This window comes from Kribbella hippodromi, from assembly GCF_039531045.1.
Lineage (GTDB): Bacteria > Actinomycetota > Actinomycetes > Propionibacteriales > Kribbellaceae > Kribbella > Kribbella hippodromi.
In genome coordinates this window covers 1-56547 of the sequence record NZ_BAAAPH010000013.1, presented here as the reverse complement: position 1 = coordinate 56547, position 56547 = coordinate 1, and the positions used below count along the sequence as shown (strand labels likewise).

The window sequence follows — 56547 nt, the reverse complement described above, 5'->3', positions numbered from 1 at the left end:
ACGCACAACCCTGTAACTACTGGCCGACCGGCTTGCAGCTACTGGCCCGATCGGCTTGCAGCTACTGGCCGACCGGCACGGTTTCGGCTTTGTCCTCGGCGCCGGCGGTCTCCGGCTCGACCCGGTCGACCTCGGCCTTCGGGTGCCGGCGCCGGTGCCGCAGCGCCGCCCAGCGACCGCGCGGTCCGCGCTCCCGGCCGGCCACCTCGGTGGCGGCGACCTCGGTGCCGGCCCGGCGGGTGGCCTGGACCGCGGCGTCCGCGATCGGCAGGATCGCCTCGCCGCGGAACGGCTCCGGATGCACGAACGATTCCGGCCCGACGCCCATCGCGGCCGCGACCGACGGCAACAGCGCCGCCGACGCCGCGGCGTACCCGGTCGCCGACGGGTGGAAGTTGTCCCGGCCCCACATCGACGGATCGGTCCGGAACACCTCGCCGAGCAACGAGCCGAGCGACACCGAGCGGCCGCCGGCCTCGACCACCGCGATCGTCTGCGCGGCGGCCAGCCGGTGGCTCCAGGACCGGGCCACCCAGCGCAGCGGCGGTACGATCGGCGGCACCACGCCGAGGTCCGGGCAGGTGCCCACCACGACCTCGCAGTTCGCGGCGCGCAGCCGGCGGACCGCGGTGGCGAGCAGCCGGACCGAGGTCGACGGCGGCATCTTCGCCTTCACGTCGTTCGCACCGATCAGGATCACCGCGACATGCGGCCCGGCCTGAAGTGCGGTGTCGACCTGTACGGCGAGATCGGTCGATTTCGCGCCGGTCTTCGACACGTCGACGAGCCGCACCGGACGTTCGGCCAGCTCGGCGAGGCCGGAGGCGAGCATCACCCCGGGCGTCTCGTCCGGCGACTCGGTGCCGTATCCCGCGGCACTGGAATCGCCGAGCATGGCGAACGTGATCGGATGTCCTGGGAACCGGCCGTACAGACCGTTGCCCGGAGTTGGGTAGTAGCGCATCGGCCCGATCACACGCTTCACGTACTCGGCCTCTGCGGTCAGTACGCCGTAAACGGTGGCACCGATGAGTCCGAGTCCCCCGCCCCCGAAGGCTGCGGCCTGGGCCAGCTTCTTTGCTGCCCGGGCTTTACTCATGTAACTAGGATTACACGCAGTTATCACGATGCAAGTGAAAATAGGGCAACGGCGCTGGTATCACTACAGTAAAGATGTGCGCTACGCAGAATCACTCCTGGACCTGGTCGGCAACACCCCGCTGGTGCGGCTGACGAAGACGACCGACGGTGCGCGGCCGCTGGTGCTCGCCAAGGTCGAGTACTTCAACCCCGGCGGCTCGGTGAAGGACCGGATCGCGGTCCGGATGATCGAGGCCGCGGAGGCGTCCGGCGAGCTGAAGCCCGGCGGCACGATCGTCGAGCCGACCTCCGGCAACACCGGTGTCGGGCTGGCGATGGTCGCGCAGCAGAAGGGCTACAAGTGCGTCTTCGTCTGCCCGGACAAGGTCAGTGAGGACAAGCGCAACGTCCTCAAGGCGTACGGCGCCGAGGTCGTGGTCTGCCCGACCGCGGTCGCGCCGGAACACCCGGATTCGTACTACAACGTGTCCGATCGGCTCGTCCGCGAGATCCCCGGTGCGTGGAAGCCGAACCAGTACGCCAACCAGAACAACCCGCGCTCGCACTACGAGACCACCGGTCCCGAGTTGTGGGAGCAGACCGAGGGCAAGATCACGCACTTCGTCGCGGGCGTCGGGACCGGCGGGACGATCAGCGGCACCGGTAAGTACCTGAAGGAGGTGTCCGGCGGTCGCGTACAGATCGTCGGCGCCGACCCGGAAGGCTCGGTGTACTCGGGCGGTACCGGCCGTCCGTACCTGGTCGAGGGTGTCGGCGAGGACTTCTGGCCGGAGACGTACGACCGCGACATCTGCGACCGCGTGATCGAGGTCTCCGACGCGGACTCGTTCGCGCTGACCCGGCGGCTGGCCCGCGAAGAGGCCATGCTGGTCGGCGGCTCGGCCGGGATGGCAGCCGCGGCGGCGATCCGGCTGGCGCACGAGCTCGACGACCCCGACGCGGTCATCGTCGTACTACTTCCGGATGGCGGCCGCGGTTACCTGACGAAGGTGTTCAACGACGACTGGCTGGCGCAGTACGGCTTCCTCGCGCACGCCCGCCAGGGCGCGACGCTCGGCGACATCCTGTCCCGCAAGGACGGCAGCCTGCCCGGCATGGTGCACACCCACCCACACGAGACCATCGCCGAAGCCGTCGCGATCCTGCGCGAGTACGGCGTATCGCAAATGCCCGTGGTCCGGGCCGAGCCGCCGGTGATGGCGGCCGAGGTAGCCGGCGCGGTGTCGGAGCGGACGCTGATGGACGCGCTGTACTCCGGCAAGGCACGGTTGGCCGACATGGTCGAGCAGCACATGGACCCGGCGCTGCCGTCCCTGGGCGCCGGCGAACCGGTGACCAAGGCGGTCGAATTGCTCGAAGGACGCGACGCCCTGATGGTCCTCGACGACGGCAAGCCGGTGGGCGTACTGACCCGGCAGGACCTCCTGGTCCATCTCTCCGCCGACTGACTCCCCGTTAACGCGATCTCACCGACCTCGGCGGTCTGCGTGGCCGACTTGGCGACGCGGTGGCGAGGTCTGTGAGGTCGCGGTTTCCCGGGGAGACTTAGCGATCCACAACTGACGGAATGATCGCGATCAGCGCGGTGATCACAATGCCGACCACAACCACTGCCGCTCCGAGAATCTGAAGAATTTCCATACCTCAAGAGTCCTGCACAACAGCTCCCCGGACATCGGCCTCCGGATCGGTCTTCCCCTCATCCCAAGGTCGTACGCCCCAACCCCCACCCTCCTACCAGAGGAGTCCGGGCAATCACCTACTAACCCCCAACAGGACCCCGCTCCGCGGCGACTGCCTGGTCGCCCGCCTCCGGCGGCGTGCTGCCGCCGTGAGTGAACGCCTACGCCGTGGGCAACTGTTCTTCTGAGGAAGTGGACACCGCTCCGCGGCCTCTACCTTTGCCCGCCTCCGGCGGCGTGCTGCCGCCGTGCGGTGCTTGTCTGCGCTGTGGGGAACTGCATTTGAGTGTGTGGGAGAGGACCCCGCTCCACGGCGACTGCTGTTACCCGCCTCCGGCCGGTGTCGGCCACCTACAGGCGGACATCAGCACTCCCGGAGACATCGCTACTCGATCGCCCCGAGGTGACATCGAGCTTCAGAAGCGAACGACACCCCCGAATTCACCGTCAAAGCCAGGGCCAGGTGCCGGTCGGGAAGTACATATCCACAACAGTGGATATGTACTTGGGTTGGAAGGCCGGGCCTGGTCGGCTGCCGAGGTGCGGTCCACTGCACGGGGTCAGTTCCCACCTGAGGTAACCGGTCCCGGGAACTGAACCACGCAGTGGGCGCTCAAATATGCAGTTCGACAGTACGTATACGTCTGCTGCGGGCGAGCTCAGGCGGGGCGGCCGGCTGGATGCCGGGTAGTGGGGCTATACGTACTGTCGAGCTGCAGGAGAAAGGCGGGCCGTCGGCGGGAGCCATGCCTTTGCGGGAACAGTCCCCCCACGACGCCTTCACAGGAACAGCTCCCCACGACACAGCGTCCAGTCCACGGCGGTAGCAGGCCGCCGGAGGCGGTTAGCAGGTCAGTCGCCGCGGAGCGGTGTCGTTTGGCTAGTGGACTAGGGCGTAGTCGGTGGGGTCTAGTTTTCGGGTTCGGCGCCAGTAGGTCATGGTCCAGTCGGGCCAGATGGTTGAGTTTCGGCCGGAGGCGTCCAGGTACCAGCTGGTGCAGCCGGATTGCCAGACCGTGTTGGTCAGGTCGCCTTGGACCGAGTCGACGAAACGTTCTTGGGCTTCTTCGCGGACCTCGACGTACGACGCGCCCCGGCGGCGGAGCAAGTGCAGTGCCTGCATGACGTAGCGGACCTGCGCTTCGATCATGAAGATCATCGACGAGTGACCGAGCAGGGTGTTCGGGCCGACCAGGAGGAACAGGTTCGGGTACCCGGCGACCGTGATGCCGAGGTGTGCCCCGATGCCGTTGCGCTTCCAGTGGTCGGCGAGGTCGACGCCGTCCTTGCCGAGGACGGGCATCCGGGTCAGGTTCGCGGAGACGGTGAAGCCGGTGCCGAGGACGAGGGTGTCGCAGGCGCGGTCGGTGCCGTCGGTGGTGACGACGCCGGTGGGGGTGATGCGCGCGATCGGGGTGGTGACGACGCTGACGTTCGGGCGGGCGAGCGCGGGGTAGTAGTCGTTCGAGATCAGGATGCGCTTGCAGCCGATCTGGTAGTCGGGCGTGAGCTTGGCCCGCAGTTCGGGGTCGGTGACCTGTTTGTGCAGGTGCCGTTTCGCCTGGAGTTCAAGGCCTTTCATCAGCTTCGGGTTTCCGGCGAAGCCGGCGCCACGGCCCTCGAGACCCCAGTAGATGACGTCGCGGATCGCCCGCTGCCCGGCCGGGAATCGCTCGTGCAGCTTGCGTTCCCAGCCGCCGATGGCCCGGTCCGGCTTGGGCGTCACCCACGGCGCGGTCCGCTGGTACACATCGAGCTGCGCGACCTGCGGCGCGATTTCGGGTACGAACTGAATGGCCGACGCACCGGTCCCGATCACCGCCACGTTTCGCCCACTCAGGTCCTGCGAGTGATCCCATTGGGCCGAGTGGAACGTCGCACCGGCGAAGGAATCCAGGCCGGGGAGATCCGGGTACTTCGGTTGATGCAGGCTGCCGACGCCGGTGATCAGCGCCTGCGTCTCGATCGTCTCGTCGCCATTGACCGTGACGGTCCAGCGGCCGTTCGCCTCGTCGAACACCGCTTCGGTGACTTCGGCGCCGTACCGGATCTTGTCCGCGATGCCGTACTTGTCCGCGCAGTGCCGCAGGTAGACGAGGATCTCGTTCCAGGGCGCGAACATGCGGGTCCAGCGCGGGTTCTGCTCGAACGAGAACGAGTACAGGTACGAGGGGATGTCGCAGGCGCAGCCCGGGTACGTGTTGTCGCGCCAGGTACCGCCAAGGTCGTCGGCCTTCTCGAGGATGACGAAGTCCTCGCAGCCGGCCTGCCGGAGCTTGATCCCCATGCACAGTCCGGCGAACCCGGACCCGATGATGACGACGTCGGTCATACCGTCCGAGGTTACCGGTGAGTCAGGCTCACCGTCACGCGTTCAACCGCCGCGCCTTGAACCGGGCGCCGCGCCGCGCGGTCAGCCCGGGTTCAGGCGGTCAGGCCTTCAGCCGGTACAGCGTCTCGCCGGCGTTCGGGACGACGAAGGTGCCGGGGTCGGCCTCGTACGCGGCGAGGTCGACGGTCGCGGGATCGAGATACCCGAGGTTCGCGCCGCGAACGACGTCCTCCGCAATCCCGGTCGCGAGCGTGACCTGGACGCGGAGGTGTTCACCGGTGGCCGGATCCCAGGTGCCCGCGCCGCGCAGGTGCGTGGAGTGCGCCAGCACGCCCCAATGCAGATCGCGGAACTTCTCCCACTGCCCGAGGAAGTAGTCGCGGCAGTGGTACCCGATCTGCGCGATCTCCGGATGCATCGCGGCCAGTTCGGTGACGTGCGGCGCGTACAGGATGACTTCGCCGCCGTCCGCGACGATCGGCTCGACCTTGTAGAACCCCTTCGCCGCGGTCCAGATGTCGGCGTACTTCGGTGGCATCACCGACACCACCCGCCGCACCGAACGCTCCACGTACCGGACGTGGGTCTGCGCGGAGATCTCGGCCGCCGCGCGCCACGACTCGGTGGTGTCGCCGAACGCGATCGCGTGCAGTGCGTCCGTACCGGACTGGGCGACCACGGACAGCGCGAGCTTCTCGGCCGGGATCATCGCGGCGGCTTCGTCGATCAAGGCGCGTACGGGCGTGATGCCCGGCGTACCGATGATGTTCGCGCTGGTGATCAGTGCGCCGAGCCAGTGCGACAGGTCGATGACCTCCTGGCCGGCGACCCCGGGGAAGAAGTACTTGTTGCCGCCGGAGAAACCGACCACCTCGTGCGGGAAGACCGGGCCGACGACCAGCGCCACATCGTGTTCGACGACTGCCCGGTTCAGCCGGACCGGGACCTCGTCGCGGAGCATCTCACCGGAGATCTCGCCGACCCGCGCGGAGCTGATCGTGCCGAGGTCGGCAAACGTTTCCGGCTTCCACCACTCGTGGTTGAGGACATTCGGGTAGTCGCCGCCGAGGTGCTCGCGGAGCTGCTCTGCGGTCATCTCCGCATGGGTGCCGAGGGCAACCAATATCGTGACTTGGCTGCCTTTGAGGGCCTGGGTGACCGCCTTCAGCAGCAGCGGGAGCGGGCAACTACGGGTAGCGTCCGGGACGATCACGCAGACGCTGCGCCCCTCGAGGCCCGCGCCGGCCAGAGCGTCACCGATGAACGCCGTCACCTCGTCCTCGGTCAGGACCTGTCCCGCACCACCGATCACCGCTGCCGTAGTCACAACTCGACCCTACCTACCTCCTGCCGCGCCTGCGCGGGCCCGGGCTTCGAGGCGCGGGACCATTGGACGGCGACGACCAGCGCGTACGCCACCGCTGCGGCCGGCACCGCCCAGTACCGGAAGAACGGGAGCTGCCCCGAGATCGCGGTCGCGGCGAACACCAGGCCGTACGTCATCAGTCCGGCGACCGTGCCGCGGCGGCGCGATTCGAGTGCGGTACTGGGAAGCGGGCCCATGTGCTTGTCGAGCGCGACGCCGAACGCACTGAGTCCGACCAGGGTGAGAATCACGAACAGGATGCCGCCGGGCAGATCACCGAACACGATCGCGACCACGTTCAGCAGCGTCACGAGCGCGAAGGCGAGCGCCATGTCGACGGCGCCGAAGATCAAGTGGTTCCGGCGCCGCCGGCGGAGATCGATGCCGTCGTCGGCGGTGCGTACCAGGCCGGGGTCGCCGGTCAGTCGCCGGAGGACGAGGATGAGGCCGACCACGATCACGGCCAGGAGCAGTACGCCGATGATCGACAGGACAACGGACCGGGTCGTCGACATGTACTGGCGGACGGTGTCGCCGTACACACAACTCGCCGACGGCGGAAACCAGCCGCTACGGACCGTCGTCAGGCTGTCCCCGGTCAAGAACTTCTGACCACACGAGCGATCCGGGTCGTACCAGCTCGGCATCGACAACGTCACCACCGTCGCCCAAACCAGCCCACCCACCAGCCCCAACCCCAACAACCAACCCGCCCACCGCCGCACCCAGTCCACACCTCCACCTTCTCATCCGCCGCCCGAGGTGATCCTCCGACTGCACGCGGCTCTGCCGACAGATCGGTTCCCGCCTCCTCGTCCAATGAGACGGGTTTGTTCCAGGCGCGTTGACCTCCCTAGGCACGGCCGGTAATGTGCCCCACCCCTAGCGACGAGTTTCCGCAGGCGGGTGGGGTTCCCATCCGGTTCTGTGGAGGTTGTCGTGACGAGGGATTTTCGGTGGTTGCTGGTCGGTCAGACGACCAGCCAGTTCGGGGCGCAGATCAGCGGTGTGGCGATTCCGCTGCTGGCGGTGCTCTCGCTGGGCGCCACGCCGTTCGAGCTCGGTCTGGTGTCGGCGTCGAGCACGATCGGGTTCGTCCTGATCGGGTTGCCGGCCGGCGCATGGATCGATCGCTGGCGCCGGCGTCCGGTGCTGGTGGCGAGTGATCTGGTCCGCGCGGGGTTGCTGGCGTCGGTCCCGGTGGCTGCGCTGGCCGGCGTACTGACGCTCACGCAGCTGATTGTGGTGTCGCTGCTGACTGGGATCGCGCGGGTCTTCTTCGACGTGGGGTATCAGAGCTATCTGCCGGCGGTGATCGGCACGGACCGGTTGCTGGCCGGAAACGCGACGCTGGAGACGGTCCGGGCGTCGGGGCAGATCGCCGGGCCGGGCGTTGGCGGGTGGCTGGTGTCGGCGATGGGTGCGGCGAACGTCGTCCTGGTCCAGGTGGTCGCGTTCGTCGTGTCCGCTGTGTCGCTGCGGTGCATCCGGGCCGAGGAGGACGTCGTACGGCGGGAGTCTCGTGGGTTGTGGATCGAGATTTGCGAAGGGCTCGTGTACGTCGTACGCCACCGCGTGCTGCGGGCAATCGCTCTGACCAGTGCGCTGAACAACTTCGCATTCGCGGTTGCGTCCGCGGTGAACCTGGTATTTCTCGTGCACACGCTCCGGTTGAGCGCGACGTGGGTCGGGATCGTCCTGGCGATCGGCTCCGCGTCGGCGATGCTGGGCGCGGCTTTGACGCCGCGTCTGGCGCGGGCGCTTGGTTCGGAGCGGATCAGCTGGTTGTCGCTCGGCTTCGCCGGAGCATTCGGCTTCCTGGTTCCGCTGGCGCGACCGGGCTGGTCGACGATGCTTGTGGTCATCGGTGTTGCCGCGGGGGAGACGGGGCAAATCGTCTACGCCATCTCGAGTGTGACGCTGCGCCAGCGGATCGTTCCGGCCGGTCTGCTGGGGCGCGTCAACGCGACGATGCGCTTCGTCCTGATGGGTCTGTTCCCGGTGGGTGCGGTCCTGGGTGGCGTCGTCGGTTCGTCCCTCGGCGCCCGGCCGACCCTGTGGCTTTCCGGCGCGCTGATCGCCATTTCCTGGCTCCCGCTCTACCAGGTTCTCCGCGACAGGGTCAGGGGCGCAGCTGCTTGGTGAACATGAGGTTGGCGCCGTCGTCGTTGCGGACTAGTTCGCCGGGTGGGACGGGGTGGTTGTCGTACATGAGGCCCTTGCCGTCGGGGATGTAGCCGCGGCGGGCGTACATGCGTTGGGCGGTGCCGTAGTCGGCGTAGAGGCCGACGCCGATTCCGACGACGGGGGATCGGGTGGCGACACGGGCCTCGGCGGCGTCCATCAGGGCGGTGCCGATGCCGCGGCGGCGGTACTGCGGGAGGACGTTGAAGTCCTGGATCTCGGGGATCACCTGGAAGTACGGCGAGACCCAGCGCACGGTGACGTACCCGGCGAAAACGTCGTCTACTGTTGCGATCAGTACGTCCCGGTCGCCGGCTTCCTGTTCGGCGAGGTACCGGCGGTACTGGCTCTCGGGCTTGTTCCAGCCGATCGCATCGAAGGCCGCGGCGAGTACTGGCGGATCGTCGGCGCGTAGCGGGCGGATCGCATGATCGGGCATGTCCGACAGACTGCTGCGCGGATGCGGACCGCGCAAATGACTTTTAGTAGCGGTCAAGAACTGTCCGCTATGTCTTCTAGAGTGCAGGTATGAACAATCTGGTGAGTGGTGAGCGGGCAGACATTCTCGAGTTTCTGGGCAAGCATCGGCACTTCCTGCGGCACACCGCGCAGGGCCTGACCGACGAGCAGGCGAGTACGCGGTCGACGGTGAGCGAGCTGACGGTCGGCGGCCTGATCAAGCACGTGACGGCGACCGAGCTGCACTGGGCCGACTTCGCGCAGGGCAAGGGCGGGAACGCGCCGACGGAGTACACCCCTGAGGTGATCGCGGCGTGGCAGGACCAGTTCCGCCTGGTGGAGGGCGAGACGCTGGCCGATGTACTCGCCGAGTACGAGAAGGTGGCCGCCGCGACCGACGAGCTGGTCCGTACGCTCGACCTCGACGCCAGCTTCGAGCTGCCGTCCGCCCCGTGGCAACCGCCGGGCGTCTTCTGGACCGTACGCCGCATCTTCTTCCACATCGCCGCCGAAACCGCCCAGCACTCCGGCCACGCCGACATCATCCGCGAAGCCATCGACGGCCAGAAAACCATGGGCTGAGCCGCCCAGGAACTCGACCGCCGGCTGGCGGGTTGTTTCACCGCTGACCGGTTACAACGCGCCAGCGGCGAACAACCCGCCAGTGGCCGGCTCGGAGCGGATCCGCTGGGCCTGAGCTGGTTCTTTGGTGGTACGGGCGTGTTAATATCGCCAGGCTTGTATTGACACGGTCGTGTTGCAACCTGGTCGGAGAGTCCTGTGGCTGGTGTTCAGGACCCGGAAGTGCGAGCCGTACGCCGCGGACCCGGCGCGCTATTGCGCCGGCGCAGCGTTCAGCTCGCCATTCTGGGGTGGATCGTCTGCAATGGAGTGGTGCTCGCGGTCGCGAAAGGCACTCTGCCGTTCGACTGGCCCGAGGCGGCGTCGCGTACCCCGGTCGGGCAACTGGTCAACGCGGACCTCGGTCTGCTCGAGGTGCTGCTTCTCGCCGCCCTGGTCTACTGGTTGACCCGTCGGCGACCCACGCTCAACCTGGCCGATCGGGCGCCGGAGCGTACGCTCGCACTCCGCGAAACCGTCATACTCCTGGTGTACGGCGCGGGCGGGCTGATCGTCGGGTTCGTACTGGCGCGGACCTTCGGCTGGCATCCGTTCGGTTTGCATCTGGCCGGGTCGCTGTACGGTACGCACGCCCACGTCAGTGCGACCGAGGCGATCGTTTGGGCGGCCTACAACCTGGTTGTGTACGCGGTGCTTCCACTGCTGTACTTCCGCCGGCGTTACTCATCCGAAGCGCTGAATCTGAAATCATCCAATCGTCGCGCCGACGCCGTACTGATCCTTGTGGTGCTGACGATCGAGGCACTGGTCCAGATCGCCGCGCTCGACCCCGCGATCTTCGAACTCAGCGGCCGCCAACTCGCGCTCGGCATGCCGCTGACGTTTGTGCTGTACCTCGCCGGCGCCGTACTCCCCGCGATGATCTTCATCTACGCGATCCTCGTACCGCGCTTCCTCCGGCTCACCGGGTCGACCGCGACCACGGTGATCCTCGGCGGACTGACGTACACGGCGCTGCACATCTGGGACGCCTGGACCCTCTTCAACACCCCCGGAAACGCCGCGTTGTCGCTGGCGTTCCTGGTCTTGACCTACTTCGCCCCCGGCATGTTCAAGACCGTCCTCACCGTCCGAACCGGCAACGCCTGGGTCCACGTCTGGGCGTACCACGCCCTCGTCCCCCACACCCTCGTGGACACCCCCAACACAGTCCACATCTTCCGCATCACCTAGCCCACTCGGCCAACTTCAGGTGGAAGAGAACAACTGCTGCCAGGTGGTGGCGGTGAGGATGCGGGTGAGGATTGCTGAACGGTCGCCGGGCCAGGCGTGGTCACCGAGGCAGGTGTAGTTGTGGTGGTTGCTGCCGGCAAGTAAGAGGCGGATGAGGTTGAAGTCGGGTTCCGCGCCGTAGCCGTCGTACAGGGGCTTCCACCAGTTGTACCTGCTGCCGTGGAGCCGGCCAGTCAGTTCGATTGCGAGTTTGGTGAGGTCGAAGAGGGGGCAGCCGGCGGAGGTGACCTCTAGGTCCAGTACGCCGGTTACCGCGCCGTCTTCGAGGAAGAAGCCGTTGGCGTGACAGTCGCCGTGTACGAAGCGGGGCGGCTCGTACGCGTCGCGGAGATCATCGATCGAGTCGGCCAGCAAGCGGGTCAGCTGATCCGTCACAGCTGGCCGAACCTTGGTGCTGTCGTCCGCCCACGTACAGATCGCGTCCTTCAGGAACCGTTCGTATCGCCAGCTCGGATGCTGGTACGCGTCCACCGCCGGCTCGCGCGTCGGCGCCCCGTCGAGAAGATAACCGGGGTATTCGAAGGTCAGCGTGTGCATCGCGGCCAGGTGCCGCCCGACCTGACGCAACGCCGCGTCGGCCTCGCCCCGGCTCGACGTCGGCAGCAGCTCCACGAGTGATGAGCCAGGGAGCGCGGTCGTCAGCAGGTACGGCCAGCCGAGCGGGTTGTCGCGAGTGGTCGAGAACGCGTCGACAGTCGGCGTCGGCAGGCCGGCTTCGGCGAGGATGCGGTGCCCGGTCATCTCGTGCTGAACAGTACGGCCGGCGTCGCGGGCGTCATTGCCGTACCAGGATTTGGTATGTGCTTTCAAATACCAGACATGCCCGGGCGTGACGATGCGCCAGGTGTGGTTCTCCGGGCGTACGAAGGACACGCGCAACTCCGCCGACGAGCCCCAACAATCGCCCGCGCCGCGGCAACACTCAACCCCTCCACCATCACCCAGCCTTTTCGCAAATGATGAGGGCACCGCCGCGGCGAGGCCCTCATCGTCAGCCGTCAGTGACTACTTCCCATCGATGATGACCTGTTCACTGACGGTTCCGTCGGGGTTGGTGACGACTCTGCGGATGGATTCGGGCGGCAGCGCGCCGGCGGTCCCGTCCGGCGGCGTCACAGCCACCATCACCGGATTGCCGTCTTCATCCAGTACGACATGACCGTTCTCGTCGGCAATCGGTGCCTGGCCCCCTGGAGATCCCATGCCACTTACTGTGCCTATTGCCTGACGAATTGTCATCACTCCCCGGGTATGAAGGCGCCCCGATGTTCGTCCAGCGGATTGGTTCGTTGTATGGGTCAGGAAAGGTCTGGGCGTTTGCGTGGTACCTGGAAGCGGTGGATTTGCTGGGGCCAGCCGCAGGCGATTGCGATCTTGCCGGCCCAGAGGCGTGCGGCCGCTTCGTCCGCGACGTCCACGACCGCGAAGCCGCCGAGGTGTTCCTTTGTCTCGATGTACGGTCCGTCGCTGAACAGTGGCGTGCCGCTCGACGGGTCGACGCTGACCACCGGCGCCTCGGGGTCCAGGCCGCCGGTGAAGATCAGCACCCCCGCCGCCTCCATCTCCGCGCGCAACACGGTGACCCGCCGCCCCGCCTCCGCCAGCTCGGCGTCCGTCAGGTCCGGAACCCAGCTCTCATCGAACGCGATGAGGTACTCAGCCATCTCGTCTCCTCAATCCGGGGCGGCCCCAAAGGCAACCCTCCACCATCACCACGAACTCCAACCCCACAATCCGACAACCCACCCCAGTTTTTCCCGTACGGTGCGCAGACACCCCGAACGGAGACCAAATGCACGCAAAACTCGTCCGCGACCGAATCCCCGCCCTGATCCGCGCCACCGGCGCCGATCCGATCACCCACCAGGCCACCCCACCCGAATACACCCGTGAACTCCGCGCCAAACTCCAGGAGGAGGTCGACGAGTTCCTGACCGCCGACCCGGCCGGCGCGGTCGAGGAGCTGGCGGACATCCTCGAGGTCGTCTACGCACTGGCGGCCGATCTGGGCACCACCAGCGAGTCCCTCGACGCAACCCGCATCGCTAAAGCCACCGAGCGCGGCGCCTTCACCACCCGCACGATCTGGAGCGGCACCCGCTGACGGACTGGTGGGAAATGGGGGAGCGCGGGGGCGGGGGAGGTGTCAGGATGCTGGGATGGTCGTGCGGGCGTTGAGCTTTGGGGCAGTGGCGGAGGCGTACGAGCGGTACCGGCCCGGGTATCCGGCTGAACTTCTCGAGCTGGTGATGGCGTACGGCGGTCCGATGCGTACTGCACTGGAGATCGGCGCGGGCACGGGCAAGGCGACGCGGCTGTTCGTACATGGTGGGATGTCGGTCACGGCGACTGAGCCGGACGCGGCGATGCTTGCGGAGTTGCGCAAACACCTGCCGGCAAACGTCATCACGGTGCAGGCCGCGTTCGAGGATCTGCCGTTGGATTCGGCGTACGACCTGGTGTACTCGGCGGCCGCACTGCACTGGACAAATCCGGACGGCCGCTGGGAACGAATGGCCGCGCTGGTCCGGCCAGGTGGGGTCTTCGCGTCGTTCGGTGTCCCGATCCAGCTGGCTGATCCGGAGCTCAGCGAGGCGGTACGCGCGGCCCGGGCGCCGTACCTCGAAGACGACGGCGTCCCATCGCCCGACGGCACGCCCGCGGATCAGCCGATGCAGTGGCCGGGCACGGAGCTCGAGCAGTCCGAATGGTTCACCGACGTTCGCCAAACCGTGATCGAACGCCGCGTGACGATGCCGGCCGAGGACTACATCGGCCAACTCGCGACAGTCTCGGCGTACGTACTGCTCGACCCCACCGACCGCGACCAGGTCTTCCGCCGAATCCGCCAGGCCCTCCCGGAAACCGTAGAACTCAACGCCGACATCCACACCCACCTCGCCCGCCGCAAGTAGCCGACGCACCTGGCTCCGGATCCTTCTGCCGCCAGGCGCCCGCCGGATGCACCCGCCGCCGCGTGCTTCCCGGTGCGGTTACTCGCCGCTCAGCCAGCCGCTGGTGCGGGAGGCATGGACCGCCCCGGGAAAGGTGCCCGGGATCTTCCCGTACGGCGTGATCCTGGTCGCCGTCCCCTTCGCCTGGCTGAACAAGTACTGATAACCGGAGTCGGTGTTGTGGTCGATGCCGACGACGACCGATCCGTTGTAGTTGCCGCAGTGTTCGATCAGCAGTGACTCGAACGACGACCAGCCGGACTTGCGGATCAGCTTCACGACCGGCTTCGCCTTCGCGGTGGTCGGGATGTGGATCGTGTACAGCGCCCCGGCCGTGGTCGTCATCAGCAGCGTGTCGTACGTCGCCTGCTGGCTGATCATCGCCATCGCCTTGAAGCTCCTGAATCCACCGAACGATCCGTACGCCCGATAACCGGCGCCGCTCGCCGCGTACCGGTAGAGGTTCCCGTTGGTGTTCAGGCCGTAAAGGAACGAGTGCGGCGTTTGGTGGTCGTAGTTCGAGGTTGCGATCGACTTGAAGCTCGTCCACCCGCCGCCGAGCTTGGTCGCGGTCACCCGGGCCCGGCCACCCGGCGGGGTGAGCGTCGAGTGGCGGTACAGGTAGGCGCCCTGGAGCAGCAGCCCGTACGAGTACTGCTCACCGCGGCGCCCGTTGGCCATGTACCAGGTGGACATCGCCCGCACCGGCACGAACTGCGCGAGCTGATACGTACCCCAGTTCCGCGGCGGCTTCGCGGCGAGCACGTCCGTCTCGTGCACGGCGTTCGCACTGTCGGGCCACACAACTTGATTGATGCACGGCACCGACTCGGCAACCGCAGCCTGCGCAGGCCCCGGCATCCCAGTCGCCACCAGCACTCCGACCCCAGCGAGCACCATCCCCAGCCGCCGTACGCCCATCCGCCCCATCCCTCCACGATCTTCAACCCCGGACCGCAGACAATAACGCCCCCCACGGACAATTCCCGCGCCCATTGCCACTTCCTGCAAAAACGCGCGGCCGCACCAACGAACCCTCTAAAATCGCCGGATGGAACGAGCAACCCGCGACGGCCTCAAACGGATGCGCCGGCCGCGCCGGTTGCCCGCCGTGCCAAGCAGAATCTGGACGGACGACGAGTGGCACCGGCTGCAGCTCGGGTATCGCGCTCAGGACATGGATGAGAAATGGCACGTGTTCGCGGAGGAGAACGTCGTCTTCCTGCACCGGAGTTGGACGGGCGCGGGAATGTTCGAAGTCACCTTCACGCCGGCCGATGACGGTGGCCGGCGGATCTCTCAGGTGACAGTCAGGCGCGAATGGTTCGATCCGATCAGACGGCTGCTCTCGAGGAGTTCTCGCAGTGAGGACGAGTCCCATTGCAGCTGGGCCGAGGCGGTTCTCGGCAATGTCGCCTCGGCGGACCGGTCCGAGGACTCCGACTAACTTCTCGGACCCACCACCCCAGTCCACTCTCTGGACCACGCGTCACGATGTCCGCGAGGGGCGCTCAGTGCAACCCTCGCGTCAGCGCAGCCCTCTTCAGCTGTCAGCGGGGAATGGGGCATCGGTGTTGCTGTGGCAGCGGTAGCCGTTCGGCTTTTTGTGTAGGTACTGCTGGTGCTAGCGATACCTCGTAGGCGGTAGGAGCCGATTCAGTGAATTGCGGGCGAGTCGCCAGTCGCTGGGGGTCACCGGACCGACGCGGATGATCACCCGTCGGGTGACGCCGGCGTATATGGTTGAGTCCTCGGCATGGCGAGGAGGCGCCGGTGAACAGCGCTCGTGAGGACCCGGCTGACGCGGCGGCGACGCTGGTCCCAGCCGAGCCGTTGGATCATGTCGATCCATACCGGACTATTGAGGAGTGGTGGGGTGATCCCCTTAGTGCCACTCTGATCCAGCGGATGGAGCGGGCGCCACTGCAACATTTGCGTGAATTCGCAGAGTTCGTCAATGACCTGAGGATTCCGCCGGCAGCGCGAAGGCCGTTGCCGACCATTGCCCCAGGTCAACTGCGGCCCCTGCTGCTTCGGGACACCATTCGTCCTGAAGATATTCCCTACAACTTCGGCAATCTGGTGCCGACGCTCCTGCTCTACGCACACTTCGCGGCTGTCGAAAACCCACTCCCGTCTTCCGTCTCTGAACGCGAGACATTGTTTCGGGCCGTGAACCAGTTGCATGTCCTGCAGCCACTCGCCGAGGCGTCTCTTATCCACTTCATCGATCCGGACGCACGGGATCGCCATCCGTCGCGGAACAGTGTGCTGAGAGCTCAGGATCTACGGGCCTTGGCTCAAGATCCGGCGACATCCGACGCTTGCCTCGAACTCATCGAACTTGCAGTTCACGATGGTGGCGACCTGTCTGAACAGATGTTCCTCATGAATCTTTACGGTGGGCGCCGATTGAGGATCGTTTCCAGTCAGCCCGTCGGCCAACTACATTCCACCTCGCTCAGTCGTGAGGAAGCCCTCTTCATGGACCTCACACTGCATCGGGTTGCCAGCCGTACCGATCGCCGGCTCCTCAATCTGGAGAAGTTGGCGCAACTGTCTGTCCCGAAGCTCGAGGGGAAGACCGAGTCGCTCGTCGCCATTCGGACGTCCGACGAGGTCTTTGCGGATTGGAGGGAACACCTGGCTTCGGCGCTGGCGCAAGTAGAGAACATCCAAGCAACTGACAACTGGGCGTCAGAGGCAGCCGGCATTCTTGATGCCGAGCTGGCCCCAATCCGCGAGAGGATACGCGTATCTGCGACGAAATCGCCCGTTCTCAGCTCGATGAAGGTCGGCCTTACGAGTCTCGCGATCTCAGGTTTCGGGTCGGTTGCCGGCCTGGCCGTGGGCGGAGATCTGGCATCCGCGGCAGTCGGCGCAGCAGCAGGCCCGGTCGCTGAGACCGTGAAGTCCTACGTGGAGTCAAGGGCCCACCGGCGGCAGGCGAAAGCGCTGCTGGACGTCTCGCTGGCGTTTCACGATCAGCGCTAGCAGATCCCCCAACCCTTGCGCTCTCCCACGGGGCGCCGGTGTTGCTGTGGCAGCGGTAGCCGTTTGGGTTTTTGTGACGGTACTGCTGGTGGTAGCAATACCGTCAGGGCGAGGGATCGTCGTCGACCAGGTCGCCTGTCTCATTGGCTGAGTCCACAACTGCGTCGAAGTACGGCCATCCGTCGACCTCGGTCACCTGCTCGCGTACGAAGAGGTCCAGGGTCGGCAAAGCCGCATCCAGGAGCCGGCGAACTGTTCCAGGCTCGAAGAGATTGAGATAGCTGCGATCCGGCAGACGCACCAGGGCCGCGGCGTCGAAGTACGTGTTCGAGACGACCCGGTCCGGGCCGGGACGGAAGACGAAGACCAACCTGTGCCGCGTGCCCTCAGGGAACAAAGAGAGCGTCAGCCGGCCGTCCTCATAGCTGGGTTTCACCTGCTGACGGACCGTCCAGCGCCAAGCGACGTCACCCACCACGAGACGGCGCAGGCGGCGGTCGTCGTTCTTCACCCGGACACCGTATGACACGAGTGCCCGGTCGCTTGGCGGTCGGGCACTCGTGTGCGTTACAGCTTGTCAGCAGGGAACGGGGCGCCGGTGTTGCTGTGGCAGCGGTAGCCGTTGGGGTTTTTGAACAAGTACTGCTGGTGGTAGGCCTCGGCGTAGTAGAACGTGCTGGCGGGGGCGATTTCGGTGGTGATGTCGTCGTAGCCGAGGGGCTTGATGACGGGGGCGTACAGGTCGCGGGTGCGTTCGGCTTCGGCTCGCTGGGCGTCTGTCGTGTAGTAGATCGCGGAGCGGTACTGGGAGCCGAGGTCGTTGCCCTGGCGCATGCCCTGGGTCGGGTCGTGGGTTTCCCAGAAGACCTTCAGCAGGTCGGTGAAGGTGGTTTTGCTCGGGTCGTACACGATCCGGACGGCCTCGGCGTGGCCGGTTCGGCCGGTGCAGACTTCTTCGTACGTCGGGTTCGGGGTGTAACCGCCCGCGTACCCGACGGCGGTGGTGTACACGCCGGGCAGTTGCCAGAAGATCTCCTCGGTACCCCAGAAACATCCCGTACCGAACCAGACCTCGTCGAAGCCCTCGGGCGCGGCGGCGGTCTGCGGGGTGTGCAGGACGATGTTCTCGCCGGGGACGGCGAAGCCGGGCGTGTCCCGCCCGGGCAGGGCGGCCGACGGCTCGACCATGGCGGTGTTGCGGGTGAAGAACGACATTCTCACGCCTCTCGCAGTCTGACTCTCATAGTCCCTCAACGCCCACGCCCAGGCGAACCTTCCCCAGCCCCCTTACGGCGCGATGACGTAGCGCATCAGGCGATCATCACGGGTGAGCGGCGGCCCGGTGCGGCCATGGTCAGGGCGGCGTACGACTCCGCGACGCGCGCGACACCTTCGCGGAGTGCATCCACTTCGAGCGTGAACGGGAGCCGAACGAATGATTCGAGCCCGCCATCAGGGGAGAACCGCGACCCGGCAACCAGCAACGCACCATAGCGCTGAGCGACCCCGACCAGACTGGACCCAACCGGCTCCGGCAGCTCGCACCACAGCGACAACCCGCCCCCGGGCAACCGGAAATTCCACGACGGAAGCTCACGAGCGACCGCGTCAGCCAGCGCATCCCGCCGCTCCGCCAACGCGGCCCGGCGCTCGGGCAGCAGTGTCGCGCGCTGGCGGAGCAGGTCCGCGACCACCAACTGCTCCAGCACCGGCGCCCCGAGATCCAGCGACGCCCGCGCATCCAGCACTCGCGCGACCAGCGACGACGGCACCCGCATCCACCCGATCCGCAGCCCGCCCCAGAACGACTTGCTCACCGACCCGACCGTGATCACGCCGTCCGGGTCGTACGAGGCGAACGGCGGCGGCATCTCCTGCCCGTCCAGCGACAATTCGAACAGCGTCTCGTCCACGATCGCCGTCGTCCGGCTGCGCGCGAACGCGGCCGCGAGCCGCTGCCGATCCGCGGCCGGCATCAGGAAACCGGTCGGGTTCTGGAAGTCCACCACCAGCCACGCCGCCCGCGGCGCCGTCTGCCGAATCGTTGCTTCGAGCAACGGAAGGTCCCAGCCACCAGGCGACATCGGGACGGCAACCACCCGGCAGCCACTGCGCCGGATCGCGTCCACCGAGTTCGGGTGGGTCGGGCTCTCGGTCAGTACCCGGTCGCCGATCTGCGTGACCGCCCGCACCGCGATCGACGTCGCCGCCAGCGCCCCGGCGGTGACGATGATCTGATCCGGCGAGGTCGGCAGGCCGCGTTCGCCGTACGCCGCCGCGATCTCCGCCCGCAGCACGGGCAGCCCCTGCGGGTGGTACCCGGGCGTCGTCAGGTGCACCGGCATTTCCGCGGCAGCCGCCGCGACCGCGGCACTGATCCCCGGGATCGCGGACGGTGCCGCGCAGGTGAAGTCGTACAGCCCGTCGGTGTCGATCCCGGGCGCGTGGTGCCGCCCGAGCTCCGGCGCGACCTTCGACGGCAGCGCCGTGACGCTCCCCGAACCACGCCGGCTGATCAAGTACCCGCTGTCCCGCAGCTCCCGGTACGCCGACGCGACCGTGGTCCGGCTGACGCCCAACGCCTCGGTCAGCTCCCGCTCGCTCGGCAGCCGCGAACCGGGCATGATCCGCCCATCCGCGATCAGCAACCGGAGCCGTTCGGACAGCACCCGGTACGCCGGGCCCGTCCCGTCGGCCCAGTCGCCGAGCAGGCCGGACAAAGTACTCGCGGGGAGGTAGCGCATGCAGTCCACTATTACGCAATTGGCTATCGAACACCAGGCCACTTGGCCCGGACACTGGAGGACGTGACCGCCACCTCCGATGCCCCGTCGCGTCAGCTCGCGCCCATCAACCCGATCCAGCAGCTGAAAGCAGGCCACCTGCCGCGCCGTTTGGTCCAGCTGTACGTGGGCCTGACGCTGTACGGCGCCTCGATGGGCCTGATGATCCAGGGCAACCTCGGCCTGGACCCGTGGGACGTGTTCCACTCCGGCATCACCAAGCACCTCCCACTCAGCTTCGGGACGGTCGTGATCGCGGTCAGTTTCGTCGTACTGCTCGCCTGGATCCCGCTCCGGCAGTGGCCCGGGCTGGGTACGCTCAGCAACGCGATCGTGATCGGTCTGGTCACCGACCTGACGCTGGCGACCGTCGGCCGGCCGAGCGAGCTCTGGTTGCGGATCGTGTTCATGCTGGCCGGTGTGGTGGTCAACGCACTGGCCGGTGCGCTGTACATCGGCGCCCAGTTCGGCCCTGGTCCGCGCGATGGATTGATGACCGGCCTGGTACGTCGCACCGGGCTGAGCGTTCGCCTGGTGCGTACGTCGATCGAGCTCACCGTCCTTGCGACCGGCTTCCTGCTCGGCGGATCGATCGGTGTCGGCACGGTTGTGTACGCCCTGTCGATCGGCCCGCTGGTGCACTACCTGCTGCCACTGTTCACGGTCCGGTTGAAGGACCACTCCTGACATATGCGGCGGGCCCCGGACCGAGTGGGTCCGGGGCCCGCCGCTCTCGCAGGACCCCTCAGCCTGCGGGTCTTTGTCAGCCGACCGGTTCCAGCTCACGCTCGTCGGGGGCCCGCGAGCCGTTCTTCAGGCGCCGCGGCCACCACGCGCGGGTGCCGAACAACGCGATCACGCTCGGTACCAGGAAGATCGACATCACGAACGCGGAGATGATGATCCCGGCCGCGACCGAGAAGCCCATCTCGGTCAGCAACGCCATCCCGGCCAGCATCAGCGACGAGAACGTCCCGGCCAGGATCAGCCCGGCCGCCGCCACCGACGGACCGCCGTGCTCGATCGCCAGGTCGGCCGCGGTCCGTGGATCGGTACCGCGCTCCGCCTCTTCGCGCAATCGGGCGATCATCAGGATGTTGTAGTCGGTGCCGATGGCAACGACGAACAGGTACAGCATGATCGGCAGCGAGAACGTCACCCCGGCGTGCCCGGCCGCGCCCTGGAACACGAACACGGTCGCGCCGATCGAGCTGAAGAAGCTCAGCACCACCGCGAGCATCAGGATCAGCGGTGCGATCAGCGACCGCAGCAGCAGCGCCAGGATGATCGCGATCAGCCCGCCGGCGACCGGGAAGATCACCGACAGGTCCCGGGTGTTGGCGGAACGGATGTCGGTGTAGCTCGCGGTCACGCCGCCGATCAGCGCGGTCGTGCCCTGCGGTGCGTCGGCGTGCGCGGCGTCGCGGAGCTTCCCGTCGACCAGGTCGAGCGCGGCATTCGCGTACGGGGGATCGTCCAGTACGACGTTGATCTGGGCAACGGTCTTGTCCTTGTTCAGCAGCGCCATGCTGCCGTCCGCGCCGGCCGGAAGTACCGCCCCGACCCCGTCGACCTTCGCCAGCTTGCCGGCGTACGTGGTGAGCTCGGCCGGATCCAGCGGCGTGCCGTTCGTGCTGCGTACGTACACCGTGGTCGGGTTCAGCGCGCCGGCCGGGAAGCCGGACTGCAGGTCCTTGATCGCGCGCGCCGACTCGGTACCGTCCGGGAGCTGACCGAACGCGTCGTAGTCGACCTTCATCCCGAGCGAGCCGAGCGCGAGGACGACCATCACCGCGCCGGAGATCGCCGCGACCAGGGCCGGCTTGCGCGCCGTGAACGTGCCGAGCCGCTTGAACATCGCGCCCTTCGGCGTCCGCTGCCAGGACTTCGACGGCCAGAACACCTTCGGGCCGAGCAGCGACACGACCGCCGGGATCAGCGTGATCGCCGCGAACGCCATCACCGCGACCGCGATCGCGAGGCCCGGGCCGAGGCTCTTGAACCCGCCGAACACGGCCAGCAGCAGCGCACTGAACGCGACCACGATCGCACCCGCTGCCGACACGATCACCTCGGCGACGCGGGCGACCGCGTTCACCAGGGCCTGTTTCGGTTCCTCGCCTGCCCGGAGCCGCTCGCGGTAGCGAAAGAGCAGGAACAGGATGTAGTCGGTGCCCACTCCGTACAGCACCACGGTCAGGATCGTCTGCAGGTCCTGGGTGACGTGCAGGTCGGTCGCCTTCGCGACCAGTGCGATCAGGCCGGGCGCGATCGCGGACACCAGGCCGACCGTGAGGATCGGCAGCAACGCGGCGATCGGGCTGCGGTAGATCACCAGCAGCAGGCCGACGATCAGGACCAGCGTGGCGATCCCGACCACCACGAACGCGTTCTCGAACGCATCCTGGTTGTCGAGGTACAGCGCCGCGTCGCCGGTCACCCCGTACTCGAGGTCGGCGCCGGTCAGCGCGGGTCCGGTCACGTCGCGGATCTTCTGGACCGCATCCAGGACCGCCTGCTCGTCCGGGAGACCCTTCAGGCCGACGCTGACGATCTGTACCTGCTTGTTCGGCGAGAGTGCTTGCGGGCCGGTGACCGCGGCCGTGACGCGATCGATCTTCGCGGTGCTGAGCTTGGTTGCCAGCGCGGTGATCCTGGCCTGGTCGGCGGCGGTCAGTTCACCGCCCGCGCCGCGCTTGACCACGATGCTCGCGGTCGCGTCGTTGGTCTGCCCGAACGCGTCCGCGGCCAGCTTCTGCGCCTGGATGGATTCGTACTTGTCCGGCAGCAGCGCCGCCTGGTCCTTCGTGGTGACGTCCGCGAGGGTCGGCGCGAACGCGATCACCGCGATCGCCGCGACCACCCATGCGGCGATCACCTTCCACGGATGGTGGACGACGAAACGCCCGAGTCTGGTGAACACCCCGAACCCCTCCTGAGGGAAGTGGCTGTCAGGTCGACCATTGACGTCTACCTGCCGGTCGGTAGGTAGACTACCTGCCGCCCGGTAGGCTGGTGAAGATGAGAGGGTGGTGACGTGCAGCACCCGACCGGTTCCCGCGACACCAAGGGCGACATCCATCGCGCCGCCGTCCACCTGTTCTCGACCCAGGGCTACGAGCGGACGAGCCTCCGCGAGATCGCCGAACAAGTAGGGATCACCAAGGCGTCGCTCTACTACCACTACTCGTCGAAGCAGGACCTGCTGCGCGCCATCATCGGCACCTTCCTGGACGAGATCTCCGAGGTGCTGAGCTCGGTGGAGACGATCCCGTGGTCCCCGGAGGCAGAGCAGGAGGCACTCCGGGCGTACGTGGACGTGGTCGTCGCGCACCGCAGTACCGGGCCGACGCTGCTCCGCGACATCACCGCGGTGCTGGCCGCGTTCGGGGACGACCTGGACGCGCTGATCGCCCGGAGCCGCCGCTTCCAGCTCTGGCTGGCCGGCCCCAACCCGACCGCCGCCGACCGCCTCCGCGCCGCCGCCGCGGTCGAAACCGTCGGCGCCGCGATGTCAACCGACGTGGACCTCCAGGCCACCCCCGCCGAAGTCCGCGCCATCCTCCTGGAAGCCGCCACCGCGGTCCTCAGCCACCGCGGCCAGCCTGTCGTCCTGGAGCAGCCGAGCGCCAACCCGGCATCAGAGTGACCGGCCGCCGGCGCTCCCGGTGCGTCACACCGGACATCTGACCCCACTCCGGCGTGTTCCGAAGTGGGGGAGGTGGAGATCAGCCTCTGGCTTTGGGTGTCTCCTTGGCCTGGGTTTTGAGACTGGGCGTCGCTGCGCCGGACCTACCGCTGGAATCGGCCGTCTTCCTGGCCTCCTCGGGGGTTGAAGGCCGGGGCGGCGTCCCGGGATCTGCGGCTGCGGCGGTTTTGGCGAGGGCTGCCTTTTCCTCGGCTGTCCGGCCCTGTCCGTCCGTCTGCGGCTGAGCAGCCGCCGGTTGCGGCGGGGAGGTCTCGGGGTTCGCGGCGCGGCTCACCCAGTCCTGATCAGTCTGCGCCGAAGGCTCCGGCCGGTCCCCACCCGCAACCACCTGACCCGGCTGCTGCGCTTGCGGCAGGGGCTGCGACTGCGGCTGCTGGGCTTGCGGCAGGGGCTGCGACTGCGGCTGTTGCGCTTGCGGCAGGGGCTGCGGCTGCTGCGCCTGCGGTTGCTGTGCTTGGGGCTGCTGGGCCTGGGGCTGCGCTGCCTGGGGTTGCTGGGCCTGCGGCTGCTGGGCCTGCGGCTGCTGCGCTTGCGGTTGTTGTGCCTGAGGCTGCGGCTGCTGCGCCTGGGGCTGTTGCGCTTGGGGCTGCGGCTGTTGCGCCTGGGGCTGTTGCGCTTGGGGCTGGGGCTGTTGCGCCTGCGGCTGTTGCGCTTGGGGCTGAGGCTGCTGGGCCTGGGGTTGCGGCGTCTGGGGCTGTTGGGCCTCGGGCTGGGCCTGGAGCTGTTGCTGGGCGGCTACTTGCCCCTGGAGAGCCTCCAGGGCCTCGGATTGCCTGATGGTGAACTCGGTGAGCTGCTGGATCTGCTGCGCAAGCTGGACCTGGAGCTGCTGGCTCGCCTGCAGCGCCGTCTCAAGGTTCCCGAGCTGCTGCTGCAGAGTGGCGATCTCCGGAGAGCTCGCGGGCTGCTGCGGCGCCTGCCCGGGCTGCCCCGGTGGTACCTGCCCGGGCTGGCCCGGTGGCACCTGGCCCTGCGGGACCTGGCCGGGCACTGGTCCGACCTGCCCAGCGCGTGGTTGCGGGTTGTTCAGCTCCGGGTTGAACACGGCGTCCAGCCGACCTGTTGCCAGCGCCGCAAGGCTGTTCTTGTTGATCATGGGATTGCGCTGGACCCCGACCCGCACCCGCGGATCATCCTTCTTCGCCTGCCGCGCCGCCAACGCCATGGCGCCCTTGACCACGTTCCGGCCCTTCCGGATGTTGTTCCAGCGGGTAGCGGCGCGCCTGGCCTGGCGGAACGGGTTCCGGGTCGGGGTGTTCGCCGGCCGGGTGGCCTCCATCCGCCTGTTCGCGACCTGCGCCCGCTGCTGCGCGGCAGCGCCGTACAAGTCCGGCCTGACCTCGGCGTTGACGCCACTCGTGACCAGTCGTTCCAGATCGAACTTGGTCATCTTGGAGGCGCCGATGCGCTCGAGCGTGGTCCGGTTGAGGTTCTTCGCCTCGTGGGCGGCGAGCACGTACGCCGCCTTCATCGTGTTTCCGCCGCTTTTCGCATCCCGGTTGTAGCTGCGCTTGTCTTTCCAGCGGGAAATCACGCCACCGCGTTCCGGAGGGGCTTGGCTCATCGGGGGTCTCCTAGTCGATGTAGACGGCGTAGTTGACCCCGACGGCGGTCGTCAGGGGTTCCTTGGTGGGCCTGGTGCTGTACAGGTGGATCTGCGCGCCCGGCCGCAGCCAGACGGCCAGGTGCCGGCGGCCGATGCCGGCGCCGGGCTCCCACTCGTCCGCGAACGTGGGGCTGCCGGAGTCACCGACGTAGTCGGGCCGGCCCCAGTGCCGGGTCGCGAGGGCGAGGTGGTCCGGCCAGTGCGCGTCCAGCCCGGCCTCGGCGTCGGCGATGTCGTCCGGGCCGATGTCGTACGCCGACCAGCCGCTGTCCGGGCAGTCCGGGAACGCGAGCCCGTCGAACACGATCATCGTGGTCCCGCGCCGGGTGATGAAGCCCCAGGAGACCATCTCGTCGTTGATCACCTCGCCGGGATCGAGCGGCCACGGCGACCAGGAGGTGTTTCCCATCACCCGGTGCACCAGGGCGCGGACGACCTCCGGACCGGCGTCGTCGCCGTCCGGTCCCGCGATCACGGTCCAGTCCAGAATCTCGGCGAGGTCCGCCATCGCCAGGTCATCCTGGTCGAGCGGCCTGTCCTGCGTCATCATCCGGTCTTTGCCGTCCTTCCTGCCCGGTGGTCTGGCGGCAACCCTCTGGGCGCAACCGTAGGGGTCGCAATGGGTCATTCGCCAGTCTGTTCGACGCGCCGCCGGCCGATCCGGATCCCTGGAAGTTCGCTGGTGGTGGACGGCACACCGGCCCCCAGCAGACCAGGCCGTACGCTGGTCCGGTGAACACGGAACACCATTACGGCTTCGAGACCCTCGCCATCCACGCCGGGAACGAGCCCGACCCGACCACCGGCGCGGTGGTGCCACCGATCTACGCCACCAGCACCTACAAGCAGGACGGCGTCGGCGGTCTCCGGGGCGGCTACGAGTACTCCCGCTCGGCGAACCCGACCCGGACCGCGCTGGAGGAGTGCCTGGCCGCGATCGAGGCGGGCAACCGCGGCTTCGCGTTCGCCAGCGGCCTGGCCGCCGAGGACACCCTGATCCGGTCGGTCTGCGCTCCGGGCGACCACGTGGTGTTCCCCGACGACGCGTACGGCGGCACCTTCCGGCTGTTCTCCCGCGTGCTCAGCAACTGGGGTGTCGAGATGACGCCGGCCGCGGTCACCCACCCGGAGGCGATCCGGGCCGCGATCCAGCCGGGGAAGACCAAGGTGGTCTGGCTGGAGACTCCGACGAACCCGCTGCTCAACGTCGCGGACATCGCCATCGTCGCGCAGATCGCGCACGACGCGGGTGCGTTGCTGGTGGTGGACAACACGTTCGCCTCGCCGTACCTGCAGCAGCCGCTCGAGCTGGGCGCGGACGTGGTCGTGCACTCGACCACCAAGTACATGGGTGGGCACTCCGATGTGGTCGGCGGCGCGCTGATCGTGCGCGACGCCGGGCTGGCCGAGAAGATCGGCTTCCACCAGAACGCGATCGGTGCTGTCGCCGGGCCGTTCGACGCGTGGCTGGTGCTGCGCGGCATCAAGACCCTGGGCGTGCGGATGGACCGGCACAGCGACAACGCCGAGAAGGTCGTCGAGTTCCTGCAGCGGCACGAGTCGGTCAGCCAGGTGCTGTACCCCGGAATCGACGGTCACCCCGGTCACGAGACCGCCGCGAAGCAGATGAAGCGGTTCGGCGGCATCGTCAGTTTCCGCGTCACCGGCGGCGAGAAGCAGGCGCTGGACATCTGCAACAAGGCGGAGGTCTTCACCCTGGGCGAGTCGCTCGGCGGCGTGGAGTCGCTGATCGAGCACCCCGGCAAGATGACGCACGCGTCGGTGGCCGGTACACCGCTGGAGGTCCCGGCCGACCTGATCCGCCTGAGCGTCGGCATCGAAACCGCCGACGACCTCCTCCAGGACCTGGACCACGCCCTGTCCTGACTCCACCCCGCCCTGCCCAGATCTGCGGTGGTGCGATGTGTGCGTTGTCGGCAGCTCGACAGTACGTATACGCCCACTGCGCGCCGCCGTAGGCGGGGCGGGCGGTTGGATGAGGGACCAGTGGACGTATACGTACTGTCCAGCTGCAGAAGGTTGGGGTGAGTGGTGTGGGGTTGGTGGTGGCTGTTGACTTTGGGTCGACGTTTACCAAGGCGGTTGCGGTTGATGCGGATTCGGGCGACGTGGTCGCGCGGGCGGAGCATCGGACGACGATCGACACCGATGTGATGGACGGCTGGCACGCCTGTCGCGCAGTGCTCGAAGAGGTGGATCGAGGCGTCAAGAACGCCGAGGTACTCGCTTGTTCGAGTGCCGGCGGCGGCCTGCGGATCGGTGTCGTCGGCAACGAAGAGCTCGTCACCGCCGAGGCCGGGAAGCGGGTCGCGCTGTCCAGCGGCGGCCGGGTGGTCGCGGTCGTCAGCGGCGGACTGTCGGCGGCCGGCCAGAAAGAACTGCGCAAGGACCGCCCGGACGTGGTGCTGCTGCTCGGCGGTACGGACGGCGGAAACTCGGCCGTACTTCTCAAAGCCGCCGAGACCCTGGCGAAGTACAACTGGCGGAAACCGGTCGTTGTCGCGGGCAACATCGAGGCCCAGGCCGAGATCACCGGCGTACTCGGCGCGGTACCGCACGTACTGGCCGGCAACGTCGTTCCCGAGATCGGGGTGTTCGCGCCGGACAGTGCGCGGGCGGCGATCCGGGAAATGTTCCTCAAGCACGTGATCGGCGGCAAGAACCTGTCCCGGGACCCGGCCTTCGCCCGGATGGTCCGCGCCGCGACACCCGATGTCGTACTGCGCGGCGTCGAGGTGCTTGCGGGCCTGCACGGTGACGTCGCGGTCGTCGACATCGGCGGCGCGACCACCGACGTACATTCGGTCATCGAGCTCGACCCGGAGGACGCGAACCTCGGCCGCGAAGTGGTCGCCACCCATCCCGTCACCCGCACGGTCGAAGGCGATCTCGGCATGCGCTGGAGTGCCGTACCGGTGGTCGAGGCCGGTACCGAAGCCGGGCTCGTCGCCAACGAGGGCGAGCTGCGTACGGCGGCCATGCACCGGCACGACGATCCGTCCTTTCTCCCGGACAGTCCGGACGAGGCCGCGTACGACGAGCAGCTGGCGAGCGTGGCGGCAACAGTCGCCCTGCGCCGGCACGCTGGCCGGCAGCGGATCGTTTTCGGTCCTGGTGGACGGGTGATCGAGCGGTCCGGGAAGGATCTGCGCGAGGTGGACCTGCTGGTCGGGTCCGGGGGAGTGCTGCGGCACAACCCGCCCGAGGTCGCGGCCCGGATCCTCGGCTCGATCGGTACCAATGCGCAGGAGGAAGGCTGGCTCGTCCCACAACGCGCCGAGGTGTGCATCGACCGCGACTACGTACTCGCCGGCGTCGGCCTCCTCGCCGACCTCGCCCCGAAAGCAGCCGAAGGCCTGGCCCGCCACATTCATACAACCGGCTCAACCGGGCACTAGCTAGGCTCAGCACCAGCTAGAGCTGCGGAGGTGGGATGAGCAACCTGGGGCGGGACGAAGCCGACGAGCCGGAGCAGGAGAGCCCGGTCGCCGACAACGAGGTGCTGGAGGAGACCAGCGACGACGCCGAGCCGGCCAGTGCGCGGGAGCCGGTGACGCGGGTCGACACCGGGGTGACCCGGGGGATGGAGATCGCCAGCGCCTGGTCCTGGCGGTTCCTGGTGATCGTCGCCGCGGTGGTCGTGATCGGGTACACGATGCGGTACCTGTCCGAGGTCTTCGTACCGGTGACGATCGGCGTACTCCTCACTGCCCTGCTGGTGCCGGTCACCAACGGTCTGCAGAAGCTCCGAATACCCCGCGGGCCCGCCGCCGGGCTCACCGTGATCGCGACGCTGATCGTGATCGCCGGTCTGCTGACGCTGGTCGGTACGCAGATCGCCGGCCAGTTCGAGGACCTGTCGAAACAGGTCGGCGAAGGTGTGCAGAAGCTCCGCGAGATGGCCCGGATCAACTTCGGGCTGACCGACGCGGACATCACCAACCTGTTCAAGCAGGTGCAGAAGCAGTTTGCGTCCGGTGGCGCGCTCGGTCAGCAGGCGGCAGCGGTCGGTACGACGGCGACGCATGTCGTCGCGGGGCTGTTCATCGCGCTGTTCAGCCTGTTCTTCTTCCTGTACCAGGGCGAACAGATCTGGGCCTGGCTGGTCCGGCTGTTCCCGCGCCGCGCCCGGGACAAGGCGGATTCGTCCGGCCGGCGGGCGTGGGTTTCGCTGACCGCGTTCGTCCGCGCCACCGTGATCGTCGCCGCGGTCGACGCGATCGGCATCTCCCTCGGCGCCGCGATCCTCGGCCTGCCACTGGTCAGCGCGATCGGCATCCTGGTGTTCGTCGGCGCGTTCGTACCGGTGGTCGGTGCGCTGGTCAGCGGGGTGGTCGCGGTCCTCGTCGCACTTGTTGCCAAGGGCCCCATCGTGGCGATCGTGATGCTCGCGATCGTGATCGGCGTACAGCAGTTGGAGGCGCACGTACTGCAGCCGTTCCTGATGGGCCGCGCGGTCAGCGTGCACCCACTCGCGGTGATCCTGGCGATCGCCACGGGTGTCGTGATCGCGGGCATCGTCGGCGCCCTGATCGCCGTACCCACCGCCGCCGTCATCAACGCGATCGTCAACCACCTGGCCGGCAACGACCCGGACCCCGGCCCACCGAGACCCGTACCCGGTCGTCCCCGGCCCGCGCCATCCGACGACTGACCGGCCAACCCCGCCGAACAGGTGTGCTGGGCAACAGGTGAGCGAGCAACCCAGCAGGGCCGGTGCGCTGGGCAACGACTGAACAGGCAACGCCGCCGGGCACATGTGCTCGGCGGCGTCGTCATCGATGCCCCCAGGAGGCCTGGGGGCTGGTGCTTGCTAGCGGCCGCCCAGGTTGTTGCCAGTGGACTTGGGGTCCGTCCCGCGCTGGGTGCCGGGACGCTCGCCGGCTTGCTGCCCCAAGACCGTGTTCTCCCCTCCAGTGGCCTGCTCGAGCTGTTTCGTGCCCGCGGGCCGCATCGCCGGGTCGCTGCCGGGCGGCATGATTGCCTTCATCTCGGCCGGCGCCGGCAGTGCCTTGGGCTCTGCGGGTGCGGTGATCTCATTGGCAACGACGGCCATCTCGCGCGGGTTGACCGTCTCCGCGGCCTGCTGCGTGTCCGGGTTGCGGCGAATCGCGTTGTACAGCTTGGAAACCCGGTCCGCGACGGCGCCGGGCGCGTTCGCGACTGCCGAAGCGGCTGCCTTGCCCCAACGCGAAGCCGCGTTGGCGGCTCGACCGACGGCCTGCCGGAGCTGGGGCGTCGCCGCGACCACGGCGCCGACGGCGACCGCGGCGGTTGCGGCGTGCTGGCTGGGGTTGGCGGCGATGGCGTCGGCGTACTGCGTCGCCCAGGCGCCGACCTGATGCGCCGCGTGGACGGCGGTGTCGCCGACCGAGTTCGCCACACCAACGGCGGAGTCCCAGGTCTGGACGGCCCAGCCGCTGACCGCACCCGCGGCCGCCTGCGTGCCCTCGCTGATCGCATGGCCGGCCGACTGCGCGCCCTCGCTGATCGCATGGCCCGCCGAGGTGAGCTGGTCGCCGGCCCAGTTACCGAAGTCCTTGGTCGTCTGGACAGCGTTGTCTACCTGCTGGCCGGCCCAGTCGGCGAAGTGGTTGGCCTCCTGGCCGGTGGCATCGGCCTGCTGGCCGGCCCAATCGCCGACCGCCTGAGCGCCGGCCGCGATCTGGTCGCCGGTCCAGCCGAGGGCTTCCTGGCCGGGCTCCGTCATCGCGGCGGCGCCGGCCGCCAGCCCGTACGGCGCGATCCGGCGGGCCCGCGCCACGGGCTGCTTCGCCGCCAGCTCGGCCTGGCGCGCCTCGAGCGCACGCTGGGTGTTGATGATCTCGAAGATCGCGGTCCGCTGCTCCTGGGTGAACCCGCCGTGCATCAGCTGCTGGTCGATCCGGTGCTGGCCCGTGTTCTGCGGACCTGGTCCTTCCGATGGGGTGCTCATCGTCGCTCCTAGTCGAGGTAGACCGTGTAGTTGATACCTACCGACGGCGACAACGGGTCTACGGTCGGCATGTCGCTGTACAGGAAGAACTGGGCGCCGACCCGCGGCCAGACCGCGAGGTGGCGGCGGTCGAAGCCGGCTCCGGGGCGGAACTCGTCGAGGAACGCGGGGTTGCGGTAGTCACTGGCGTAGACCGGCGGTCCCCAGGTCCGCACGGCCAGCTCGAACGCGGCGGGCCAGTGCTCGTCCAGGCCGGCCGCGGCCGCCTCGATGTCGTCGGCCGCGAGGTCGTAGGCCGACCAGCCGCTGTCCCGGACGTCGGCGAGGACGAGTCCGTTGAACACGATCATGGTCGTGCCGCGGTCGGTCTCGAAGCCCCACGACTCGAGCTTGTCCCAATCGATGGAGCTGTCGTTGGCCGGCCACGGCTCCCAGCCGGTCCCGGCGCTGACCCGGGTGACCAGTGCCTTGACGGCCTCGTACCCGGTGCCGGGCGCGTCCGGGCCGGCGACCTTGGTCCAGTCGGCGATCTCGGCGAGGTCAGCCATCGCCGCGGCGTCCAGGTCGAGCGGCCTGTCCTTGAACTTCATCTGGGGTGCATCCCCTTCGTGATCTGCGTGCAGCCTGTAATTGAGAACCCTAGGACCGGCCCAGGGTCATAGCTGGAGCGAACCGGCCGCGCGACCTGGGGCGGGTTGCGCGGCCTTGGGTGTACTGCAGTTACTCGCGACCTGCCCCGCGATTCGTGGAGCGGTTCGACTGGCCGGTTTGGTCGCGTTCCCCGGCGGAGGTGCCGGGGCGGGACTGTCCCGGTGTCACCGGCGGTAGCGTCGCCGCGTTCATCGACTGCGCCAGGTCCGGTGAGAGCCGCGGGGACGGCCCACCGGCGCCCAGGCGCGCGTGCACCGCCTGTGTGAGTGCGTGCTCCGAGACAGTGCTGTTCTCGGGGCCGGTGCCTGGCGGTCTGCCCGAGTTGGCCAGGCCGTCACGGTGCGCCTCGCGGCGCATGTTCAATGGTGTCCTCATGTCCCCTCCTCATTGAGGTAGACCACATAGTTGATACCTACCGATGTCGCGAGCGGCTTGCGACGCGGTTTGTTGCTGTACAGATGGATCTCCGCACCGGGCGGTGTCCAAACGGCGAGATGGCGGCGATCGACACCGGCTCCCGGTGCCCAGTCGTCATCGAAACCGGCCTTGCTGTCTACTCCGACGTACGAAGGCTGTCCCCAGTGCCGGCAAGCGAGGTCGAATTTTTCCGGCCAGTGCTCGTCGAGTCCGGCCGCGACCTCGTCGATGTCCCACGGCTCGATCGCGAACGCGACCCAGCCGCTGAAGGGGCTGTGCGGAAGGACCTGGTCGTCGTACACCGCGAGCTCGGTGTTCCGGCGGGTCAGGAAGCCCCAGCCGTCGAGCTGGTCGTCGATCACGGTCTTGCGGTTGATCGGCCACGGCTTCCAGTTGGTCGCCGACTTGACCCGGCGGATCAGCCGGCGGACCGGTACCGGTCCGGTGGCGCCCGTGTGCGGCCCGCCGAGGCGCCGCCAGTCGCGGACGTCGGCGAGGTCCGCCATCGCCCGGTCGTCGTCGTCCAGCGGTCGGTCCAGTGTCTTCATCCCTGCGGCTGCCCCTGTCGCTACGGTTGTGGACGAAACTATGACCCCGGCGGGGTCAGACGGGCGCTCGTCCGGTGCACAGCAGACGAACAGCCGCCCTGGGAAGCTTCCCAGGACGGCTGTCGGGTTGGTCAACCGCCGTTTGGTCTCAGTGCGGTATCGGTGCTCCGGACGCCGGCCGGATCAGTGCATGGCGGCCGCTGCCGAGGACTCCAGCGAGTCCTCGCCGTCGGCCTTCGGGCCGTCGTTGCGCCCGGCCAGCCGCTGCTCCGGAGTGATGATCGCGATGATCAGCGCGATCGCCAGGAACGGCAGCGAGACCAGGAACACATCGCCCATCGCGTCGACCAGGCCGTGCAGTGCCCAGCCCTTCATCGGCGGCTGCAGACCGTGCAGTGCCTGCACGCTGTTCGCCGCCTTCGCCAGCTTGTCGACCATGCCCTGCGCGGCCTGCGGGACGATGTCGGTCAGGTGCGACGACAGCCTGCTGGTCAGCACCGCCCCGTACACGGCCGTACCGATCGCGCCACCCATCGAGCGGAAGAAGGTCATCGTCGAGGTCGCGCTGCCCATGTGCTGCCGGGGCACGCTGTTCTGCGCGGCGGTGACGGTGATCTGCATCGACAGGCCCAGCCCGGCGCCCATCACGAACATGTAGATCGCCAGCTGCCAGTACGGGGTGGACAGGCTCAGCGTGGACAGCATCACCATCGCCACACCGACCGCGATCGCGGAGATGATCGGGTAGATCTTGTACCGGCCGGTCTTGCTCATCAGCTGGCCGCTCGGGATCGATGCGGAGAAGATGCCGACGATCATCGGCAGCAGCGCCAGGCCGGACCGGGTCGGCGACATGTCCTTGACCGCCTGCAGGTACAGCGGCAGGAAGATCAGCGCGCCGAACATCGCGAAGCCGAGCAGGAACGCGTACCCGGCGTACCCGGAGAAGATCCGGCCCTTGAACAGGTCCATCGGGATGATCGGCTCGGCGACCTTGAGCTCGATGAAGACGAACAGCACCGCCAGCACGACCGCGGCGCCGAGCAGCGCCAGCGTGGTGCCGGTGCCCCAGCCGTTGGTCGGGCCGCTCCAGGAGACGGCCAGCAGCAGCGAGGTGACCGCGGCGGCCACGGTCGCGGCGCCGAGGTAGTCGATCTTGTGCGAACGCTTCACGTGCGGCAGCTTCAGCACGGCGCCGACGATGCCGAGGGCAACCAGGCCGATCGGCAGGTTGATCCAGAAGATCCAGCGCCAGCCCGGACCGTCGGTGAGCAGGCCGCCGAGCAGCGGGCCGGCCACCGAGGACAGGCCGAAGACGGCACCGAAGTACCCCATGTACTTACCGCGCTCGCGCGGCGGGATCACGTCGCCGATGGTGGCGAACGCGAGGGACATCAGACCGCCGGCACCCAGACCCTGGACGGCCCGGAAGCCGATCAGCATCTCGATGTTCTGCGACAGCGCGGCCAGCACGGAGCCGGCCAGGAAGGTGACGATCGCCGCGATGAACAGCGGGCGGCGGCCGTACAGGTCGGACACCTTGCCCCAGAGCGGGGTCGAGGCGGTCGAGGTCAGCAGGTACGCGGTGACCACCCAGGACAGTTTGTCCAGGCTGTTGAACTCGCTGACGATCCGCGGCAGCGCGGTACCCACGATGCTCTGGTCCAGGGCGGCCAGGAACATGCCGGCCATCAGTCCGCCGAGGACGACCATGATCTGCTTGTGGGACAGGTAGTTGGGACCGCCGTCCGGAGTCGGTGAGGCGCCGCCGGCGGTAGCGGGCTCTGTGGTGCTCATCTGGTGCTCTCCAGGTTCTTGTCGGTGTTCACACGGGCGGCGGAGTCGCCGTCGTCCGTGGTGTCAGTGGTGTCATCGGGGCGCTCTGCCGGGCCGGACGGCCGCAGCCGCGGTGCTACCGCGGCCCAGCCCTTGTCGGCCCAGGCGGCGCTGGTGGGTGCTTCGGTGAGGGCGGCGACGCCGTCCGCGAAGCGGGTCATCAGCCGCTCGAAGGTCTGCACGTCCTGCTCGGACCAGCCCTCCATCGCGGCACTGAGCAGCTCCATCCGGTGCCGGGCACCGGCCTCCCACTGCTGCACGCCCTGCTCGGTCAACTCGACCCGGAAGGCGCGGCCGTCGTCGGGGTCGGGGGAGCGGCGGACCAGGCCGAGCTGCTCCAGCGACCGGACGTGCCGGCTCGTGGTCGAGGCGTCGAGCTCCAGCCGCGCGGCCAGGTCGGACAGTCGCAGTGCGCCGTTGCACCGCAGCGCGAACAGCACGACGTGCAAGCTGTGGTCGAGCGTGTCGCCGGGCTGCTTGGCCTTGAGCCGGCGTCCGACCCGGGTGAACGCGTTCAGGACGCCCTCGATGGGCGTGCGCGGAGAGTACGCGTCGTTTACTTGCATTCTGCAAGCATATACATGCTTGCGTGATACACGCAAATGAGTTTCCAAGAAGTTCAACTGAGTCGCCACTTACTTGCTCTCGGTCGCCGGGTGGTTACTGTCCGCAGGCGGGGGAGAATCGTCCGCAGAGATGCGACGGTGCAAGGAGGCGTTTTGTGACGCGGGTGGCTGTGGTGACCGGTGGCGGGTCGGGGCTGGGGCGGGAGATGGCGCTGGCGCTGGCCGGGGCCGGGTTCCAGGTGTGGGTGACGGGCCGGACCGAAGACAAGCTGAAAGAAACTGCCGCCGCAGACGCTGATGTGCGGTGGGCTGTAGTGGATGTGGGGGATGGGGGTGGGGTGCGGGAGTTCTTCGGGGGGCTGGAGCGGGTTGATGTGTTGGTGAACAACGCTGGTACGGGGGCTCCGGCTGCTGCGGTGCAGGACGTTGACGAAGCGGACTGGCGGCGGGTGGTGGATACGAACCTGACCGGGTCGTTCCTCTGTGCGCAGGCGGCGTTCGACCTGATGCTGCGGCAGGATCCGAAAGGTGGGCGGATCATCAACAACGGGTCGATCTCGGCACACGTACCGCGGCCCCGGGGGATCGCGTACACGGCCAGCAAGCACGCGATCTCCGGGCTGACCAAAGGACTCGAACTGGAGGGGCGGCCGCATGGGATCACCGCCTGCCAGATCGACATCGGCAACGCCGCGACCGCGATGACCGAACGAATGGAGCAGGGCGTACTCCAGCCGGACGGATCGATCGCGGCCGAGCCCACCTTCGACCCGAAGATCGTGGCGGACTTCGTCGTTCAGATCGCGCAGCTACCGACCACGGTCGCCGTACCGAACCTGACCGTGATGGCAGCCGGCATGCCGTACGTGGGCCGTGGCTGACTGTCGTTGGCGCAGGGGTCAGTTCGGGCGGGTGCGCTCGAGGTCGACGTCGGTCAGGGCGTACCAGCGACCGCTCGGCGGCTGATCGAGCAGCGGGTCGTTCCAGCGCAGTCTGACGCGGTCCGGCTGCGCTTCGACCAGCTGTGCCTCCTGCCACTCCGGTCCGTCGGTGCGAGCCCACCAGAGCTCGGACAGGCTCGCCAGCCCTTCTGTCTCCACAGTCTGTACGGCAGCATCCCGCTCAGCGACCGGACCGAGCGCCGCACCGAACACCGTGGTCGGCAACCAACCACCAGCCATCGGTACGACCCGTCCGAGTACCTCACCGTCCTCCCGGACCACATCCGTCGGCTCAGGCAGTCCCGGCCACAGTTCTTTAAGGGCAGTGGCGATTCGGGCTGTCGTCTGGTGCAGGAACTGCACTCCGGCCAGCTCGGTGGCGCTGCCGGCGTACTGCTCCGGCACAACCACCTCTCCACCCACCCAAGTACGCCGCACTCGTTGCGTAGCGCTGATGTCGAGCAGTGGATCGCCGTCCACCATCAGTAGATCAGCACGCGTACCAACAGCCAGCCGGCCGCGGTCAGTCAGCTTGAATGCGTCAGCGGGCGCACTGGTCGCGGCCACGAGTGCCTCGGCCGGAGTGAGTCCAGCACGTACTAGGTGTCCCAGCTCTCGGTGCAGTGATGCTCCGAAGAGCATGCCGGGGTTCGGAGCATCTGTCCCGGCTAGTACGGGCACGCCAGCTCGTAGCAACGCCAGTGTGTTCGCCCGCGCCGCGGCACCGTCCGGCGGCTGCGGTGGCATCCAGCGGCGCGACTGCTGGTCCAGTACGCGCCGCCAGCGTGCAGGCATCCGCTGCATCAGCTCGGGCTCGTCCTGCAAGGGCAACCGGCCGGACGGACCGGTGTACCCGTCGACGATGTCCAGCGTGGCGATCACGGCAGCACCACTACTAGCGACTGCCTCGATCTCCTGCGGCGACATGAGGTCAGACGGCGCATGTGCGAGTACGTCAGCACCGCACTGGACCACCTCGACCGCACTGGCCGCAGTAGATACGTGTGCGACCACAGTCAGTCCACTGGCGTGAGCCGCGTCGATCAGCGCCCGCAGCGTGGGCTCGTCCAGGGTGGGGAGGTTCATCCCCGCGCCCGAGCCGTCGTCGTAGATCAGCTTGAGGTGGTCAGCGCCCTCCGCGATCCGATCAGCGACGAACTGCTTCGCATCCGCGGGACTAGTCGCGTACGGGATCGGTGGGAACGCGATCGTCGGGTGACCGCCCGGAACGGTTGCGCCGATGCTGGATGTGAAGAACGACGAGCGCGGAGTCTCCTGTGCGCTCACCTCGGGCATGCTGAACTGGTCGAACTGCGTGGTCACTCCGAACGTCGCCGCGAGCTGTGTACAGCCGGGGATGAGGTGGACATGCGAATCGATCAGTCCGGGGAGCAAGGTGGTTCCGGAGCCGTCGATCACCGTGTCGCCCGGTTGGACGACGTCCGGCCCGCCAACAGCAGCGATCCGGCCGTCCGCGACCCGTAGACAGTCCTCCGGGAGTACGGCGCCTCGGTCGACCAGTTGGGTGTGCAGGATGGTGAATGACATGCCTCGGACGCTAGGGGGTGACGTAACGTCATACTCCAACTCGTTTACGGAGGTGCAGTGGAGCGTACGGTCAGTGAGGTGGCCAAGCTGGCCGGTGTCTCGGTACGGACGCTGCGTCACTACGACGCCATCGGACTGCTGCCACCGGGCCGCGTAGCCACGAACGGCTACCGGTACTACGGCCGGTCAGAGCTGCTCCGGCTGCAGCGGATCCTGCTGCTCCGGGAGCTTGGCGTACCACTACCGGCGATCTCCCGCATCCTGGACGAGCAGGAGGATGAGGTCACCGCACTGCGCGGCCACCGCGAGCAACTGTTGGCGGAGCGCAAGCGGCTGGACACCATGCTCGGCGCGGTCGAGCGGACGATCGCAGGTGTCTCCGGTGACGAGACGGTGACCGATGCGGAGTTCTTCAGCGGACTGACCGAAGCACGGTCCCGGCTGCGTACTGAGCTGGCTGAACGGTTCGGCGAGGAGGCCGCGGAAGGGTTCGAGCAGGCCGTACGCGAGACCGACGGCTGGACGCGGGAGGACTACGAGCAGCTGGGCGACGAGGGCCGCCGGCTGCTGCTGCGGATGGCCGCGGCACGGGACCGTGGCGTACGACCGGATTCACCCGAAGGCCTCGAGCTGATCGAACTGCATTACCAGGGCGTACTGGAGCTGTGGCCCGCGACGCCGACGACGTACTACGCGCTGGCCGATCTCCTGGTGGAGAACGCGGATCAGCGGTCCATCATCGAGACCGTCGACAAGGAATTGCCCGAGTGGCTCGCGGCCGGAGTGCGCGCGTACGCGGTGCATCGGCTCGGGTACGCCCAAAACGACAAGAAAACTGTCCGTGGGGGCGTCTAGTGTCGGGCAGGTGAGTGAGCAACGGGAGTCCTTGGTCCATGTCCGCGACCTCCGGAAGTCGTATGGCGACTTCGAGGCGGTGCGCGGGATCGACCTGGACGTGTGGCGGGGTGAGGCCTTCGGGTTCCTCGGGCCGAACGGCGCGGGCAAGTCGTCGACGATGCGGATGATCGGCGCTGTCTCCCCGACCACCGGCGGAACGCTCCGGATCCTCGGCCTGGACCCGGCCACCGACGGCCCGGCGATCCGCGGCCGGCTCGGCGTCTGCCCGCAGGAGGACACCCTCGACACCGAGCTGACCGTCCGGGAGAACCTGACGATCTACGGGCGCTACTTCGGGCTCAGCCGGGCCGAGTGCCGCGAGCGGGCGGACGAGTTGCTCGAGTTCGTCGCGCTCACCGACAAGGCGAAGGTGAAGGTCGACGAGCTGTCCGGCGGGATGAAGCGGCGGCTGACGATCGCGCGGTCGCTGGTCAGCAAGCCCGACCTGCTGCTCCTCGACGAGCCGACCACCGGGCTGGACCCGCAGGCACGGCACCTGTTGTGGGACAAGCTGTTCCGGCTCAAACAGGCCGGGGTCACGCTGATCATCACCACGCACTACATGGACGAGGCCGAGCAGCTGTGCGACCGGCTGGTGGTGATGGACGGCGGCCTGATCGCGGCCGAGGGTTCCCCGGCTGAGCTGATCCGCGACTACTCGACCCGCGAGGTCACCGAGCTGCGCTTCGGGCCGGACGTGATGCTCGCCGACCACGACGCGCTGGCCGGCAAGGTGGAGGATCTCGCGCAACGGATCGAGGTCCTGCCGGACCGCCTCCTGCTCTACACCGACGACGGCGAACGGGCCGTCGCCGCGGTGCATGAACGCGGCCTGCAACCGGCTGCCGTACTGGTCCGCCGCTCCACCTTGGAGGACGTGTTCCTCCGCCTCACCGGCCGGACGCTGGTGGACTGACATGGCGATTGCTCTGGAGAACGGTCGCCGGATGTTCGACTACTGGCTGACCGTCTACAAACGGACCTGGAAGGGCAGCCTGATCAGCAGCTTCCTGCTGCCGATGCTGTATCTGGCCGCGATGGGGATCGGGCTCGGCTCGTTCGTGGACAGCAACGGCACCGGTGCGCTGGGCGGCGTCAGCTACCTGCAGTTCATCGCGCCCGGGCTGCTCGCCTCGACCGCGTTGCAGATCGCGGTCGGCGAGGCGACGTACCCAGTGATGAGCGGGCTGAAGTGGCAGAAGTTCTACCACTCGATGATCGCGACTCCGCTGCGCCCGGCGGATGTGGTGTACGGGCAGCTGGCGTTCATCGCGTTCCGGGTGTTCAGCTCGTGCACGGTCTTCCTGGTGATCATCGCGTTGTTCGGTGGGCTGAAGTCACCGCTCGGCGTGCTCGGTCTCCCGATCGCGTTGCTGGTCGGGCTGGCGGTCGCCGCGCCGATCGCCGCGTATGCGACCACGCTGGAGAACGACTCCGGTTTCGCGATCGTGTTCCGATTCGGCGTGGTGCCGGCGTTCCTGTTCTCCGGCGCGTTCTTCCCGGTGTCACAGCTGCCGGACTGGATCGAGTGGCTGGCGTACGTGAGCCCGCTGTGGCACGCGGTCGACCTGGCCCGCAACCTGAGCCTCGGCACGGTGAACCCGTGGCTGGCACTCGTCAACATCGTCTACCTGCTGGCCTGGCTGGTGGCCGGCACCTGGCTCGCCGTCCGCGGCTTCACGAGAAAGCTGATCGGCTGATGGCGACTATCGCGGCGCGAGTGCTGCCCGTTCCCGTTCGCCTCGGCGGTGGGCGACACATCGTCGAGCGGAACTTCCTGCTGTACCGGCGGTCCTGGGTGGTGTTCCTGTCCGGGTTCTTCGAGCCGGTGTTCTACCTGTTGTCGATCGGGATCGGCGTCGCGCATCTGGTCGGCGACTTCACGTTGTCCGACGGGACCACGATCGCGTACGCGGCGTTCGTCGCGCCGGCCATGCTGGCGAGTTCGGCGATGAACGGCGCGATCTTCGACTCGACGTACAACATCTTCTTCCGGATGAAGTACGCCAAGCTGTACGACTCGATGCTGGCGACGCCGTTGCGGCCGTGGGATGTCGCGACCGGTGAGGTGACCTGGGCGCTGTTGCGCGGTGCCATCTACTCGGCGATGTTCGTCGTGGTGATGCTCATCATGGGCCTGGTGAAGTCCTGGTGGGCGCTGCTCGCGCTGCCGGCCTCGGTGCTGATCGGGTTCGCCTTCGCCGGTGCGGGGATGGCGCTGACCACGTTCATGCGCAGCTGGCAGGACTTCGAGTTCGTGCAGCTGGCGATCATGCCGATGTTCCTGTTCTCGGCCACGTTCTACCCGGTCGAGACGTACCCCGGGGTGATCCGCTGGCTGGTCGAGATCACCCCGCTGTACCAGGGAGTCGTGCTGGAGCGTGCCTTTACCACCGGCAACGTCGGGTGGTTCCTGCTCGTGCATGCCGCCTACCTGGCCGCGATGGGTGCCTTCGGCATGTACGTGGCATCGCGCCGACTGGGCAAGCTCTTGCTGAAATGACTCAGCGGTCGAGCACGCCGGCCAGTGCGAACAAGTCAGCGAGCGTGAAGTGGTTCGGCGTCGCACTCGGCAGGGTGGGACGCCAATCCGCCGGCGCAGCATGGACGGGGTCGGTCAGCGGGCCAAGCACGGTCTCCGCGAGCAAGCGGCTGCCCAGCGGACCGAGCATGGCTCCGGCTGTCACCACCTCGGCTTCGGCGAGCAGGTAGTACCAAAGCGGCGTGGAGCGATCCAGGTCGTAGGGCTGCAGCTCGGCGAGGTCAGCGGAGGACAGGACCGGTACGCCGAGCGCGGCGGCAATGGCCTGACCGGATGGGATCTGCCACGTGAGATGGCGAAGGAGATCGCGCTGGGGCAGGGAAACTGGTGGGTCTCCGGCTGGATTGGCATGGCGCGGTAGCCGGAACAGCGGAGTACACACCGAACGCCGCAGCGGGCGCGCGGCGGTCGCGAGCAGGTGCCGCCAGTCGACGTAGCGGTCCGGGTCGGGACGGCCACCGCGCAGGTCCGGTTTGTCCGGGCTGAACAGATAGGCGGTCAGCTTGTCATTCACCTGGTACGCAGGGCGCAGTTGCGCATGGCCGAACCGGAGCGCGAGCTGCAGCTCGACAGGCAGCCCTGCACCGGGCGGCGCGATTCCAGTGATCCGTGTACCGGGCTCGACCAGCGCCGGCAGGTACTCGTGGCGGATGATCCATTGGTAGTGCCAAACGACCTCACGGCGGTACGCGGCGAAGCTCTTCACTCGGGAGGCCCGTAGCCGTTCGGCCACGTGGTTGTGGAAGCGCAGAAACGCGGCATGCAGTGCGCTGAGCATCAAGGTGTCGTCGTTGCGCAGGTCGTACGTCATCGTGGTGCCGTCCGGTGCGCGCGGTACGTCCTCGTACTGCCCGTTGGACCCGATCTTGAGCAGAGCAGGGTTCTTCGGGTCGAAGTGCAGTGCGGGTGGTCCGCCCCCGTACACCGAGTCGAGGTCCAGCCAGGGTGTGCGGTGGTTGGTGGTCAGTTGGGGATCGGCCGGGCGGGCCAACCGGGTTCGTGGATCGAGCGACAGGTCATGGCTGATGAACTGCCCGAAGAACGCACTCACCGCGTCCTGTGCGCCACCACCCGGTTCACTCGCCAGTACGCCTGGGTCCGCGGTGAGGTCGTCGCGCGCGTCGAGCGGACCGTTCTCCCGGCCCAGTTCGAGGAGCGCCGCGACGACCTCAGGGGTGTGTTCCGCGAACGGCGGCAGAGCGAACGCGCGCGTGTAACTAGTTGCAGTACCCATCGCAGTGGAAGCTCCACCCGCCACCACAGCCGTACGACGTCCGGGTGCAGTTGTACTTCCGGAACGCGCAGAAGTCGCCGCACCAGTCGTCCCAGGTCGAACACGCGCAACTGTCGGCCGGTGCCATCCCAGCGTTCTCAACCGGTCCGAGCGTGCCGAACAGCGCCTGCGCGTCCTCACGCCGGTACGCCGACCGCACCAACTCGTCGAAGCGTTCCCGCGTTCCGAACTCCGCACTCGAGTGCTCGAACCCACGCCGCACGAATGCCTCGAACTCGTCCAGGACAGCTGCCTGGTTGCCGGACAGCGTCGGGCCACTAGCGCGGTGCCTGCGTAGCTGCTCCAGCCAGAGCTCCTGCCGTACCGGCAGCGACAAGTTGGTGAACACAGCCCGGCGGTACGCCATCGGCAGCCGCGTGATCTCGTCGTACGTCTGCGGCAACCTGCCCTGGCGTGCATCGACCCACGCCTGTACGTCGCTGGTCGTACCGGTCGCGAACGCGGGCAGCTTGCCGGTCAGCACGATGCCTGCAGCCACGCCTGCACCCAGACCAAGGCGGAGGAACTGCTTGCGGTCCAGTTGGGCGCGGGGCTTCGACGCCTCCTGCAAGCGACCTAGTGCGCGCAGTACGGACAGGCTGGTGCGGACACCGAGCGTACGGACCAGTGGTGGTACCAGTGCGGGACCTGTCCAGCCGGAGGCGGATTCGCCGCGGACCCGGAAGAGCGCCGGTCGCCAAGGCGCGGACTCACCCAGGCTGTCCCGGCGCCAGCGCGCTACATCCTCGTTGCCCAGTGGGAGTACCTCGAGCCGGCCGGCGGTCACCTCCTTGACGGCGGCCGCGATTGTACGGCAGTTGCCGCAGGATTCGTCGAAGGCGAGGATCCAGCGTTCGTCGGGCATCGGCACAGACCTCCAGGAGCGTTGGCGTCACAACCACGCTGCCCGACGGCGCGTACGCGTCACAACCGTTTCGAGCCTCACCGAATGCCTTACCGCTGGAACCCTGAAGGACGTGGCGGCGTCTGCAGGAACATGACGTTCGAGACAGACCTGCGCGGGCCGAAAGTCCCACTGCCGGGTGGACCAAGGCGATGGGTCGAGGACTCGTTCCGGTTGCTGGTTGAGCACTTCGGGGCCGGGGCGTTGGGCCGGCCTGTGGTCGTACCGGAGGAGTTCGTGCCGGCCGGGTACGACGGGTCGGAGGCGGCCGCGCGGGAGTTGTGTGTACGGGTTTGTGAGCGGATGGGTGTCGAACCGGAGAAGGTGCACTTCAGCTTCCGGCTGGAGAAGGTGACCGAGGCCGCCGAACTGCTCGGGTCGGCGATGCTGGACGACTATCTCGACCCCGATCACCCGCTGTCGAAGGACGCCGCCCCCGGCGACCGCGCGGCGGTACGTACGCATTCCAACCGATTGGGTACTGCTTCATTCGATCAGGTCGACCAGCTCGTCCAGGGCGAGCAGTTGTTGCCATTTCTGGTGCGGCGGTTGGGGGCGGCTGAGTTCGGTGCTGAGATTGTGCATTGCCTGTTGGCCGCGGCCGCCTCCGATCAGGGCGCCGGCCGCACCACGTACGCGCCTCCTGCCGTACGCCCAGGACCCGTACTCGGGCGCTGGGTCGACCTGGCCGCGGACTGCCCGGGCGTCGACCCGATCCCCGGCCACTGCGCCGTCCTGCTCCGCTCCGACGTCCTCGCCGACCCGCTGAAACTGCTGGCCACCGTCTCGCACGAGCTCAGCCACGAGCTGCTGTCCCGCCCAGCACCACCTTGGGCCACCGGTCCACTCGAGGAACCTTTGACCGATCTCTGCGCGCTCTTTCACGGATTCGGCATCGTCCTCGTCAACGCCGCTGTGGACGAGACCACGCTCGACGGCGAATGGGTACACACCTCCGGCTACCTCGGCGAGAACGCGGTCGCGGAGGCACTTGCCCTGTACCGCTTCGAGCAACACCGCCACCTCCAAGACGGCCCGCTCGTCCCCGACTGGCACCAGTCCCTCGACCCCGTACCCCGCGCCCGGTTCGTGTCCCGCCTCGACGAACTGATCGGTGGCCCGCCGACCGTCCTCGGCTGGTGATTCACCCAATCCAGTGGAACGGCGGACCACCGAGCCGCGTCACTTCCCTATGAATCTGATCGGTGCTTGGCGGCGCCGGCTCCGCGAGCGCGAGCTGTTGTACGGTCCGAAGGTCCTGCTTCCGGGTGGACCGGAGCAGTGGATCGAGGACTCGCTGGACTGGCTGATCGGCCAGTTCGGGACCGAGCCGCTGCGTCGCCCACCGGTACTGCCGAGCGCCTTCATCCCGAAGGGCTATGACGGTTCGGAGCGCGCGGCCTGGGAGTTGTGCGTACGGGTGTGTGCGTGGATGGAGGTGCCGGACGACCGGATCCGATTCAGTTTCCGGATGGAGGAGGTCCGCGCCGCCGCCCGCAGCGCGGCCGTGCACCGCTTCACCGCCGAGCAGCCGCGCGAGCTGGTCGCGCTATCGGGGCTGCGGGCAACGATGACGCCGGCCGAGGTCGCGGCCCTCGTGGCCGAGGGCTTCGACGCCGAGATCGCGGTCCTCGCCGAGCGCGAACTTCAGGCGGAGCTGCGGCGTACGACGGCGATCCACCAGGAGACCGATCCGAATCGGCGAGCCGACCTGTGCGCACGCGCCGAGGCGGTCTGGTCCACGCCCGCGGGCTCGGGGTCGCGGGCGTGCTGGATCGACCTGCGTACCGGCGGCCGCGAGGGCACCGCGGTGCTGCTGTCGGCAACCACTCTCGCCGAGCCGGCCGCGGTGGTGGCGGCGGTCGCGCACGAGCTGGGCCATGAGGTGCTGTGGGGATACCACCTGATCGACCGGCAGCGGCCGGATGCGGAAGCGGTCACCGACCTGGTCGCGATCTTTCACGGCTTCGGTGTGTTCCTTGCCAACCAGGCGGTCGAGCGCGTACCGGGGAAGCGCTCGATGCTGCAGAGCCTCGGTTACCTGGGGGAGCGCGGTGCGTCGGACGCCCTGGCCGCGTACTGCTTCCGCCGGCATGGACTGTGGCCGGAGTCGCTGCTCCCGGTGCTGCCGACCGAGCTCGATCGGGCCGTCCGGATTCGTACCTTCGCACGGCTCGCGACGTTGGTGAAGAACGCCGAGATCTCGTCCATCCAGGAGGGCGCGCCGCTGCGGTGAAACCGACGGCGCCGGACCTGGCAGGATCCGGCGAGTGAGGATCGCGATGATGCGGAACAGTCAACAGATTCGGTCCCTGAAGGCGCCACGCGAACGGCTTCCCGGTGGCAGTCGCCGGTGGATTCGCGCGTCGATGGACTGGCTGGTCGCGGAGTTCGGCCGGGACGTGCTGCAGCGCCCGATCGCCTTGCCCGCGGACATGATCCCGGTCGCGTACGACGGGAGCCGTGCCGCCGCGACCGAGCTGTGTGGACGGGTCGACGGGCGCATGGACCTCCGGCCCGGCCAGTGCGGACTCAGCTTCGAGCTCGAGTGCGTACGCCGGCCGCGAGGCGCGACGGTCAAAGAACAGTCCGGCCGCTGGCTGCGCGGAACCGAACAGAACCTGATCCAGCTTGCGCCCACCCTGCCCAATGACCCAGTCGCGCTGATCGCGATCTACGCGCACGAGGTGGGCCACGAGTTGTTGCTGGGCAGCGGCCGGATCACGTTGACCACCCGCCCGGACCACGAGTCGCTGACCGATCTGATCACGGTCTTCTACGGCCTCGGCATCTTCACCGCGAACGCCGCGTACGAACGCCGACCCCGCCCGAACGGCCGCGGCAAACAACCACTCGCCCGCGGGTACCTGCGGGAAGCCGCGCTGTCCGAAGCACTCGCGTACTACGCCATGCTCCGCGGCGAACGCCACCCAGAATGGGAACGGCACTTGGACGCGCCCGTACGCCGCGGCATGCGCAACCACCTGGCCGTATTACATCGCTAGCAACCGGCGCAGCCACCACACGCCGCCGCGGTACATGGACTCCTTGCTCGGTCCGGTCAGGTAGTCGGGCAGGTGCAGGTACGTCATCACCTGGTACAGCGCACCGAGCTCCTCGGCCAGCTCAACCGCACGCTGCAGCTCAGCCGGGGTGGCGTACTCCTCCCACTCGCGCAAGTACGCATCCCGCACTTCCGGTTCGCGGGACAACGGCGAACGTTCCTCGACGAAGGTCACCAGATCCAGGAACGGATGCGCCAGCGCCGCATCGGTCCAGTCGAACGCGAGCACGCGACCGTCCTTCACGGCCAGGTTGCGCGGGTGCAGATCGCCGTGCAGCAACGTCTCCGGTACGCCGATCGCGGTCAGCTCGTTGATTGCCTCGCGCAACTGTTTGGCGCGCTCCGGCAGCCGGTCCCGCTCGGCCGGACCGAGCCGGTCGGTGAACGGGTTGGGACCGAGCAGCCGGTCGAGCTCTGCGTCGAGAACAGCCAGCCGCCGGTCGGCGCAGGTGAACTCCAGCAGGCGTTCGGGCTGATCCGCGTAGCTTCGCTGCAACCGCGCATGGCGTCGTACCGCATCGATCCAGACGGCGAGGTCGGTCTCGTCGGACAACGGCGTCCCGAGATCGCGGAGCAACATCCACGCGCGGCGCTCGTCGATCGCGATCGGTGCCGGGACCTCACCCGGGCGATCGGCGGACGCGCGGTGCAGGAAGAGCGGTTCGTGGGCGAAGAGGAACGGCAGTGCGTCCGGCCGTACCGGCTTGATCGTGGTCGAGTGCGCGAGCGCCTTGAAGTACACGTCGCCGTCGGCGGTCGGGATGCGCAGCACGTTCGACAGGCCCCAGGACTTGATCTGCGACCAGGGGCCGGTGGCTTGCACGTGCTGGGCGATCCATTGCGGTGCCTCGTCGTACCACTCCGGATGCGTCCACGCGGGCAGGTCCGCCGAGGCGATGGGCCGGTCGTACACCCAGGTCGCGTCGGCGGGTGGCTCGCCGAGCGGGCACGTCAGGTACGTGGGCGGGTCGTCCGAAAGGCAGGTCAGGACGACCGCTTCGATGCCGTACGTGTCGCGCATCGCGTCCAGCACCGGCGCGACGTCCGGAAACCAGGTGCTTGACGGCACCTCGACCTCGACCTCCAGGGTGAGGGTCGCTCGATCGGTCGGACGCACCACGACAGCCGTTACCTTCATGCCCTGCAGCGTATGTGCCGCGCACAACCGTTTTTCGCCTCTAGGGTGAGGTTGTGATCGAGGCCAGGGATGTGGTGCGGGCGGCTGAGCTGTTGCACGATGTGGTGGCGCCGACGCCGTTGGAGTACTCGCGGTGGCTGAGCGAGCTGGTCGGCGGCGACGTCTTCCTGAAGTGCGAGAACCTGCAGCGAACGGGTTCGTTCAAACTGCGTGGGGCGTACGTACGGATGGCGCGACTGTCCAAGGCCGAGCGCAGCCGTGGTGTCGTCGCGGCGAGTGCGGGCAACCATGCGCAAGGCGTCGCGCTGGCGGCGCAGTTGCTCGGGATCAAGTCGACCGTGTTCATGCCGAACGGCGCGCCGATCCCGAAGGAGAAGGCGACCCGCGCGTACGGCGCCGAGATCCGCTTCGTCGGTACGTCGATCGACGACTGCCTGAAGGCGGCCCGGGCGTACGCGGAGGAAACCGGTGCGGTGCTGATCCACCCGTTCGACCACCCGGACATCGTTGCCGGGCAGGCGACCACCGGGCTGGAGATCGTCGAGCAGTGCCCGCAAGTGCGGACGGTTGTCGTACCGACCGGTGGTGGCGGGTTGCTGGCCGGGATCGCGACCGCGATGCAGCGTGATGGGATGCCGATCGAGGTCGTCGGAGTGCAGGCGGCCGGCGCGGCTGCGTTCCCGGCGTCGCTGGCGGCGGGGGAGCCGGTGCAGCTCGATCGGATGACCACGATGGCGGACGGGATCGCGGTCGGCCTGCCGGGGAAGGTTCCGTTCGAGACGATCCAGCAGTACGTGGGTGATGTGCGTACTGTCGGCGAGGACTCGTTGTCGAAAGCGGTCCTGCTGGTGCTCGAACGCGCCAAGTTGGTCGTTGAACCTGCTGGTGCAGCCGCGGTTGCTGCCGTACTGGACGAGCCGAAGCGTTTCAAGCCGCCGGTGGTTGTGGTGCTGTCCGGCGGGAACATCGACCCGTTGTTGTTGATGCGGGTGATCCGGCACGGCATGGCCGCGGCCGGCCGGTACCTGTCGTTGCGGGTGCGGATCCCGGACACGCCGGGCGGGCTGGCCACGTTACTGACCGAGTTGGCGGCGCTGGACGCCAACCTGATCGAGGTTGTGCACGAGCGGATCTCGGAGACGCTCAGCCTGGAGGAGGTCGAGGTCGCGCTGCAGCTGGAGCTGCGCGGCGAGGAACACCGGCAACGCATCCTCACCGACCTCACCACAAACGGCTACAGCTACACCCTCAACTGACGCAGCCCCCCGCGGGCCTCAGTCGCCGGTGGTTTCACCGATTCAGGTCAGGCGAGTGGGTCGCAGCTCTTCACCAGTGGTGCGTGCAGGCGTTGCGCGAGCACGTCGCGCTGCGTCGGCTGGGCTTCCTGCTGGCGGTGCAGTCCCTCATCGGTCAGCCGTACGTTGACCGCGCGCCGGTCCTCGGGGCACATGTGCCGCTCGACCAGCCCGGCAGTCTCCAGCCGGCCGATCACGCGGGACAGCGCGCTCTGACTCAGGTGTACGGACTTGGCGATCGTCGCGACCTTGGCGGAATGCTCCGGTAGCTCGGCCAGCCGCTCCAGCACCTCGTACTCACTCATGCCGAGCGAGTGCCCGGCCTGCAGCGCGCGGTCGAGGGCGCAGGTGAGGTCGGCGTGCCGAGCCAGCAGCTCGCGCCATTCGCGGACGTCGGCGGTGGTCTCACCAGTCCCGCCGCTGACCTTCGTAGCGGTCATGTCGTGGACCATAGCATGCATACGCAATCAATGCAAACGCATTTAATGCCTAGACATTAGATGCATGCGCATGCAATAGTCTCTCCTCGTGACTACGCAAACCCCAACACCAAGCGGCACAGTTTCGGCCCGCATGACCTGGGACGCACGCCTCTGGGGCGCACTCCTTGTGGTCTGCGGCGTGATCTTCCTCGACGGCCTGGACGTGTCCATGGTCGGCATGTCCCTGCCGTCCATCGGCGCCGACCTCGGCGTCTCCCTTTCTTCGCTGCAGTGGGTAGTGACCGGTTACGTCCTCGGGTACGGCGGTCTGCTGCTGCTCGGCGGCCGGACCGCCGACCTGCTCGGCCGGCGCCGGGTCTTCCTGATCGCCCTCGGCGTCTTCGCCGTGGTCTCGATGCTGAGCTCACTGGCGACCAACCCCGAACTGCTCATCGCGGCGCGGTTCGTGAAGGGCATCGCGGCGGCGTTCACCGCGCCGGCCGCGCTCTCGATCATCACCACCACGTTCCACGAGGGCCCGGATCGCAACCGCGCTCTCTCCATCTTCACCACCTGCGCCGCCAGCGGCTTCTCGATGGGCCTGATCCTCGGCGGCGCGCTGACCGAGGTCGGCTGGCGCTGGACCTTCCTGATGCCCGGCCCGGTCGCCCTGATCGTGCTGCTGTTCGGCATCAAGCTGATCCCGAACAGCCCGCGCGACGACGCCTCGGGCGGGTACGACGTACCAGGCGCGATCACCGTCACCGGCGGCATGCTGGCCCTCGTGTACGCGGTGGTCGGTGCCGAGCACGCCGGCTGGGTGTCCGTACAGACCATCGGGCTGTTCGTCCTCGCCGCGGTGCTGCTGGCCGGATTCGTCGCCATCGAGTTGCGGACGAAGAACCCGCTGGTCCGGCTGGGCATCCTGCGCAACCCGTCGCTGCGGCGCGCGAACCTCGCCATCCTGACCGTGTTCGGCTCGTACGTCGCGTTCCAGCTGATCGGCACCATGTACCTGCAGAACCTGCTCGGCTGGTCGTCCTTCCAGACCGCGCTGGGCTTCCTGCCGGCCGGCATCCTGGTCGTCACGCTGTCGCCGAACGTCGGCAAGATCGTCGACCGGGTCGGTACCGAGAAGATGATCATCGTCTCGATGGCGCTGTTCGTCGCCGGGTACGCCCTGTCGCAGCGGATCGGCCCGGAATCGGAGTACTTCTCGACCGTGTTCCCGACCATCATGCTGCTCGGTCTCGGGTTCGCGATCGGGTTCCCGTCGCTGAACATCCAGGCGGTGTCGGGCGTACCGGACCACGAGCAGGGGCTGGCGTCCGGGCTGTTCAACACCTCCAACCAGGTGGGTGGCGCGGTCGTCCTGGCGATCGTGACCGCGGTGATCAGCAGCCAGACCGTCGGTGTGACGGCGCCCACCGGGGTGCTGTCGGCGTACAAGTCCGGGCTCGGGGTAGTGACCGGGATCGCGGCGCTCGGACTGGTGATCGCCCTGACCGGACTCCGCGGCCTGAAGGCGCGGCGGGCGGCCGAGGAAGCCGAGGCGGCCGAGCTGGCAGCAGTACAGAAGGAGCTGGCGGCGGAGGAGATGACGCCGGCGGCGTGACAACAACCAGCTCCACTCGGGGCTGTGCGGTGATATGACAGCACGTGGTGCGGACTCCTTCGGGGGTCCGCACCACTGCATTTCGGGGGATACCCCGATTGGTTTCGGCCTCTTGGAGTGCTGGACTTGGCTCATGAGCAACCAGAGCTACGACCAGAAGGTCAAGGACATCCTGGACCGGGTCGCCAACGGCCACCTGTCACCCGAGGAGGCCACCACGCTGATCGCCGCCCTCAAGCCGGCCCAGTCCGACACATCCGGCCCGTCCGGTGCGTCCGGCTCGGCCGGTGCCCCCGGCTCTGCCGGCCCGTCCGGTACCCCCGGCTCGGTCAGCTCGGCCGGTGCCCCCGGCTCGGCCGGAACCCCGGACCCGGCGTCCAACGCTCCGGTTGCCGACAACGGAGACCCCACCGCCTGGCCCCGCCCCTCCACCGGCGACACCCCGTCCCCCACCGCCTGGGCCGAAGCCGTCGACTCCCCAACCGCCAACCCCGCCAACCCCGCCGGCCCCGCCGGAGCAGCTGGCACCCCGGGGACCCCTGGAGCCACCGGCGCCCCGGGAACCGCTGGAGCGGCTGGGAGCAGTCAGCCGGCTGGGGCGGCCGGCGAGCCGACCGGGGCTCGGCATGCGGCGGAGCGGTCGGGTGTGCAGGACAGCGTGCCGGGCGGGGCGACCGGGCCGGCTGCGCAGCCGGATGCTGAAGAGGAGCTGGTTGAGGAGCAGCACAGCAATGTGCCGATTCCGTCCGGAGTGCAGCGGGTGACGATCCGGGCGATCGGCCGGCGCGTACGCCTGATCGGCGAACCGGCCGTGAACGGAGTAGCCGTCGACGGGCCGCACGTGATCAAGCGCGACGGCGACACGCTCGCGATCAGCAGCGAAGGCGACATGGGCGTCTCGATCGACGGTTTCAGCATGCTGCGGAACCCGACCGACCTGAAGGCCCACGTGAACGGCCTCGCCAAGGAACTCTCGATCCGCGTCAACCCGAACCTCCAGGTCGAGGTCGAGGTCACCGGCGGCAGCGTCAACGCCGAACGCGTCCCCGGCCTGTCCCGCGTCCGCGTCACCGCCGGCACCGCGAAGGTCGCCGACGTGGACGGCCCGATCGACGTCCTGGTCCAGGCCGGCACCGCCTCGGTCGACGGCCAGATCACCAAGGGCCGCTCCCGGGTCCGCGTCGAGTCCGGCACCGCAACGGTCGCACTCCGCCGCGGCTCCGACGTCCGCGTCCACACCGAGGCCCAACTGGGCCGAGTCACCTGGACCGGCGCCGTCTCCGGCCAATCCAAAGACGTGGAAATCGGCCGCGGCCGAGCCGCCCTCGACGTAGAGGTCCTCGTCGGCACCGCCCAACTAACCTCCGACTGACGCCCAACTCACGTCTGCGTCCGACGGTGCTTGCCCCCTCAGTTGGTGGGTTGCCCCCTGAGAATTCGAGGGGGCAACCCACCATCTCAGGGGCTAACCCCACTCTCGGCGGCAATCACGCGAAGGCGGCGGAGGGGAGAGCAGTACAGGAACGCGGTCCCCGCGAGCGCGCCCAGGCCGCAGATCCAGAGGGTTGGGTGCAGGCCGAAGGCGGTGCCGAGGGTGCCGCCGAGGAGGCTGCCCAGTGGGGTGGCGCTCCAGGAGACGAAGCTCATGGTGGCGCTGACTCGGCCTTGGAGGTCGGGCGGGCAGAGGCGCTGCTGGGTGCTGACCTGCAGGATGTACGCGACGATGATGCAGAAGCCGGCCAGCAGGGTGCCGGCGACGAACCACGTCACCTGCCAGCCGCGGGCGGTCAGGGCCTGGACGGTGAACGCGACGCCGATCCCGGTCGAGGAGAGCAGCAGCGTACGGGCGTCCCCGTACCGGCTGCTGAGCTTCTCGGTGACGGTTGACGCGACGATCGCGCCGAGCAGACCGATCATGCTGAGGACGCCGATGGTCGCGGGCTGCAGGTGAACTTCGCGGACCAGATAGACGACCATGATCGCGCCGGCCGCGGACTGGAAGAGCATCGTCACCATCGTGTTCAGGGCCAGCGGCCGGAGCAGTGGATGGTGGAAGACGTAGCGCAGTCCGTCGCCGATCTCGCGGCGCAGGTCGGGGCGCTCGGGGCGTACCGGCTGTGCTTCCGGTGCGCGGATCGAGCGCAGCCAGAGCGCTGACCACAGGAAACTCAGCGCGTCCAGGCCGATCGTCAGCGCGGCACCGAGCCACTGCACGAGCAGACCGCTCGCGCCGGCGCCGACCACTGCCCCGATCGAGTGGTTCGCGGCCAGTTTGGTGTTGCCGGGCAGCAGCCGGTCGCGATCGAGCAGGCGCGGCAGGTACGAGTTGTGCGCCACGTCGAAGAGCACGGTGAGTACGCCGGCCGGGATCAGTACGAGGTACAGCTGGGTCAGCGTGAGTACGCCGAACAACCAGGCGATCGGGATCGACGCGAAGAGCAGCGCGCGGAGCAGGTCGGCGTACACGAGGACCGGCCGGCAGCGGATGCGGTCGGCCCAGGCGCCGGCGAACAGGCCGAGGCCGAGCCAGGCGGCGGTTTCGCAGGTCCGGAGCAGCGCGACCTGCAGGGTGGACGCGTTCAGGTTGAGGACCGCGAGCAGCGGAATCGCGCCCATGGTCAGGCGGGTGCCCAGCTGACTGAGCAGGTCGGCGGCCCAGAGGCGGCGGAAATCGGGGTGTCGCAGGATGCTCATTTCGCGACCGTAGAGCCTGAGTTGAGCCTTGTCGACTCAACTATCAACAAAGTTGAGTCGAGTGGACTCAATATAATTCGGAAGTGAAATTGTCGGCGATCTCCGGCAGGATGGGTGGCCTGCATCACAGTCGACGCGGAGGGGATGGGCGAATGGCCGCAATCGAGGCAAGAGGCCTCGTGAAGACGTTCAAAGGCCGGAAGAACACGGTCAAGGCACTCGACGGGATCGATCTCGACGTGCCCGAAGGCAGTGTCCTCGGCCTGCTCGGGCCGAACGGGGCGGGCAAGACGACAACGGTCCGGGTGCTGACGACGCTGATGAAGCCCGACGCGGGGACGGCGCGGGTGCTCGGCCACGACGTGGTGAAGGACGCGGACACGGTCCGTTCACTGGTCGGGCTCTCGGGTCAGTACGCGGCAGTCGACGAACTGCTCACCGGCCGGGAGAACCTGTGGATGTTCGGCCGGCTGTACCGGCTGGGCAGTCAGCAGGCGAAGGAACGGGCGGAGGAGCTGCTCGCGACGTTCGATCTGACCGATGCGGCGGACCGGACCCTGAAGACGTACTCGGGTGGAATGCGCCGCCGGCTCGACCTGGCCGGCTCGCTGATCGCGCACCCGAAGGTGCTGTTCCTGGACGAACCGACGACCGGCCTCGACCCAAGATCCCGGATCGACCTGTGGAAGATCATCCGCGACCGGGTCAGTGAGGGGGTGACGATCCTGCTCACCACGCAGTACCTGGAGGAGGCCGACGAGCTTGCCGACAGCATCGCGGTCGTCGATCACGGCTCGGTGATCGCCCGCGGTACGGCCGACGAGCTGAAGGCGAAGGTCGGTGGTGAACGGATCGAGGTGGTCGTTCACGATCCGGCCGACACCGCCCGGGCGCTGGAGTTGCTGACCACCGCGCTCGGCGTCGCCGATCCGGAGGCGACCACGCTCGAGGAGCACACCCGGCGACTGACCGTACCGGCGCCGGGCGGCTCGAGCACCCTCGTAGAGGTGATCCGGACCCTGGACGCCGCGCAGATCCGGATCGCCGACATCGGGTTGCGGCGGCCGACCTTGGACGACGTGTTCCTCACCCTGACCGGGCACGAGGCCGAGCAGAAGGAGTCGCTGTGAGTGTGGAGCTGCCGGCCAGGGTGAACCCGCTGAGCCGGGCGTTGTCGGATGCCGGAATCCTTGCCTGGCGGAGCCTGAAGCGGATACCGCGGACGCCGGACATGCTGATCTACGCGACCATCCAGCCGATCATGTTCGTGCTGCTGTTCGCGTACGTGTTCGGCAACGCGATCCCGATTCCGGGCTTCCCCGGCCCGCGGGCGTACCGGGAGTTCCTGATGTCCGGGATCTTCGCGCAGACGATGGCCTTCGCGGTCGCGTCCGCGAGTGTCGGGCTGGCCGACGACATGTCGAAGGGCCTGATCGACCGGTTCCGGTCGTTGCCGATGGCAAGGTCCGGGGTGATCGCCGGGCGGGTGATCGGCGACCTGGTGTTCAACGCGTTCGTGATGCTGATCATGGTGATCTGCGGGTTCATCGTCGGCTGGCGCTGGCACAACGGGATCGGGCAGGCGCTGGCCGCGTTCGCGATCCTGCTGCTGTTCGCGTTCGCGATGCTCTGGGTCGGCGCGCTGATCGGGCTGTCCGTCGGTGGGCCGGAGGTGGCGTCGTCGGCCGGGCTGATCTGGCTGTTCCCGCTGACCTTCCTGTCGAACGCGTTCGTCCCGACGCCGCAGCTGCCGAAGGCCCTGCAGCCGGTGGCCGAATGGAACCCGATCTCGTCGATCGTCGCGGCCTGCCGGCATCTGTTCGGCAATCCGTCGCCGTTCGCCAGCCCGGACGGATTCCCGGCGCAGCATCCGGTCTGGTTGTCGCTGATCTGGTGCGTAGCGATCATCGCCGTGTTCGCACCGCTGGCCGTCCGCAAGTACCGCAGCGCGACTGGGCACTGACGGCGTACGCACCGCCGCCGGGGACCGTGGTCAGGTAAAGGGACCGTGCAGGCGCTGGGGACCGTGGACAGGTAAAGGCGCCGCTGGGGACCGTGGACAGTTGCTCGGCTGTCCACGGTCCCCGTGACGTGTCCGGCGTACCAAAAGCAAGCGCCCCGGTGGGGTGACGACCGGGGCGCTCGGAAGCTTTGGTGGTCAGCCGGTGAACGGTTCCGCGGCGACGATCTCGACGGTGACGGGCTTGCCGTTCGGCGCCTCGTACGTCGCCTTGTCGCCCTTCTTCTTGCCCAGGATCGCGGCGCCGAGGGGCGACTGCGGGGAGTACACGTCGATGTCCACCGACGCGTCCAGGGCGAGCAGTTCGCGGGAGCCGAGCAGGAACGTCTCGACGTCGTCGTCACCGGCGAACGTGATCGACACCTTCATCCCCGGCTCGATCTTGCCGCCGGCCTTCGGGGTCTCGCCGACCCGGGCGCGGCGGAGCATGTCCTCCAGCTGCCGGATCCGGGCCTCGATCTTGCCCTGCTCGTCCTTCGCGGCGTGGTAGCCGCCGTTCTCCTTGAGGTCGCCCTCGTCCCTGGCGTCGCTGATCCGCTGGGTGATCTCGGCACGGGCAGGGCCCTTCAGGTGCTCGAGCTCGGACTTCAGCTGGTCGTAACCGTCCTGCGTCAGCCAGACAACGCTGTCCTCATCGATCTTCTGCGTCACGGGCTGCTCCTTGTGTTGGGATGGGCAGGAAATACTGCTGGCCGCCGTCGTCGACGGCGACCATTCCATCGAGCGTAGCAAGAGACCGTGGATCACGCAGGGGCTCTGAGCCGTCACAAACGCTTGGAAAACGCTTGCTGACAGCGTAAACCGACCGGTCCCACCGGAGCCCGGGCAATCGGTTGCCGACTCAGCTTCCGGGTCGCAACGGGGCCAGCGCCGCCGCAGCCGGCGGAAAAGGCCCCAGGGCCAGCGGAAACGGCGCCAGACCAGCGGAGACGGCGCCAGGCCAGCGGAGACGGCGCCAGGCCAGCGGAGACGGCGCCGGGGTCAGCGGGAACGGCGCCCGGGCCAGCGGGGTGTCCCCATAGGTTGCGCCCTGCGGCCGCTGGACGGGGTGTTGGGCGCCCCAAACCGGTTTGGGGACGGTGGGTGCGTGGAGTGGGGCGGGTTGTGCTCCCGGAATGGGGGGCGGATTCACGCGGTGGTTGCAACACCGGGTGGATTTGCTTGGTTGGACAGTA

The 56547-nt window shown here is 68.1% G+C and carries 54 protein-coding genes; 26 read left to right on the top strand and 28 right to left on the bottom strand.

The window, feature by feature from the left end:
* Positions 1 to 61 precede the first annotated feature (61 nt).
* Positions 62 to 1099 (bottom strand): SGNH/GDSL hydrolase family protein, encoded by a 1038-nt coding sequence (locus ABD260_RS20580; RefSeq protein ID WP_344235236.1) that lies wholly within the window; start codon positions 1097 to 1099, stop codon positions 62 to 64.
* Positions 1100 to 1175: 76 nt separating this feature from the next.
* Here ABD260_RS20580 and ABD260_RS20575 point away from each other — a divergent pair, with 76 nt between their 5' ends.
* Entirely contained in the window at positions 1176 to 2549 is a 1374-nt protein-coding gene (locus tag ABD260_RS20575; RefSeq protein ID WP_344235235.1) for a cystathionine beta-synthase, read from the top strand.
* Between the two features lie 1114 nt (positions 2550 to 3663).
* On the opposite strand, the gene ABD260_RS20570 is transcribed toward ABD260_RS20575, so the two are convergent.
* The 3 genes from ABD260_RS20570 to ABD260_RS20560 all read right to left on the bottom strand — a co-directional run bounded on the left by ABD260_RS20570 (position 3664) and on the right by ABD260_RS20560 (position 7167).
* The gene (locus ABD260_RS20570; RefSeq protein WP_344235234.1) at positions 3664 to 5115 is read right to left on the bottom strand and encodes a flavin-containing monooxygenase; all 1452 of its coding nucleotides are present in this window, start codon (positions 5113 to 5115) and stop codon (positions 3664 to 3666) included.
* 100 nt (positions 5116 to 5215) lie between these two features.
* Positions 5216 to 6442, bottom strand: coding sequence for a lactate racemase domain-containing protein (locus ABD260_RS20565; RefSeq protein WP_344235233.1), 1227 nt, complete (start codon positions 6440 to 6442; stop codon positions 5216 to 5218).
* On the bottom strand, positions 6439 to 7167 hold the full coding sequence (locus ABD260_RS20560; RefSeq protein WP_344235232.1) for a hypothetical protein: 729 nt from the start codon (positions 7165 to 7167) through the stop codon (positions 6439 to 6441). Before ABD260_RS20560 ends, ABD260_RS20565 begins: the two co-directional genes overlap by 4 nt.
* 253 nt (positions 7168 to 7420) lie before the next feature.
* On the opposite strand from ABD260_RS20560, the gene ABD260_RS20555 reads away from it, so the two are divergent.
* On the top strand, positions 7421 to 8626 hold the full coding sequence (locus tag ABD260_RS20555) for an MFS transporter (RefSeq protein WP_344235231.1): 1206 nt from the start codon (positions 7421 to 7423) through the stop codon (positions 8624 to 8626).
* Here ABD260_RS20555 and ABD260_RS20550 read toward each other — a convergent pair.
* Positions 8604 to 9104 (bottom strand): GNAT family N-acetyltransferase, encoded by a 501-nt coding sequence (locus ABD260_RS20550; RefSeq protein ID WP_344235230.1) that lies wholly within the window; start codon positions 9102 to 9104, stop codon positions 8604 to 8606. The genes ABD260_RS20555 and ABD260_RS20550 overlap by 23 nt on opposite strands.
* Before the next feature lie 89 nt (positions 9105 to 9193).
* Here ABD260_RS20550 and ABD260_RS20545 point away from each other — a divergent pair, with 89 nt between their 5' ends.
* Both ABD260_RS20545 and ABD260_RS20540 read left to right on the top strand, forming a co-directional pair.
* Positions 9194 to 9706 (top strand): DinB family protein, encoded by a 513-nt coding sequence (locus tag ABD260_RS20545; protein ID WP_344235229.1) that lies wholly within the window; start codon positions 9194 to 9196, stop codon positions 9704 to 9706.
* 198 nt (positions 9707 to 9904) lie between these two features.
* Entirely contained in the window at positions 9905 to 10939 is a 1035-nt protein-coding gene (locus ABD260_RS20540; RefSeq protein ID WP_344235228.1) for a hypothetical protein, read from the top strand.
* Between the two features lie 15 nt (positions 10940 to 10954).
* On the opposite strand, the gene ABD260_RS20535 is transcribed toward ABD260_RS20540, so the two are convergent.
* The 3 genes from ABD260_RS20535 to ABD260_RS20525 all read right to left on the bottom strand — a co-directional run bounded on the left by ABD260_RS20535 (position 10955) and on the right by ABD260_RS20525 (position 12663).
* Entirely contained in the window at positions 10955 to 11872 is a 918-nt protein-coding gene (locus ABD260_RS20535; protein ID WP_344235227.1) for a phosphotransferase family protein, read from the bottom strand.
* A gap of 132 nt (positions 11873 to 12004) precedes the next feature.
* Positions 12005 to 12202 (bottom strand): hypothetical protein, encoded by a 198-nt coding sequence (locus ABD260_RS20530; protein WP_344235226.1) that lies wholly within the window; start codon positions 12200 to 12202, stop codon positions 12005 to 12007.
* 95 nt (positions 12203 to 12297) lie between these two features.
* Positions 12298 to 12663, bottom strand: a complete 366-nt coding sequence (locus ABD260_RS20525; RefSeq protein WP_344235225.1) for a YciI family protein — start codon at positions 12661 to 12663, stop codon at positions 12298 to 12300.
* A 128-nt stretch (positions 12664 to 12791) separates the two neighbouring features.
* On the opposite strand from ABD260_RS20525, the gene ABD260_RS20520 reads away from it, so the two are divergent.
* The gene (locus ABD260_RS20520; protein ID WP_344235224.1) at positions 12792 to 13103 is read left to right on the top strand and encodes a nucleoside triphosphate pyrophosphohydrolase; all 312 of its coding nucleotides are present in this window, start codon (positions 12792 to 12794) and stop codon (positions 13101 to 13103) included.
* Positions 13104 to 13158: 55 nt separating this feature from the next.
* Positions 13159 to 13914: a class I SAM-dependent methyltransferase gene (locus ABD260_RS20515; protein ID WP_344235223.1), complete on the top strand. Its 756-nt coding sequence runs from the start codon at positions 13159 to 13161 to the stop codon at positions 13912 to 13914.
* A gap of 78 nt (positions 13915 to 13992) precedes the next feature.
* Here ABD260_RS20515 and ABD260_RS20510 read toward each other — a convergent pair whose 3' ends face one another.
* A complete protein-coding gene (locus ABD260_RS20510; protein WP_344235222.1) occupies positions 13993 to 14874 on the bottom strand; it encodes a hypothetical protein in 882 nt (293 codons plus the stop codon).
* 130 nt (positions 14875 to 15004) lie between these two features.
* Between ABD260_RS20510 and ABD260_RS20505 the strand changes: the two genes are divergently transcribed.
* Both ABD260_RS20505 and ABD260_RS20500 read left to right on the top strand, forming a co-directional pair.
* Positions 15005 to 15400 (top strand): hypothetical protein, encoded by a 396-nt coding sequence (locus tag ABD260_RS20505; protein ID WP_344235221.1) that lies wholly within the window; start codon positions 15005 to 15007, stop codon positions 15398 to 15400.
* 326 nt (positions 15401 to 15726) lie between these two features.
* On the top strand, positions 15727 to 16947 hold the full coding sequence (locus ABD260_RS20500; protein ID WP_344235220.1) for a hypothetical protein: 1221 nt from the start codon (positions 15727 to 15729) through the stop codon (positions 16945 to 16947).
* A gap of 103 nt (positions 16948 to 17050) precedes the next feature.
* Here the strand turns inward: ABD260_RS20500 and ABD260_RS20495 are convergent, their stop codons facing one another.
* The 3 genes from ABD260_RS20495 to yczR all read right to left on the bottom strand — a co-directional run bounded on the left by ABD260_RS20495 (position 17051) and on the right by yczR (position 19691).
* Entirely contained in the window at positions 17051 to 17458 is a 408-nt protein-coding gene (locus ABD260_RS20495) for a protein kinase family protein (protein WP_344235219.1), read from the bottom strand.
* Between the two features lie 56 nt (positions 17459 to 17514).
* Positions 17515 to 18162: a peptide-methionine (S)-S-oxide reductase MsrA gene (gene msrA, locus ABD260_RS20490; RefSeq protein WP_344235218.1), complete on the bottom strand. Its 648-nt coding sequence runs from the start codon at positions 18160 to 18162 to the stop codon at positions 17515 to 17517.
* 95 nt (positions 18163 to 18257) lie between these two features.
* Complete coding sequence (yczR, locus tag ABD260_RS20485; protein ID WP_344235217.1) at positions 18258 to 19691, bottom strand: MocR-like transcription factor YczR; 1434 nt, start codon at positions 19689 to 19691, stop codon at positions 18258 to 18260.
* Positions 19692 to 19754: 63 nt separating this feature from the next.
* Between yczR and yczE the strand changes: the two genes are divergently transcribed.
* A complete protein-coding gene (gene yczE, locus ABD260_RS20480) occupies positions 19755 to 20417 on the top strand; it encodes a membrane protein YczE (RefSeq protein WP_344235216.1) in 663 nt (220 codons plus the stop codon).
* A 76-nt stretch (positions 20418 to 20493) separates the two neighbouring features.
* Here the strand turns inward: yczE and ABD260_RS20475 are convergent, their stop codons facing one another.
* Positions 20494 to 22653: an MMPL family transporter gene (locus ABD260_RS20475; RefSeq protein WP_344235215.1), complete on the bottom strand. Its 2160-nt coding sequence runs from the start codon at positions 22651 to 22653 to the stop codon at positions 20494 to 20496.
* A gap of 114 nt (positions 22654 to 22767) precedes the next feature.
* On the opposite strand from ABD260_RS20475, the gene ABD260_RS20470 reads away from it, so the two are divergent.
* Positions 22768 to 23379: a TetR/AcrR family transcriptional regulator gene (locus ABD260_RS20470; RefSeq protein ID WP_344235214.1), complete on the top strand. Its 612-nt coding sequence runs from the start codon at positions 22768 to 22770 to the stop codon at positions 23377 to 23379.
* A gap of 79 nt (positions 23380 to 23458) precedes the next feature.
* Here ABD260_RS20470 and ABD260_RS20465 read toward each other — a convergent pair whose 3' ends face one another.
* Together ABD260_RS20465 and ABD260_RS20460 are read right to left on the bottom strand one after the other, a co-directional pair.
* The gene (locus tag ABD260_RS20465; protein WP_344235213.1) at positions 23459 to 25003 is read right to left on the bottom strand and encodes a hypothetical protein; all 1545 of its coding nucleotides are present in this window, start codon (positions 25001 to 25003) and stop codon (positions 23459 to 23461) included.
* Between the two features lie 10 nt (positions 25004 to 25013).
* Positions 25014 to 25592, bottom strand: a complete 579-nt coding sequence (locus ABD260_RS20460; protein ID WP_344235212.1) for a hypothetical protein — start codon at positions 25590 to 25592, stop codon at positions 25014 to 25016.
* Between the two features lie 185 nt (positions 25593 to 25777).
* Between ABD260_RS20460 and ABD260_RS20455 the strand changes: the two genes are divergently transcribed.
* The 3 genes from ABD260_RS20455 to ABD260_RS20445 all read left to right on the top strand — a co-directional run bounded on the left by ABD260_RS20455 (position 25778) and on the right by ABD260_RS20445 (position 29720).
* Positions 25778 to 26932, top strand: coding sequence for a cystathionine gamma-synthase (locus ABD260_RS20455; RefSeq protein ID WP_344235211.1), 1155 nt, complete (start codon positions 25778 to 25780; stop codon positions 26930 to 26932).
* 179 nt (positions 26933 to 27111) lie between these two features.
* A complete protein-coding gene (locus ABD260_RS20450; protein ID WP_344235210.1) occupies positions 27112 to 28464 on the top strand; it encodes a glutamate mutase L in 1353 nt (450 codons plus the stop codon).
* Positions 28465 to 28499: 35 nt separating this feature from the next.
* Positions 28500 to 29720 carry an AI-2E family transporter gene (locus ABD260_RS20445; protein ID WP_344235209.1) on the top strand — a complete coding sequence of 407 codons (1221 nt, stop codon included), beginning with the start codon at positions 28500 to 28502 and terminating at the stop codon, positions 29718 to 29720.
* Positions 29721 to 29879: 159 nt separating this feature from the next.
* On the opposite strand, the gene ABD260_RS20440 is transcribed toward ABD260_RS20445, so the two are convergent.
* From ABD260_RS20440 to ABD260_RS20415, 6 genes are all read right to left on the bottom strand, one after another.
* Positions 29880 to 31001 carry a hypothetical protein gene (locus ABD260_RS20440; protein ID WP_344235208.1) on the bottom strand — a complete coding sequence of 374 codons (1122 nt, stop codon included), beginning with the start codon at positions 30999 to 31001 and terminating at the stop codon, positions 29880 to 29882.
* Between the two features lie 8 nt (positions 31002 to 31009).
* Complete coding sequence (locus tag ABD260_RS20435) at positions 31010 to 31591, bottom strand: hypothetical protein (RefSeq protein ID WP_344235207.1); 582 nt, start codon at positions 31589 to 31591, stop codon at positions 31010 to 31012.
* Positions 31592 to 31721: 130 nt separating this feature from the next.
* A complete protein-coding gene (locus ABD260_RS20430) occupies positions 31722 to 32027 on the bottom strand; it encodes a hypothetical protein (protein ID WP_344235206.1) in 306 nt (101 codons plus the stop codon).
* Complete coding sequence (locus tag ABD260_RS20425) at positions 32024 to 32617, bottom strand: hypothetical protein (RefSeq protein ID WP_344235205.1); 594 nt, start codon at positions 32615 to 32617, stop codon at positions 32024 to 32026. Before ABD260_RS20425 ends, ABD260_RS20430 begins: the two co-directional genes overlap by 4 nt.
* A gap of 183 nt (positions 32618 to 32800) precedes the next feature.
* On the bottom strand, positions 32801 to 34414 hold the full coding sequence (locus ABD260_RS20420; protein ID WP_344235204.1) for an MDR family MFS transporter: 1614 nt from the start codon (positions 34412 to 34414) through the stop codon (positions 32801 to 32803).
* A complete protein-coding gene (locus ABD260_RS20415; protein WP_344235203.1) occupies positions 34411 to 35019 on the bottom strand; it encodes a MarR family winged helix-turn-helix transcriptional regulator in 609 nt (202 codons plus the stop codon). The genes ABD260_RS20420 and ABD260_RS20415 overlap by 4 nt, the downstream gene beginning before the upstream one ends.
* A 155-nt stretch (positions 35020 to 35174) precedes the next feature.
* Between ABD260_RS20415 and ABD260_RS20410 the strand changes: the two genes are divergently transcribed.
* The gene (locus tag ABD260_RS20410; protein ID WP_344235202.1) at positions 35175 to 35900 is read left to right on the top strand and encodes an SDR family oxidoreductase; all 726 of its coding nucleotides are present in this window, start codon (positions 35175 to 35177) and stop codon (positions 35898 to 35900) included.
* An 18-nt stretch (positions 35901 to 35918) separates the two neighbouring features.
* Here the strand turns inward: ABD260_RS20410 and ABD260_RS20405 are convergent, their stop codons facing one another.
* Positions 35919 to 37508, bottom strand: coding sequence for an amidohydrolase family protein (locus ABD260_RS20405; protein WP_344235201.1), 1590 nt, complete (start codon positions 37506 to 37508; stop codon positions 35919 to 35921).
* 57 nt (positions 37509 to 37565) lie between these two features.
* Here ABD260_RS20405 and ABD260_RS20400 point away from each other — a divergent pair, with 57 nt between their 5' ends.
* From ABD260_RS20400 to ABD260_RS20385, 4 genes are read left to right on the top strand one after another with little or no spacing between them, the layout of a single operon-like run.
* Entirely contained in the window at positions 37566 to 38363 is a 798-nt protein-coding gene (locus tag ABD260_RS20400; protein ID WP_344235200.1) for a MerR family transcriptional regulator, read from the top strand.
* A 10-nt stretch (positions 38364 to 38373) separates the two neighbouring features.
* Entirely contained in the window at positions 38374 to 39321 is a 948-nt protein-coding gene (locus ABD260_RS20395) for an ABC transporter ATP-binding protein (protein WP_344235199.1), read from the top strand.
* A gap of 1 nt (position 39322) precedes the next feature.
* Entirely contained in the window at positions 39323 to 40105 is a 783-nt protein-coding gene (locus tag ABD260_RS20390) for an ABC transporter permease (RefSeq protein ID WP_344235198.1), read from the top strand.
* Positions 40105 to 40908, top strand: coding sequence for an ABC transporter permease (locus ABD260_RS20385; protein ID WP_344235197.1), 804 nt, complete (start codon positions 40105 to 40107; stop codon positions 40906 to 40908). Before ABD260_RS20390 ends, ABD260_RS20385 begins: the two co-directional genes overlap by 1 nt.
* A gap of 1 nt (position 40909) precedes the next feature.
* Here ABD260_RS20385 and ABD260_RS20380 read toward each other — a convergent pair whose 3' ends face one another.
* The gene (locus ABD260_RS20380; RefSeq protein ID WP_344235196.1) at positions 40910 to 42181 is read right to left on the bottom strand and encodes a peroxidase family protein; all 1272 of its coding nucleotides are present in this window, start codon (positions 42179 to 42181) and stop codon (positions 40910 to 40912) included.
* Positions 42165 to 43085 carry a bacteriocin fulvocin C-related protein gene (locus ABD260_RS20375; RefSeq protein ID WP_344235195.1) on the bottom strand — a complete coding sequence of 307 codons (921 nt, stop codon included), beginning with the start codon at positions 43083 to 43085 and terminating at the stop codon, positions 42165 to 42167. The genes ABD260_RS20380 and ABD260_RS20375 overlap by 17 nt, the downstream gene beginning before the upstream one ends.
* Positions 43086 to 43217: 132 nt before the next feature.
* Here ABD260_RS20375 and ABD260_RS20370 point away from each other — a divergent pair, with 132 nt between their 5' ends.
* The 3 genes from ABD260_RS20370 to ABD260_RS20360 are packed head-to-tail and all read left to right on the top strand — an operon-like array spanning position 43218 to position 46129.
* Positions 43218 to 44267, top strand: coding sequence for a hypothetical protein (locus ABD260_RS20370; RefSeq protein ID WP_344235194.1), 1050 nt, complete (start codon positions 43218 to 43220; stop codon positions 44265 to 44267).
* 49 nt (positions 44268 to 44316) lie between these two features.
* The gene (locus ABD260_RS20365) at positions 44317 to 45360 is read left to right on the top strand and encodes a hypothetical protein (RefSeq protein WP_344235193.1); all 1044 of its coding nucleotides are present in this window, start codon (positions 44317 to 44319) and stop codon (positions 45358 to 45360) included.
* Positions 45361 to 45406: 46 nt separating this feature from the next.
* Entirely contained in the window at positions 45407 to 46129 is a 723-nt protein-coding gene (locus ABD260_RS20360; protein ID WP_344235192.1) for a hypothetical protein, read from the top strand.
* Here ABD260_RS20360 and ABD260_RS20355 read toward each other — a convergent pair.
* Positions 46118 to 47326 (bottom strand): aminoglycoside phosphotransferase family protein, encoded by a 1209-nt coding sequence (locus ABD260_RS20355; protein WP_344235191.1) that lies wholly within the window; start codon positions 47324 to 47326, stop codon positions 46118 to 46120. The genes ABD260_RS20360 and ABD260_RS20355 overlap by 12 nt on opposite strands.
* Positions 47327 to 47379: 53 nt before the next feature.
* On the opposite strand from ABD260_RS20355, the gene ilvA reads away from it, so the two are divergent.
* A complete protein-coding gene (ilvA, locus tag ABD260_RS20350) occupies positions 47380 to 48582 on the top strand; it encodes a threonine ammonia-lyase (RefSeq protein ID WP_344235190.1) in 1203 nt (400 codons plus the stop codon).
* A gap of 47 nt (positions 48583 to 48629) precedes the next feature.
* Here ilvA and ABD260_RS20345 read toward each other — a convergent pair whose 3' ends face one another.
* Positions 48630 to 49061, bottom strand: coding sequence for a MarR family winged helix-turn-helix transcriptional regulator (locus tag ABD260_RS20345; RefSeq protein WP_344235189.1), 432 nt, complete (start codon positions 49059 to 49061; stop codon positions 48630 to 48632).
* A 133-nt stretch (positions 49062 to 49194) separates the two neighbouring features.
* Here ABD260_RS20345 and ABD260_RS20340 point away from each other — a divergent pair, with 133 nt between their 5' ends.
* Both ABD260_RS20340 and ABD260_RS20335 read left to right on the top strand, forming a co-directional pair.
* Positions 49195 to 50658, top strand: a complete 1464-nt coding sequence (locus tag ABD260_RS20340) for an MFS transporter (RefSeq protein WP_344235188.1) — start codon at positions 49195 to 49197, stop codon at positions 50656 to 50658.
* A gap of 133 nt (positions 50659 to 50791) precedes the next feature.
* A complete protein-coding gene (locus tag ABD260_RS20335; protein ID WP_344235187.1) occupies positions 50792 to 52030 on the top strand; it encodes a collagen-like triple helix repeat-containing protein in 1239 nt (412 codons plus the stop codon).
* A gap of 86 nt (positions 52031 to 52116) precedes the next feature.
* On the opposite strand, the gene ABD260_RS20330 is transcribed toward ABD260_RS20335, so the two are convergent.
* Positions 52117 to 53352, bottom strand: coding sequence for an MFS transporter (locus tag ABD260_RS20330; RefSeq protein ID WP_344235186.1), 1236 nt, complete (start codon positions 53350 to 53352; stop codon positions 52117 to 52119).
* A 179-nt stretch (positions 53353 to 53531) separates the two neighbouring features.
* Here ABD260_RS20330 and ABD260_RS20325 point away from each other — a divergent pair, with 179 nt between their 5' ends.
* On the top strand, positions 53532 to 54482 hold the full coding sequence (locus ABD260_RS20325; protein ID WP_344235185.1) for an ATP-binding cassette domain-containing protein: 951 nt from the start codon (positions 53532 to 53534) through the stop codon (positions 54480 to 54482).
* Complete coding sequence (locus ABD260_RS20320; protein ID WP_344235184.1) at positions 54479 to 55315, top strand: ABC transporter permease; 837 nt, start codon at positions 54479 to 54481, stop codon at positions 55313 to 55315. Before ABD260_RS20325 ends, ABD260_RS20320 begins: the two co-directional genes overlap by 4 nt.
* A 195-nt stretch (positions 55316 to 55510) precedes the next feature.
* Here the strand turns inward: ABD260_RS20320 and greA are convergent, their stop codons facing one another.
* Positions 55511 to 56023, bottom strand: coding sequence for a transcription elongation factor GreA (gene greA, locus ABD260_RS20315; RefSeq protein WP_344235183.1), 513 nt, complete (start codon positions 56021 to 56023; stop codon positions 55511 to 55513).
* Positions 56024 to 56547: the final 524 nt, after the last annotated feature.

Coding starts and splice junctions, on each gene's coding strand:
- ABD260_RS20360 (WP_344235192.1), top strand. CDS start 45,407: ATGATGCGGAACAGTCAACAGATTCGGTCCCTGAAGGCGCCACGCGAA.
- ABD260_RS20355 (WP_344235191.1), bottom strand. CDS start 47,326: ATGAAGGTAACGGCTGTCGTGGTGCGTCCGACCGATCGAGCGACCCTC.
- ABD260_RS20335 (WP_344235187.1), top strand. CDS start 50,792: ATGAGCAACCAGAGCTACGACCAGAAGGTCAAGGACATCCTGGACCGG.
- ABD260_RS20425 (WP_344235205.1), bottom strand. CDS start 32,617: ATGAAGACACTGGACCGACCGCTGGACGACGACGACCGGGCGATGGCG.
- ABD260_RS20340 (WP_344235188.1), top strand. CDS start 49,195: ATGACCTGGGACGCACGCCTCTGGGGCGCACTCCTTGTGGTCTGCGGC.
- ABD260_RS20330 (WP_344235186.1), bottom strand. CDS start 53,352: ATGAGCATCCTGCGACACCCCGATTTCCGCCGCCTCTGGGCCGCCGAC.
- ABD260_RS20520 (WP_344235224.1), top strand. CDS start 12,792: ATGCACGCAAAACTCGTCCGCGACCGAATCCCCGCCCTGATCCGCGCC.
- ABD260_RS20460 (WP_344235212.1), bottom strand. CDS start 25,592: ATGACGCAGGACAGGCCGCTCGACCAGGATGACCTGGCGATGGCGGAC.
- ABD260_RS20445 (WP_344235209.1), top strand. CDS start 28,500: ATGAGCAACCTGGGGCGGGACGAAGCCGACGAGCCGGAGCAGGAGAGC.
- ABD260_RS20510 (WP_344235222.1), bottom strand. CDS start 14,874: ATGGGCGTACGGCGGCTGGGGATGGTGCTCGCTGGGGTCGGAGTGCTG.
- ABD260_RS20515 (WP_344235223.1), top strand. CDS start 13,159: ATGGTCGTGCGGGCGTTGAGCTTTGGGGCAGTGGCGGAGGCGTACGAG.
- ABD260_RS20430 (WP_344235206.1), bottom strand. CDS start 32,027: ATGAGGACACCATTGAACATGCGCCGCGAGGCGCACCGTGACGGCCTG.
- ABD260_RS20545 (WP_344235229.1), top strand. CDS start 9,194: ATGAACAATCTGGTGAGTGGTGAGCGGGCAGACATTCTCGAGTTTCTG.
- msrA (WP_344235218.1), bottom strand. CDS start 18,162: ATGTCGTTCTTCACCCGCAACACCGCCATGGTCGAGCCGTCGGCCGCC.
- ABD260_RS20365 (WP_344235193.1), top strand. CDS start 44,317: ATGAATCTGATCGGTGCTTGGCGGCGCCGGCTCCGCGAGCGCGAGCTG.
- ABD260_RS20390 (WP_344235198.1), top strand. CDS start 39,323: ATGGCGATTGCTCTGGAGAACGGTCGCCGGATGTTCGACTACTGGCTG.
- yczR (WP_344235217.1), bottom strand. CDS start 19,691: ATGCGCTACCTCCCCGCGAGTACTTTGTCCGGCCTGCTCGGCGACTGG.
- ABD260_RS20420 (WP_344235204.1), bottom strand. CDS start 34,414: ATGAGCACCACAGAGCCCGCTACCGCCGGCGGCGCCTCACCGACTCCG.
- ABD260_RS20375 (WP_344235195.1), bottom strand. CDS start 43,085: ATGCCCGACGAACGCTGGATCCTCGCCTTCGACGAATCCTGCGGCAAC.
- ABD260_RS20465 (WP_344235213.1), bottom strand. CDS start 25,003: ATGAGCCAAGCCCCTCCGGAACGCGGTGGCGTGATTTCCCGCTGGAAA.
- ABD260_RS20435 (WP_344235207.1), bottom strand. CDS start 31,591: ATGAAGTTCAAGGACAGGCCGCTCGACCTGGACGCCGCGGCGATGGCT.
- ABD260_RS20345 (WP_344235189.1), bottom strand. CDS start 49,061: ATGACCGCTACGAAGGTCAGCGGCGGGACTGGTGAGACCACCGCCGAC.
- ABD260_RS20525 (WP_344235225.1), bottom strand. CDS start 12,663: ATGGCTGAGTACCTCATCGCGTTCGATGAGAGCTGGGTTCCGGACCTG.
- ABD260_RS20405 (WP_344235201.1), bottom strand. CDS start 37,508: ATGTCATTCACCATCCTGCACACCCAACTGGTCGACCGAGGCGCCGTA.
- ABD260_RS20580 (WP_344235236.1), bottom strand. CDS start 1,099: ATGAGTAAAGCCCGGGCAGCAAAGAAGCTGGCCCAGGCCGCAGCCTTC.
- ABD260_RS20380 (WP_344235196.1), bottom strand. CDS start 42,181: ATGGGTACTGCAACTAGTTACACGCGCGCGTTCGCTCTGCCGCCGTTC.
- ABD260_RS20415 (WP_344235203.1), bottom strand. CDS start 35,019: ATGCAAGTAAACGACGCGTACTCTCCGCGCACGCCCATCGAGGGCGTC.
- ABD260_RS20385 (WP_344235197.1), top strand. CDS start 40,105: ATGGCGACTATCGCGGCGCGAGTGCTGCCCGTTCCCGTTCGCCTCGGC.
- ABD260_RS20550 (WP_344235230.1), bottom strand. CDS start 9,104: ATGCCCGATCATGCGATCCGCCCGCTACGCGCCGACGATCCGCCAGTA.
- ABD260_RS20530 (WP_344235226.1), bottom strand. CDS start 12,202: ATGGGATCTCCAGGGGGCCAGGCACCGATTGCCGACGAGAACGGTCAT.
- ABD260_RS20505 (WP_344235221.1), top strand. CDS start 15,005: ATGGAACGAGCAACCCGCGACGGCCTCAAACGGATGCGCCGGCCGCGC.
- ABD260_RS20370 (WP_344235194.1), top strand. CDS start 43,218: ATGACGTTCGAGACAGACCTGCGCGGGCCGAAAGTCCCACTGCCGGGT.
- ABD260_RS20570 (WP_344235234.1), bottom strand. CDS start 5,115: ATGACCGACGTCGTCATCATCGGGTCCGGGTTCGCCGGACTGTGCATG.
- ABD260_RS20440 (WP_344235208.1), bottom strand. CDS start 31,001: ATGAGCACCCCATCGGAAGGACCAGGTCCGCAGAACACGGGCCAGCAC.